General features: G+C 40.6%; 34 protein-coding genes. 13 read left to right on the forward strand and 21 right to left on the reverse strand.

The window, feature by feature from the left end; all coding sequences use genetic code 11:
• Positions 1-24: 24 nt before the first annotated feature.
• From H6G18_RS20070 to H6G18_RS20085, 4 genes are all read right to left on the reverse strand, one after another.
• Positions 25-1,359: an ATP-binding response regulator gene (locus H6G18_RS20070; protein WP_242040417.1), complete on the reverse strand. Its 1,335-nt coding sequence runs from the start codon at positions 1,357-1,359 to the stop codon at positions 25-27.
• Between the two features lie 2 nt (positions 1,360-1,361).
• Positions 1,362-5,546 (reverse strand): PAS domain S-box protein, encoded by a 4,185-nt coding sequence (locus H6G18_RS20075; protein ID WP_190408867.1) that lies wholly within the window; start codon positions 5,544-5,546, stop codon positions 1,362-1,364.
• A 284-nt stretch (positions 5,547-5,830) separates the two neighbouring features.
• Complete coding sequence (locus H6G18_RS20080; protein ID WP_190408868.1) at positions 5,831-7,012, reverse strand: aldo/keto reductase; 1,182 nt, start codon at positions 7,010-7,012, stop codon at positions 5,831-5,833.
• 194 nt (positions 7,013-7,206) lie between these two features.
• Positions 7,207-8,424 carry an HhoA/HhoB/HtrA family serine endopeptidase gene (locus tag H6G18_RS20085; protein ID WP_190408869.1) on the reverse strand — a complete coding sequence of 406 codons (1,218 nt, stop codon included), beginning with the start codon at positions 8,422-8,424 and terminating at the stop codon, positions 7,207-7,209.
• Positions 8,425-8,781: 357 nt separating this feature from the next.
• Here H6G18_RS20085 and H6G18_RS20090 point away from each other — a divergent pair, with 357 nt between their 5' ends.
• Positions 8,782-9,183: a metal-sensing transcriptional repressor gene (locus H6G18_RS20090; protein WP_190408870.1), complete on the forward strand. Its 402-nt coding sequence runs from the start codon at positions 8,782-8,784 to the stop codon at positions 9,181-9,183.
• Between the two features lie 52 nt (positions 9,184-9,235).
• On the opposite strand, the gene H6G18_RS20095 is transcribed toward H6G18_RS20090, so the two are convergent.
• Positions 9,236-9,751, reverse strand: a complete 516-nt coding sequence (locus H6G18_RS20095) for a dihydrofolate reductase family protein (protein WP_190408871.1) — start codon at positions 9,749-9,751, stop codon at positions 9,236-9,238.
• An 80-nt stretch (positions 9,752-9,831) separates the two neighbouring features.
• Between H6G18_RS20095 and menH the strand changes: the two genes are divergently transcribed.
• Complete coding sequence (menH, locus tag H6G18_RS20100) at positions 9,832-10,653, forward strand: 2-succinyl-6-hydroxy-2,4-cyclohexadiene-1-carboxylate synthase (RefSeq protein ID WP_190408872.1); 822 nt, start codon at positions 9,832-9,834, stop codon at positions 10,651-10,653.
• Here menH and H6G18_RS20105 read toward each other — a convergent pair.
• From H6G18_RS20105 to ppsA, 9 genes are all read right to left on the reverse strand, one after another.
• Entirely contained in the window at positions 10,646-11,290 is a 645-nt protein-coding gene (locus H6G18_RS20105; protein WP_313954448.1) for a glycoside hydrolase family 24 protein, read from the reverse strand. The genes menH and H6G18_RS20105 overlap by 8 nt on opposite strands.
• A gap of 205 nt (positions 11,291-11,495) precedes the next feature.
• Positions 11,496-13,286, reverse strand: a complete 1,791-nt coding sequence (locus H6G18_RS20110; protein WP_190408873.1) for an HTTM domain-containing protein — start codon at positions 13,284-13,286, stop codon at positions 11,496-11,498.
• Between the two features lie 75 nt (positions 13,287-13,361).
• The gene (locus H6G18_RS20115; RefSeq protein ID WP_190408874.1) at positions 13,362-14,294 is read right to left on the reverse strand and encodes a hypothetical protein; all 933 of its coding nucleotides are present in this window, start codon (positions 14,292-14,294) and stop codon (positions 13,362-13,364) included.
• 26 nt (positions 14,295-14,320) lie between these two features.
• Positions 14,321-15,784 carry an MBOAT family O-acyltransferase gene (locus H6G18_RS20120; RefSeq protein WP_190408875.1) on the reverse strand — a complete coding sequence of 488 codons (1,464 nt, stop codon included), beginning with the start codon at positions 15,782-15,784 and terminating at the stop codon, positions 14,321-14,323.
• A gap of 105 nt (positions 15,785-15,889) precedes the next feature.
• On the reverse strand, positions 15,890-16,270 hold the full coding sequence (locus H6G18_RS20125) for an acyl carrier protein (RefSeq protein WP_190408876.1): 381 nt from the start codon (positions 16,268-16,270) through the stop codon (positions 15,890-15,892).
• On the reverse strand, positions 16,239-18,047 hold the full coding sequence (locus H6G18_RS20130; RefSeq protein ID WP_190408877.1) for an acyl-CoA dehydrogenase: 1,809 nt from the start codon (positions 18,045-18,047) through the stop codon (positions 16,239-16,241). Before H6G18_RS20130 ends, H6G18_RS20125 begins: the two co-directional genes overlap by 32 nt.
• A gap of 10 nt (positions 18,048-18,057) precedes the next feature.
• Entirely contained in the window at positions 18,058-19,866 is a 1,809-nt protein-coding gene (locus H6G18_RS20135; RefSeq protein WP_190408878.1) for a fatty acyl-AMP ligase, read from the reverse strand.
• A 538-nt stretch (positions 19,867-20,404) separates the two neighbouring features.
• Positions 20,405-20,926, reverse strand: a complete 522-nt coding sequence (locus H6G18_RS20140) for a universal stress protein (protein WP_190408879.1) — start codon at positions 20,924-20,926, stop codon at positions 20,405-20,407.
• Between the two features lie 78 nt (positions 20,927-21,004).
• Positions 21,005-23,473: a phosphoenolpyruvate synthase gene (gene ppsA / locus H6G18_RS20145; protein ID WP_190408880.1), complete on the reverse strand. Its 2,469-nt coding sequence runs from the start codon at positions 23,471-23,473 to the stop codon at positions 21,005-21,007.
• A 330-nt stretch (positions 23,474-23,803) separates the two neighbouring features.
• On the opposite strand from ppsA, the gene H6G18_RS20150 reads away from it, so the two are divergent.
• A complete protein-coding gene (locus tag H6G18_RS20150) occupies positions 23,804-24,058 on the forward strand; it encodes a hypothetical protein (protein WP_190408881.1) in 255 nt (84 codons plus the stop codon).
• Positions 24,059-24,281: 223 nt separating this feature from the next.
• Here H6G18_RS20150 and H6G18_RS20155 read toward each other — a convergent pair whose 3' ends face one another.
• From H6G18_RS20155 to H6G18_RS20165, 3 genes are all read right to left on the reverse strand, one after another.
• Positions 24,282-24,503, reverse strand: coding sequence for a DUF4327 family protein (locus tag H6G18_RS20155; RefSeq protein WP_190408882.1), 222 nt, complete (start codon positions 24,501-24,503; stop codon positions 24,282-24,284).
• A 379-nt stretch (positions 24,504-24,882) separates the two neighbouring features.
• On the reverse strand, positions 24,883-25,752 hold the full coding sequence (locus tag H6G18_RS20160; protein ID WP_190408883.1) for a polyphosphate kinase 2 family protein: 870 nt from the start codon (positions 25,750-25,752) through the stop codon (positions 24,883-24,885).
• A gap of 72 nt (positions 25,753-25,824) precedes the next feature.
• A complete protein-coding gene (locus tag H6G18_RS20165; RefSeq protein ID WP_190408884.1) occupies positions 25,825-26,310 on the reverse strand; it encodes a hypothetical protein in 486 nt (161 codons plus the stop codon).
• Between the two features lie 216 nt (positions 26,311-26,526).
• Here H6G18_RS20165 and H6G18_RS20170 point away from each other — a divergent pair, with 216 nt between their 5' ends.
• Complete coding sequence (locus tag H6G18_RS20170; RefSeq protein WP_190408885.1) at positions 26,527-28,227, forward strand: DUF1565 domain-containing protein; 1,701 nt, start codon at positions 26,527-26,529, stop codon at positions 28,225-28,227.
• Positions 28,228-28,346: 119 nt separating this feature from the next.
• Here the strand turns inward: H6G18_RS20170 and bioU are convergent, their stop codons facing one another.
• Positions 28,347-29,351, reverse strand: a complete 1,005-nt coding sequence (gene bioU / locus H6G18_RS20175) for a (S)-8-amino-7-oxononanoate synthase BioU (RefSeq protein ID WP_190408886.1) — start codon at positions 29,349-29,351, stop codon at positions 28,347-28,349.
• 273 nt (positions 29,352-29,624) lie between these two features.
• Here bioU and H6G18_RS20180 point away from each other — a divergent pair, with 273 nt between their 5' ends.
• The 6 genes from H6G18_RS20180 (at position 29,625) to H6G18_RS20205 (ending at position 35,157) form a co-directional block, all read left to right on the forward strand.
• A complete protein-coding gene (locus H6G18_RS20180) occupies positions 29,625-30,851 on the forward strand; it encodes an ABC transporter substrate-binding protein (protein ID WP_190408887.1) in 1,227 nt (408 codons plus the stop codon).
• 144 nt (positions 30,852-30,995) lie between these two features.
• Positions 30,996-31,946, forward strand: a complete 951-nt coding sequence (locus tag H6G18_RS20185; RefSeq protein WP_190408888.1) for a branched-chain amino acid ABC transporter permease — start codon at positions 30,996-30,998, stop codon at positions 31,944-31,946.
• 35 nt (positions 31,947-31,981) lie between these two features.
• Entirely contained in the window at positions 31,982-32,908 is a 927-nt protein-coding gene (locus tag H6G18_RS20190; RefSeq protein ID WP_190408889.1) for a branched-chain amino acid ABC transporter permease, read from the forward strand.
• Positions 32,905-33,684, forward strand: coding sequence for an ABC transporter ATP-binding protein (locus H6G18_RS20195; protein ID WP_190408890.1), 780 nt, complete (start codon positions 32,905-32,907; stop codon positions 33,682-33,684). Before H6G18_RS20190 ends, H6G18_RS20195 begins: the two co-directional genes overlap by 4 nt.
• Before the next feature lie 15 nt (positions 33,685-33,699).
• Complete coding sequence (locus tag H6G18_RS20200; protein WP_190408891.1) at positions 33,700-34,446, forward strand: ABC transporter ATP-binding protein; 747 nt, start codon at positions 33,700-33,702, stop codon at positions 34,444-34,446.
• Positions 34,447-34,530: 84 nt separating this feature from the next.
• Positions 34,531-35,157 carry a Uma2 family endonuclease gene (locus H6G18_RS20205; protein WP_190408892.1) on the forward strand — a complete coding sequence of 209 codons (627 nt, stop codon included), beginning with the start codon at positions 34,531-34,533 and terminating at the stop codon, positions 35,155-35,157.
• 4 nt (positions 35,158-35,161) lie between these two features.
• Here H6G18_RS20205 and H6G18_RS20210 read toward each other — a convergent pair whose 3' ends face one another.
• Positions 35,162-36,805: a fibronectin type III domain-containing protein gene (locus H6G18_RS20210; RefSeq protein ID WP_242040418.1), complete on the reverse strand. Its 1,644-nt coding sequence runs from the start codon at positions 36,803-36,805 to the stop codon at positions 35,162-35,164.
• A gap of 499 nt (positions 36,806-37,304) precedes the next feature.
• Between H6G18_RS20210 and H6G18_RS20215 the strand changes: the two genes are divergently transcribed.
• Entirely contained in the window at positions 37,305-37,871 is a 567-nt protein-coding gene (locus tag H6G18_RS20215; protein WP_190408894.1) for a retropepsin-like aspartic protease family protein, read from the forward strand.
• Positions 37,872-37,897: 26 nt separating this feature from the next.
• On the opposite strand, the gene H6G18_RS20220 is transcribed toward H6G18_RS20215, so the two are convergent.
• Entirely contained in the window at positions 37,898-39,379 is a 1,482-nt protein-coding gene (locus H6G18_RS20220) for a sensor histidine kinase (protein WP_190408895.1), read from the reverse strand.
• A 760-nt stretch (positions 39,380-40,139) separates the two neighbouring features.
• Between H6G18_RS20220 and H6G18_RS20225 the strand changes: the two genes are divergently transcribed.
• Positions 40,140-40,589: a BON domain-containing protein gene (locus H6G18_RS20225; RefSeq protein ID WP_190408896.1), complete on the forward strand. Its 450-nt coding sequence runs from the start codon at positions 40,140-40,142 to the stop codon at positions 40,587-40,589.
• A 619-nt stretch (positions 40,590-41,208) separates the two neighbouring features.
• Positions 41,209-42,282, forward strand: coding sequence for a WD40 repeat domain-containing protein (locus H6G18_RS20230; protein WP_190408897.1), 1,074 nt, complete (start codon positions 41,209-41,211; stop codon positions 42,280-42,282).
• Between the two features lie 184 nt (positions 42,283-42,466).
• Here the strand turns inward: H6G18_RS20230 and H6G18_RS25100 are convergent, their stop codons facing one another.
• Positions 42,467-44,587 (reverse strand): serine/threonine protein kinase, encoded by a 2,121-nt coding sequence (locus tag H6G18_RS25100; protein WP_277875618.1) that lies wholly within the window; start codon positions 44,585-44,587, stop codon positions 42,467-42,469.
• Positions 44,588-44,987: the final 400 nt, after the last annotated feature.

A 44,987-nucleotide genomic window follows, 5' to 3' on the forward strand; every position in this document is an offset into this window, starting at 1 on the left:
AATGAATTTATAATCACTGTTAAACTAAAATATTTTAATCCTTCGCCCAAAATCTAACATATTTTGGGCTATTTTTATTGGCTTTTTCTTAACATTCAACACTTCTGCGTCAGATACTAAAGCTGGTAAATCATCAGAAATACTAACTTCTAAAACCTGTTTTTGGGCTTCGGCAATTTCCTGAAAAGTGCTAATAATTTCAGGTAGCCAAGATTGAAGAGGAATATAAGTTATATCTAAAGGATAACCGTCTGTGTCAATGATTCGCATATTGAGCAGATCATCGACCAAATTTAACTCACGTTCGCACTCATAACGCAGAATTTTCAGATAGCGAGATAAAGAAGCAGAGGTTGAAGATGTTGCTGATTTTAAAATTTCTTGCTGATTTATAACATTTTCTAGCATGGAGATTGCCATTTTAATATTTGATAATGGCGTTCTCATTTCATGAGAGGTAGCTGCCAAAAAATCCTCTTTTAACTGATTGAAGCGTTGCATTTCTGCCATTTGAATTTCTAGCTGTCGATTACGTTCAGCTGAGAGATTACGTTCTTCGGTGAGTCTTCGTTGGGTATCATCCCGAAAAACCATGACTGCTCCGGTCATGTCACCATAATTATTACGTAAGGGAGTAGCACTATCAGCCACTGGAATCATTGTGCCATCTTTGGTAATTAGTAGAATGCGATGACCGACCGTCAGTCCGAGACCATCGCCTAAGTAAACGGTTGTTTCTTTTTGAATGGCAGATATAATCGGGTTTTGGATGGAATGCAGAGTTTCTTCGTCAATAAGTTGGAAAACGTCTGTTACAATCTGTTCTTTTGCATCATCTAATTGCCAACCTGTAAGTCTTTCCGCTACTTGATTCATGTACTTGACGCGCAATTGAGAATCAACTACCAGTACTCCGTCTCCCATACCCCGCAGTACGGAACTCAAAAATTGCTCACGTTCATAGCGATTGATAGCTGTTTTAATAGCGACGTAAAGTTCTTGTTCTCTGACAGGTTTGAGAATATAGCCAAAGGGGAATGTGAGGGTGGCTCGTTCTACGGTACTTTTATCAGAATGTCCTGTGACGTAGATAACAGGAATTTGTAGATCATTCCAAATTTGCTCTGCTGCTTGGATACCATCTTGTTCGCCTCGTAGCCTAATATCCATCAAAATTAAGTTGGGGCGTAGTTCAGTTGCTTTCTCTATTGCTAACTCGGCAGAATCTGCAATATCTACAACTGTATATCCCAGTGATTCTAAACTTTCTTGTAAGTTCATCGCCAAGATATATTCATCTTCCACAATCAGCACTCTGACTGTCTGGATTTTATGTGTTTCTGAACAAATGCTAATCATATTTATACCCTGGTTTTTGTAAAAGTAATTTTGAACTCTGTTCCTGATTGACTCTGAATTTCTAATTGACCCCTTAACTGCTTGACTAATCCCTGAACAAGAGTTATGCCCAGTGTTTTTGCCTTTTTGCTATCGAATTCCGTAGGTAAACCAATACCATTATCTCGGACAATAAGTGTCAATGTCTGATCGTTTTGTTGGAATAACCTGACTTGGACTTCGCCTTGACAATTATCGGGAAAGGCGTATTTCAAAGCATTGGAAACAAGTTCATTGATAATCAAACCACAAGGAATCGCAGTTTCAATATCCAAACTAGCATCATCTACTTGAATATTCAGGCGAATGCAGTTGGAGCTAACATTATAAGAGTCAAATAAATGAGTTGTTAAATCTGGAATATATTCAGCGAAATCGATATTAGCTAAATCATTAGAACGGTAAAGTTTCTCATGTACCAGAGCAATTGAAGCAATGCGGTTTTGACTATCACGCAAAATGGCTGTTGCTTGAGAATCTTGGGTACGTCTGCATTGCATTTGTAACAAACTACTGACAATACCTAAATTATTTTTAACCCGATGATGAATTTCTTTGAGTAGTACTTCTTTTTCTTTGAGAGATGCCTTAATTTTTTCCTCTGCTTGCTTTTGCTCTGTAATATCTTGTTGGACAGCAACAAAGACTGTTCCATATTCAGGATGTTCAAAAACAGATGTCGTGGCTCGACACCAGAAGGGAGTGCCATCTTTTTTGATATTTTGGACTTCATAGGTAGCTTCGTCATGTTGCATCACAGCAGCAGCGATCGCCCCATGAACTCCTTCAGCCGTGGTATTGTCATCTTCGTAGTTAATAATCGAGATATGCTGACCAATTAGTTCACCAGAGTCATAACCAAATATTTGTTGAAATTTTGGGTTGGCATAGACAATAACACCGTCATTAGCTCGCACTAAGCATAAACCCTCTGCCATGTTGCGAGTAATTACGGCCTGTAACTCCAACATTTGTTGGGTGCGTTTTCGCTCAGTGATATTAATACTACTGCCAATAATGCGGTAAATACGTAAATTCTCGTCTCTTAAGGGAGTCAAACTAGTAATCCACCAAGTTTCCTGTCCTTGGAAAGGTAAGCATTCTTCATAGGTAATTGTTTCTCCCACCTCTACACAATTCTGATAATGTTGACGTACAGATGCAGCGAAAGCAGGTGGAAGAACTTGCTCTGGAGTCTTGCCTTGTAATTCGCTAGACACCAAGCCTGTAAGTCGCTCATGAGCAGGATTTAAACTCATAAAGCGAAAATCACCATCTATAACATCCACAACAAAAATCGAATTGGCAACACCATCATAAATACTGCGTAAAAAGTGTTCTTTCTGCTGAAGTTCTTGCTCGGCTCGTTGGCGATCGCGCAGAGCTGCTTGCTGTTCGCTAATATCTCGACCTTCGGGAATCAACAAGACGACTTTTTCTGTCTCATCCCTCAGTGGACGCAAGGAAAAATCGATGGTTGCGACTTGGTTATTTGCACCTAAAACATCTACTTCATAACGAATAAACTCTCCTTTCCCGGCTAGGGCAATTGCCTGTCTTAATTGTTCTTGAGTTTCGGGTGAAATTGTCCACCAGTGTGTTTTCCAAAATGGGCGATTAATGGCTTCTTCAGCTGTTATTCCCGCGAAATTCAACGCAGTCTGGTTTGCTTCTAGCAAAATTCCATCAACACTTAAGAGTCCTGTGAAATGAAATGTATTATTGAAAATACCTCTAAATCGTCTTTCACTCTCTCGTAAAGCTGCTTCTGCTTGGTGACGTTCAAAGAGCGCAACTTGCTGTTCGGTGATGTCTTGAGCAGTTCCGTAAAGTCGAATTATTTGTCCTTGTGAGTTAAATTGTACTTGTCCAATCCCTTCAACGTAGATGCTAGATCCATCGGCTTTAAATGCACGCAGAACCAATTTGTAAGATTCCCCGGTAGCAACTGCACGTTCCACAGCTTGGTGGAGTTTTTGTCGATCCTCAGGGTGGTAAAGTTGCAAATTCTCCTCGTAGCTTGGTGCGCCTAAGTCGGGATCTCGTTGGAAGAGATAAAATAGTCCTCTCGACCAACTAATTTTGCCAGTAGCTAAGTCATAATCCCAATTACCAAGACGAGCTACTTGCTGGGATTCTGCTAATAGTGCTTCACTCTGGCGTAAAATTTCTTCAGTGCGCTTGATAGCTGTTATATCAACAACTAGTCCATCCCAAGCTACACGACCATCTAGTAATTGACGGGGTGTAGAACGTAGTTGGAGCCATTTCCACAGACCACTGGGAGTGCAGACTCGTAGTTGAATGTCAAATACGGTTAGATGAAGATAGGACTCCTCAACGGCTTGGACAAAGTTGGGAATATCTTCTGCACATAACTGACGATAAAGCAGAGTTGCATCTGTGAGTACATCTTCTGCCTTAACTTCCATTAATCTTTCAATCCCAGCACTAAAGTAAGTGAAGCGATCGCTCCCATTCAACTCGCGCACAATCTGATAAACTGCCCCATTAGGCAGGTTATCACCAATGCTACATAACATGGTTTCATGCTCATGCAAAGTGAGTTCTGCCAATTTGCGTTGACTAATATCTGTGACACGTACTAAATTGATTGCCTGACCAGCAACGCAGATTCGTTTAATAGCTAGGCTTCCCCAAAACAAATCTCCCCGCTTGTTTTTGTATTCAATTTCTTGACTCCAAAATCCTTTGTGATTAATTTCTGAGACAATGTTAACTAACTCATCAGTGGTAAAAGATTGTTTTTGTAGCGTTTGACCGTCAATACCAATGAGTTCTGATTTGCTAGAGGCTGCAAATAATTCCACTGCTCGTTGATTGCAGTCAGTGGTTAGCAGTGTTGTGGTGTCTACAAGAAATAGAGCATCGGCAGATTCGTTATAAATACCTGCTAGTAAATCTCGACTGTGGATGATTTCTAATTCAGCCAGTTTGCTATCAGTAATATCTCCTAAAGAACCAACCAATCGCACTGGATTTCCTTGTTCATCCCAAACAGCTTTGGCTCGTGAGCAAAACCATCCATAGCTACCATCTTTGCGCCGGAGACGATACTCTGTGTAATAAGATGGAACTTCCCGACGTAGATAAGCCAATTGAGCAGCTATCACTCGGTCATAATCATCAGGATGGATGCGAATACTCCATTCATCATCAAAACTACTAAGTTCGTGGCGTTCATAACCCAACATTTCAAACCAACGGTCTGAGCGATAGGTGTGATTAGTTGGTATATCCCAATCCCAAATGGCTTCATCAGTGCCGGCGATCGCTAATTGCCACCGTTCTTCATTGTGTCGTAAGGCTGCTTCTGCTTGTTTGTGTTCACTAACATCAATACTAGTGCCTGTAACAATCCAGCAATTTGCTTCAGAGTCATAACGGGAAGCGTAGGTAGTACGAATCCAACGCAGAGAACCATTTTTATGATAAAACCTATACTCTACAGTTAATGTGCGTGCAGCAAAAATCTCTGCATACAGAGGCGTGAAAACCGTTTCTACATCTTGAGGATGTACTCGTGATATCCACAGTGTTTTATCTTGGAAAATTTCCTCTGATGTATAACCAAAGATGGTTTCATCACCGAGAGATTGGTAATCATATTCCCAATCGTAATTGGGGAATACTCGAAAACCGACAATAGAAGTAGCGATCGCACTGTTGAGGATATCATTTAATCTAGTTTTTGAGGCGTGATATTGAGCATCCTTTTCTGACAACAACTGAGACATTTGTTCTAGTCGTGCTGTTTTGGCTTCTTCTGGTGTAATCACACCTAGCACTCTTCCTTGACCATCAATTATGGGTAAATGTCCTATTTGATATTGGTGAAACCGTTGCAAAATAGTGGGTAAATCTTCAAGTTCTGCCTGACTCACAGTGATGACAGGTTGGCTCATGAGTTCCCCAGTTGTCATGTCTGCAAACGTTATGTGATTAGCAATTGATCGCATTACGTCTGTTTGTGTAAAAATACCGATTAATTGTTGTTTGTTAATAACCAGCACACAACTAGTTTGGGATTGATACATCTGAGCGATCGCTTCAACCACTGGTGTATTTTGCGCCACCATTACTAATGGTTTTTGATAGTTTTCGTTAACCTGCCAAGGAATCTTCATCTAAGTGTTATTGGAATTAGTTCCTGTAATTACTGATTTTCATACGCAGTTGCTATAAAAAAATGAGAATTCTTATTTATTTACAGATATTTAGGACAAAATTCATACCATCATTTTGCAACATAAAAAAAATCCCTCTGTTGCTGAACAGCCAGAGGGAGGTAATATGGTGTGAGGAGTAAACCAAATGTTTACTTAATACTTAGCGTATCAACGGATTGTGACATCGTTATCACAATTTGATGAACATCATGCGACACTTAAAAATAAAACTATAGCAAACTTCAACTCTGAGATAGACGCTGTAAAGCCTCACCTGCTAACATTTGATGAGCTTTTGCCAAGAGATGGGGAATTTTCTTTGCATGGGGACTGTGCTTGAGGCACTGTTGTAAATCTATTTCGCTGAGTTTGTCAGCTTTGTTACCAGCAAACCAGTGACTACCATTGCCCAGTAAGTTGTATCGCATTTTGGCATAGTCTACTAAATCGTAGGCAGTAGCTAGATTTAGCAGCCATAGAATTACCCGGATATTGACTTGACCAGGAGTTTCTTCTAGTTTAGGTAAATTGGTTTGCCAAGTTTCTACCCAATCTTCGCCTAGAGTAGCGATCGCTGTTTCTTCCAACCTAGCTAAAATTGGTGGTAAAATTTCCGATGCCCGATCAATTAATTCTAATGTCTTCAAGTGTTCGTCAAAATCTTGGGGTTTAGCTGCGCCTAAACTCAATGTATGTACTTGAGAACGACTCAAACAAAACAAATCATTGAACACTATCGGGCTTAAAGGAGCGCACAAATCTACTAATTTTTGTGGTGGATTATAAAGATTACCTCCTTTATTTGTAGGGCTAATAATAAACACTCCCATATCATGACGAGTAGCCGCTTCAATGGCTGGCCAATTCCATTGATTGATGTAGTACCAATGCAGATTCACATAATCAAATTGATTGGTATTAATTGTCTGTACAATGACATCCGTAGAACCGTGAGTAGAAAAGCCCACAAATCGGACTTTACCCTCTGCTTGCAACTGCCGCACTACATCTAAACAGCCTCCAGGACGTATACTGTAGTCTAATAATTCAGCATTATTAATACCGTGAAGCCCCAATAAATCTACATATTCTAATTGAAGATATTTGAGCGATCGCTCAAATGTTTTGCGGAATTCTTTTGCATTGGCAACAGGCGAAACTTTTGTCTGTACAATTAACTGTTCACGGGGGAATTTAGGCAGTATTTTCCCCAATTGCATTTCTGAACTACCATAACCACGAGCAGTTTCAATGTGATTAATACCAACTTCAATTGCTCGACGAATAGTTGCCTCTACATTTGCTTGGTTGTCAGCAGGAATATCTGAGTAACTAACATCTTGCCACTTGTACTGGTATCTCATGCCACCGCAGGAAAATACCGACATCTGTAACTCTGTGCGTCCAAATCGTCTATATAGCATTATTCTTAATTCGTAATTAATAAAGCTAGATTTGATCTGACTTCCCCTGTGTCAATCTGTTGTTATCGTTTGGAACAATGGGGATAAATCAGGCGATGACTTACGGTCGGTCGGAGACCATCGCACAAGTTTCATAAACAACAAATTCGTAATTCGTAATTGATTACGAATTACGAATTATCAACTACAAATTATCACGCAGCATTCTGTAACTCAGCAGTGCGTACTGATAACTTTTGTGTCTGATTACCCCGTTGTACTCTTACCTGCAACGCTTGACCAAGACGGCTATTTTCCACCACATTTTGCAACTGTTCCGCAGTGGTAATTGGTTGACTATCAACTTGCAAAATTACATCTCCGCGACGGATACCAGCATTAGCAGCCGGGGAGTTTGGTACTACCCGAATTACCAAAACACCGTTAACTTCTGGGATTGTAAAAGCAGAATTGGGATCGGTGTTATTTTGTTGAGCTAAATCAGGTGTTAAAGTTGCCATTTGTACACCCAAATAGGGATGAGCCACCTTACCATCTCTTTCTAATTGTGTGGCGATCGCTTTAGCTTTATCAATAGGAATAGCAAAGCCAATCCCCATAGCATCAGCACGGATGGCGGTATTAATTCCAATCACTTCACCCCGGTCATTCAACAGGGGGCCGCCAGAGTTACCAGGGTTAATTGCAGCATCGGTTTGAATAAATTCTAAACGCTTGTCTGTAATCCCCACTTGAGCGCTAGAACGCTTGAGAGTGCTGACAATACCCAAAGTGACGGTATTATCAAAACCCAAAGGATTACCAACGGCGATCGCCCAGTCTCCCACTTGCACATTATCAGAAGAACCAAGGGCTGCAACTGGTAGACTGCTCCCAGCGTTGATTTTCACCACAGCTAAGTCTGTGACTTCATCAATACCTTGAACCTTGCCATCAAAACTACGACCATCTTTGAGACGAACAGTCACGCGATCGGCTTTATCCACCACATGAGCGTTAGTTAAGATTAAACCATTTTTATCAATGATAAACCCAGAGCCTAGACCACGCATCTGTTCTGGCGGTAACTGTCCTTGAAAACCTTCACCAAAAAACCGCCGGAAAAAGGGGTCTTCCATAAATGGATCAACCCGCCGTGTAATTGTGCGTTCTGTATCAATTCTCACTACTGCTGAACCAACACGATTAACAGCTGCTGTCACAAAACTATTATTACCTATAGCAGCCGTAGCCGGTGACTGTTTTTGAGCCACCATTTCCGGTGTAGATCCAGTTGTACTAGGAATAGACACAGGTTCTGCTTGTGATGGTAATACCCAAACACTGCTAACCGTTAGCACAACTCCTATAAATATTGCCAATACATGAGTACCAAGTTGGCGCATGGAACCGAATAAATTTAAAAATCTCATAATCACAGACCAATTTAGAAGCCTAATTTTTGCCTAATGTTGACAAATCTATTTAAATTTATCTTGACAAATTTGCATAATAATTACTACACACTAACCTCGGCTTTTGGCTGAAGCATAAAGCAGCTACCTGTAATTAAAGTTAATTGACTATTTAACCTAATAGCTATTGTAGAGATTCCCACTTCCGAGGTTCGGATTTTACCAAAGGATTGATGATCAGGACGTTGAATTTTGAATTCCCCCCTGAATTTCCCCCTACTATTGCGAAAAAGCAAGCTACGCGTAGCCTCCAGTAGAGAAGGGGCTGACCATCTCTAGGATACAATCTGAGTATTCCCAGCGCTGTAATCACTCATGAATGGATCAAACCGATTAGATCAAGAATCATTGTCTGTGTCCCGAAAAGCCGAAGAATCTCACAGTCATGATACAAAACACAACCCCACAGACCATAGTCACGGACAGGTCAATTCGGTTCATGCTCACGTCCATAGCGAAGAATCTTTACGGCGAATCGTTAATCGGTTGTCACGCATAGAAGGACACATTCGTGGTATCAAAACGATGGTACAACAAAGTAGCCCTTGTCCAGACGTTTTATTACAAATTGCTGCTGTGCGAGGTGCATTAGATAAAGTAGCAAGAATTGTACTGGACGAACATCTCACAGAGTGTATTGCCAGAGCTTCAAAAGAAGGAAATATAGAAGTAGAAATTGAACAACTCAAAGCGGCTTTAGATAGATTTTTACCTTAATTATATAGATTCCCAACTTCTTCTGATAAATAGAAAATTTGAGTATTTTTTCTTAATTCAAATTGTAAAATATTTGAACTAATCCAGTATCAAAAGTTTTCACATCTTTCAGTTGAAGTTCTGTTTCTAAACTGGGATCATTCAGAATTAATGGAATACCACTGCCTAAAATAATTGGATGTATCGAAAGAATTATTTCATCTATAAAATGATGTTTTAGAAAAACATGAATTAATTGTGCGCCCCCAACTAACCAGATATCACGACCATTTGATATTTTTAGTATTCTAATCAAATCTTCCCAATTATTATTGACAAATTTTGTATTATTATCCGTTTCTCCTTGTTGCGTTTGAGAAAATACCAAAACTTCCTTATCTTTGTATGGGTATTCTCCAAAACTTAAGACTTGCTGATATGTCTTGTTACCCATAATTAACGTATCAACCTGGTTGTAAAACTCGGTGTAACCATAGTCTTGATCAGTAAATAGCCAATCTATCTCTCCTGATGCTCTAGCAATGTATCCATCAAGACTAGAAGCAATGAACAAAATAATTTTTCGCATACTCTATTTGTGATTTTTCAAAACTTGCTTAGTAATAATACAAATTTCTATTATGACTTTACGGAAAAATTATCTAAAATATGACGAAAGAAAACTACCAATTCGATTATTCATTAATTAGTAATCATGATAAAGCCGTGATTCTTTTTCTGCACGGATTTATGGGTGATATAGATGAATTTGATGCAACTATCAAATTGCTAGGAGATGATTTTTCTTATCTAATACTTGATTTACCTGGACATGGAAATACTCAGGTATCTGGTGGAAATGAATTTTACTTAATGGCAAATACTGCTCAAGCCCTAATTAATTTACTAGATGAATTAGAGATTCATAAATGCTTCTTAGTTGGTTATTCAATGGGTGGTAGATTAGCTTTATATCTAACTCTGCATTTTCCCGCCCGTTTTTATCGAGTAGTGCTAGAGTCTGCGTCTCCAGGTTTGGCCACAGAAGTAGAAAGATTAGAAAGAGTTAAACATGATGCTCAAATAGCCAAAAAGTTAGCAAGAAACTCAAATAAATCAGATTTTGCAGCTTTTTTACTCAATTGGTATAGTCAGCCTATTTTTGGGAATATCAAACATCATCCAGAATTTGAGTTCATGTTAGAAAGTAGGCTACACAATCAGCCTGTTGAATTAGTCAAATCATTACAATTCATGGGGGCTGGTAGCCAACCCTGTTTATGGGAAATACTCAAAAATAATCGCATCCCTTTACTTTTACTTGTTGGTGAAAATGACCATAAATTTATAGAAATAAATAGAAAAATAGCTAAGATAGCTCCTCTATCTCAGCTAAAAGTCATTAGTAATGCTGCACATAATATTCATTTTGAAAATACCGAGAAATTTGTGCAGGAACTTAAAGAATTTTTTACGGCTACTTTTATCTAGATTGGATCTTAGGCGTGGGACTGGGAGTAATATTTACTGATGCTGGTTGATTAGCTGTTGTTAATTCTTCTTCTAACATTCTTTGATAAATTCTTGGCAGAGAGCGACTAATAGAATTTGTCTCAATGCCGTAACCTAAACTTGTCCAAGTGGGAGAGAGTCGCCGTAAAACATCATTGATTTGGCCTTGGCGGAGTAGTTGGGAAATATCCACACCCCACACCCGCGAATCATTTAACCAACGATAAACAACCAAATCTTGATACTTTGGTTCAAAACTATAAGCTGACCAAAACATCATTTGCGCTGGTTTGGGATGATAGCGGGGGGCAATTTCAAACCAAGTTGTGTTGATAATTTGATATCGACCAGCCGCAGTGGAACAATTCCCTGTGTTTGGTCCTGTGACAATAGTGACACATATTTCAGGATGTTTGCTCAGATCGGTTACCTGCCTTCCACCATATAACAGGGAGTAAGGACGATTACCATTAGCTTCACTGGCTGAGATAGTTCGCATTAACGCGCGGATGTGAGGATCGCCACCTGTCATCACCAAAGGTGGTAAATTATTGCCAAAGATGGGATCAGAGGGCGATCGCAATTCTCCATATATATACCATTGTAACAAGTACACAAAGCCGAGAAGTGCGGCTAACGGACCAATCAGTTTTTCTACACCTTTGAGTTCAAAACCTTTCAGATTCTCACTCCTTGCAAATTCGCTCTCTTAGCTAACAACAACAATAGACGCACCTATTCCGGTAAAGTTCACCAGTCAATAGTAGTCTAGCAAAGCAAAAATAACTGGTGGAGGTGAGGAGTGCTGACAAGTGTAGGTTTTATGGAGAGCAAGACTGCTGCCAAGTCTGCTTTTTTTCGACGGCTTGCGGTTGACCTGATGGGACAGTACGCTCATCCATAAAGTAAATATCAAAGTTTTTCAGAATTTGCCCATCAGTATGTTGATTGTTCCAAGTACGGCACAGATATTGACCATAGAATGGATAAAGCTTTTTACCGATCGCCCGATTCAGATTGATAAAATAAGTACGCCACTGCATATTTCGATAAATAGCACTCCGTAAAGCCAAGTCTGGTTTATCCCAATTTACTGGAGTTCCCCCACGGAAAATATCAACTTCGGTTCCATCTTGCAAACGACCAGAAATTACGTGCCAGCCATCATCTCTTGGTGGCGCAGGTGCAAAGATACTCCAAGATTGGTCTAGACGTGTAGCCCGTCCGATAAATTCTGTACTTTGCCAGGTCTTGCGTCTGAAGGCTTCAGGGGAGTAACTACTAATATTCCAAACAAAAGTATACAGTAACAATAAGAGCGCCAGAATATTCAGCAAGCGCGATGAGCGTATTTGAATTGGATTGAATTTAAAGGGTTTGGTGAAATTACCAGCAACTTTACGGTTAGAAGCCACTATTTCATAAAATTTTGTCCCGACTGTCATGACTGGCTTCCATTTGAGTAGAGGAACCAGAAAGAAAAATACAGGAGAAAGACTGACTATGTAAGCAATTCCCTCAAATTTGAAATGTCGGTTTCCCTGCCAATCTTCCACTACCCAGGAATTGTAGGTTTGCATATCGGTATGGATGTCTGGGTATTCTTGCGCCATGAGTAATGGCGTTCCTGGCAAAATCAACAACGTCCTTAACAGATGCACCACTTTTTTACAAAAACCACAATCGGCATCGAAGTAAATCGTCAAACCTTGTCTTTCTGGTGTTTGTAGGCGCTTGTGCAGTCCATTCCAAAAGGAACTAGGGAGGAAGGCTAACCAACTGAAGATGCTCAAAAATGGGAAAATGCCCAAGTTCAAAGTTAAGCCAAATCCCGCGTGCAGCAAAATGAAGGTAATCACTGCACACATCCGAAAGAAACTGTTACGGAAGGGAATGAACAGCACCAAAGGCCCCACCCATTCCAGCACTAAAGTAACGTAGGTAAAAAGGGTGAGAAGCGGCGGAAAATTTAATAGGAAATGACCAAGAGGTGTAGTGTACTGATCAAAACTGAGAGAATAGTAAACAGCACTGCCATCAACCCAGACTGGGCTTTTGGTTTTGAAGGCGGCAGAGAAGATATAGATAAAGCACTGCTGACATATCAAGGCAAAAGTAGCGCCAGAAGCCACCCTTTCCGGTAACTTGCGAGTAGCAGTATTAAGGGAGCTTTCGATGGAATAGCTGGCACCCAGAGGCAGAAACATTGCCCAAAACATCAGCGCCCGTAACACGTCATCGGCAGCAAAGATTAGTGCTGGATTCCGGTTATGCAGTGAGATGAGCAAGACCCAAGAGGCAATAGTAGCTATACGGGTGCGATATCCTACTAGCATGAGGAGCGCCATAATTGCCGCGATTCCAAACAACAGCACTTGGAAAATGGGTTCGCCACTGATGGCATGGAGTGACCAATGCCAAGGTTTGCTGATGTCTGCCAATAAGGCGCGGGGCATCACCCCAGCATCGGTGTAGTGAGCAATGTAATCACCAAAACGAATCCCCAAATCTGTCAACAGCACCAACGATATGCCGATGCGGAAAGCAGCCAGCGATCGCAAATCTAACCCAAATACATCATCTAGCTGTTTTGTCAATATTTTGTTAACCATAAAAGTTTAAAAGTAGGTATTGGGTACTGGTTATTGGGGACTGAGATATAAATTTTACCTGCCCCTACTTCCGGCTTAATTACGAATAATATTGAGGGTTTTAAGTTGCTCTACTAACTCGGTGGTGCGGGTGCGACGACCTGGGGGATTGAGGTGATAATGTGTGTCGGCAAACAAACTAGAGTCGGTTTTGACATTCAAGGTTTGTTTGTCGTACAGTACAGGAGCAATTTCACCTAATTTCTCAGCAGTTTTACTTATATTGTCGAGGGTTTCGGTATCAGTACTACCATAAATCCACGAAAGACCAAGAACTAAGGTTGCGCCCTTAGCCTCGACTTCCTTTTTAAACTGTCGAATACGTCGTAAAGAGTGGGGAGAAACTGGGTCTTTAATTTTGAGTTCCCACCAAGCCGTCTTGAGGCGTTGTTTCATGACTGTGGGGTCTCCATTCGCCGTGATGGGATCGGAGTAGTACCCAGTGAAGCGGCCTTTTTCTACTAAATCTACTGAGGACTTAGTGACTGCTTTTAAGGTGGGAATACCTAGCAACATGATGTCTTGGGCTAATTGTTTGGTGGGGACACCTCCTAGTCCTGGTTTACCAATAGCCATACCAAACTGACCGGAGCGATCGCCGAATCCATCTTTGCTGAGTAAAATTAAATACTCTGGAATTAGTAGGACAATATCGCCTTGTTTGATGGTGTCGGTAACACTGGGGAGGATGACATTTAAGCCGACTGGGCCATCTGTGGCCATGTTGATAGTGGGGATGCCTAATTGCTGCTGCATCAATCCGGCATCTACGGTGTAGTGCGCCCCAGAACCACCGACAATGAGAATACGTTGGGGGGCTTGAACTTCACTGGCGATCGCTCTTTTCTGCTCATACATCATCCTTAGCCAACTGAGTTCACCTCCGTAGCGGGCATTATATAAGTAACCAACACCCCAGGCTAAAGCGGCGATCGCCAACCAACTGTTAAGCTGTAAAAATTTTTTCATAGCCGAATTGAGATAAATATGGTTCCTTAGAACTCAAAGTAGATAAAGGGAGATGGTGTATTTGCAGCTAGTAAGACGGTTAACGCTAACAACACCCGCGACACCCAAGGAGAGAGCAACAAGTCATATTCACATTCCCGTTGTTGCCAGACTCCAATGTGTTCCATTAGTAATAAGGTGATGGCTAATGCTAGGGTAAAACCTAGTGCGATCGCTTCGTTACCACTGAAGAAGCTCATAGCTGCGCCTAAGTTGGATAGGGAATATGCCCAGGGATTTACGATTGTTTGCAACTTCTCTAATAGACGTGGCGTATTGGTTTCCATAAAAAACAGACATCCCAAGATGACTGAACCAAAGGTCAACGCCCAGGAAATAAACTGAGGCATGAGGAACCGTTGCTGCCCAACAAGTTTGTAAAAAGGTCGCCCAGCGTAACGGATAATTAATAACAGTAGTCCGTGATAAGCTCCCCAGAAGATGAAATTCCAGGCTGCTCCGTGCCAGAATCCCGAAAGAGTGAAAGTCAAAAATAAATAGAATGGAGCCCACTTTTTGTTCTTACCCATAAGAGGTAAAAAAACATAATCCCGAAACCAAGTGCTGAGGGTGACGTGCCACCTGCGCCAAAATTCGTTAATACTTTGGGATGTGTAAGGAGCCAAAAAGTTAATAGTTAAGTTGATGCCTAAAAATTTTGCTAAACCCAGAGCAATAAAGCTATATCCGCCAAAGTCAAAGTAAATTTGTAATGTAAATAAGAAGGCAAAGAACCAAACCAGCCAAGGGTTTTGGGCTTGGTCTAATTTGATATACGGTGAAATATTATCCGCTAGGACAAACTTCATAAATAGTCCTAAAGATAACCAACGAAAACCCGATTCAAAGTTTTCATAAGTAAATTTAAAACGGAATGACTCAATTTGGGGAAACAAATCACCCCGGCGTTCGATGGGGCCTGCCACCACCTGAGGGAAAAAGGAAACGAAATTGACGTAATCTAACGCACCAATGGCTTGTTTTTTGCGGCTGTTATAGGAGTCAACCACAAAAGCCACCATCTGGAAGGTGTAAAAAGATAATCCGGGAGGGATGGAACCCATACCGGGAATAGTTTTTCCCTGCCAACTTGCGGCTAATCCTGGGACTAACAACCCTAAGACATCTTCAACAAAGAAGTTTAGGTATTTGAAGTAGGCAAGAATAGCAATATCTATAATGATGACAGTAGTAGCGATCGCTTTCGCTTTCCATCCTTGTTGACGCAACATCAACCACACCATGACGTAGTTGAAGATGATTTCACAGACGAAGATGGCAAAACTAGAACGAGAAGCGTTGACAAATAATAGAGAAGAAATTGCTGCCAAGCCGACTGCATCAAAGATCCCTCTCCACAAGTTCAGTAATTTGGCAACATAACGGACTGTAAAGTAAGGGATGCTAAAAAGTAGCAGCACCCACCAGAAAGAAAATTCTGAGAAATTCAATTAACACCCCCCATGAATAATTGATAATTAATAATTCGTAATTCGTCGTTGAGATGGGAATTACGAATTACGTAGGTGTTAGCCTTCTAGGGTATTACGAATTAATTAACTGCCACTAATTTTGTTCCACAGACCACCCCAGGCTTTTTCTTTGGGGGCTTCTTGAGGTTTGGTAGTGGGTTCAGCCTTTGCTGTCTCCGCAGGTGTTACACCTGCTTCGTTCACCAAATATTGAGATGCTTTTTCAATGGTGGGGTAGTCCCAGAGTAAGGTAGGGGGTAGTTCTGCATCGAGCCAGTCTTCCAATTCACCCACAATAGTGACTGAATCGATAGAATCTAGACCGTAGCGAGTCAAGGGTTCAGTAACTTTGATGGTTTGAGCATTGATGTTCAATTGTGTGGCAATCTGGTTAACTAACCACCCTTGGATAGTATCAACAGCGTTATTAGTACTAGGCTTGGAGTTGGAGTCTTTGAGTTGCATCAGTTTTAGTCTCTTGTAGTTGAGGGTTTGCTAATTGGAAAGGAACGATGGAAAACATCCGATTGTCGGTGTACAACCGGACTAACTCTTGGGCAACTGCTGTGTCGTCAATCCGCGCTGGCAAGGCTTTAGCAGGACGGAAAGTCAGCATCAACTTACGGAGGCTAAGTGCTAACCACTCGCCCTTACTAAAGAAGTCTCCCAAGTGATGGCGGTTATAAAGCCACATCTGCACACAACTAGCTGCTGTATGCAAGACGCAATATTGTTTGGCGATGTCGAAGACTTCTGGCGCTTGCTCATGCCCAAACTGGAAGGTAGACTCTGTAATCTGATGATCAAGAGTATTTAACTCCTCCTGCACCATCTCGGTCAGTTGGATAATTTGCTGCAATATCTCGGAATTGAGGCTGGAGTCTTTCTTTAAATCAATTAAAGATGTCAGCGCTAAACCTAGTCCTTGCAGAACATCGTCACCGCCTCGGTTGACTAGTTCCAACTTCTTCCCATCAAACGCGGGTAAGGATTGGGTTAAGTCAAAGGTGGTTGCTAGACGTGCTTGTAAGGTTTCTGGGTTGCGTCCAGCATTTCTGGCGCGGGACTTGGCGAGTTGACGTAATTGCAGCAACAAAGCATGGAGGTTAACTACAGTACTGCCATCAAACATACTGATGATGGCGTTATCCCGCAGTACTTTTTGGAAAATGCCATAGTCGTGTTCTTCACGCATATAAAAGCGTGAACCCAAAACGACGGAGACATTCTGCACGACTGTTTCTAGGGTGGTGGTGACGAAGTATTTCACCACAGCTGACCAGACGCTGATTTGCTCTGGCATGGTGTTAAACCCACGAGTAACGCCGATGGTGGCACAGTCGCAAATCAGGATATCCAGATACGCATCTGTTAAAGTGCGTTTGGGTTGGGGCATATCATAAACTGTTTTGCCGTATAACTGCCTTCCCAAGGCAAACTTGAGAGTAGTTCGTAGGGCAGTATCAGCAGCCCCTTGGGAAAAAGCGGCACACAAGGCGCGGGTGATTTGGAAGCCTTTGAGTGCTAGTTCTAGTCCTGCCCCTTCTGCCCCCAATCGCATAGATTCGGGGATGAAGCAGTCCTCAAATTTGATCCCACTCATATCCGAACCGCGCACGCCGTGAGTGAAAATTTTCGGTAGGTGGCTATAGTTGGCGGGGTCGATTTTACTCTTTTCTACCATGAATAGGGACAGGCTACGCGCTCCGCCAGCTTCGTCGGTTTTGGCTAGGACGAAGGTGACACCGGAAATGGTGGCACGGTTAATCGGCCATTTTTCGCCGTTGAGGATGTAGCCACCAGGAACTTTTGTTGCCCTGACATCACCGGCGAGTAAATCACTACCGTGGGCTTTCTCTGAATAAGCCAGACACATAGCCCCGTTAGCATCTTTCATGAAGCTGGCTAGGGTGCGCTTCTGCTCGTCTGTGCCTGCCATCCATGTGAGGTATGACCAGAACATAGTAGTGAAGGCGATCGCTGCGGTTTGGTCACGGCGAGAAAGCACGCGCACAAAGGCGATAAACTCTTCAAAGGAGGTAAATTCCCCACCGCATTCTGTAGGAATGTAGTAATGCTGGAGTTTCCAGTTGTAGAGCCAATTAATAATCTCATGGGGAAACTCTTCTTGTTCGTCCAGGTCGATGACCTGTTTGAACGACATCATATTATCTGGGTTACTAGGGTCGCCCAAATCTTTCTCTAATGCTTCTGCGATCCAATATTGCTTGAGTGGCTGCATAATTTTCTCCTTAGTGAGTAACTTGCACCTTTTCCAGCAAAGAATTTACTTCCCCTTGTAGTCGCCGATAGTTGGCTGTATATTTGGGGTTTTCGCTCCAATCGGCTAAAACTTCCAACTCACCAGCCAGGAAACTGGCTTTGCAAGCACGTCGTTGAATTTTGCCACTGGAAGTTTTGAGAACATTTCCTGGCTTGACAAGAACGACAGCATAAGCTTGTAGTTCATGAATTTCGGCGATCGCTTGCCGAATATTGGTCAATACCTCATCTGCGTTAAACTCTTCTTCTGGTTTGCGTTTCACTTCCTGAACAACTACCAGTTGTTCTACACCATCCACATCTATAGAGAAGGCTGCACCGTAGTCTGGGCGCAGTGCTGGGTGAATTTCCTGTACAGTCCATTCCAAGTCTTGGGGATAGTGGTTAGTCCCCCGGATAATAATCAAGTCTTTGATGCGTCCGGTGATGAACAACTCACCACCCTTGATGAAGCCCAAGTCACCTGTGCGGAGGAAAGAGACTTCGTTATTACCCACAATCTTGGCGCGGAAGGTGCTTTCACTTTCTTGGGGGCGTTGCCAATAACCACCAGCCACACTGGGGTCTGCTACCCATACTTCACCGACTTCATCCGCAGCACAACGAGTCAAAGTATCTGGATTGACGATCGCTACTTGTGTGTCACAAACTAGACGACCACATCCAGGGATAGCCCGGACTCCTTCACCCCAGCTAGAGGCTTCGACAATTTTGTTCTGCTCAATTTGTGCTTTTTCTACCAAGCAGAGGACTGGTGGTGTATTTCTGGGGCTGGTAGAAACCAACAGGGTATTTTCCGCTAATCCATAGGCTGGTGCGAAAGTTTCCCACTTGAAACCACAGGGGGAAAATTTCTCGAAAAACTCTTCCAATACTTTGGGGTTAATTGGTTCGGCGGCGTTCCCGGCTGCTACCCAACTGCTGAGATCCAGGGTAGCTCTTTGCTGTTCGGTGACGCGGCGAATGCACTGTTCATAGGCAAAGTTAGGAGCTTGACTATGAGTACCGCGATAACGAGAAATGGCTTGTAACCAACGTACTGGTTGTTTGATGAATGACATTGGAGACATGACATAGCAAGGATGACCGTTGTAAATTGGTACGGTCAACCCTTCTACTAGTCCGTAATCGTGGAAATATGGCATCCAGGTAATCGAAACACTCTCAGCATCATAACCACAGGCTTTTTGTAGGTAGGCGCAGTGGTGCATGATGTTGTGGTGGCTAATCATCACACCTTTTGGTGTGGAGGTCGAGCCGGAAGTATATTGCAAATATGCCAGGGTATCTGGATTAATTTCCGGGTCTTGCCATTGGTCTGCTAGTTCTAGATCAATATCTTCACTGGCAAACCAAGTCATCTCCTCAAATTCAGGAAAGTCTAACTGGGCTGCTTGTAGAACACCCAAAAGGTGCTGGTTAGTGAAGACAAATTTAGCATTCGCATCCTTGACTATTGCCCGCAAACGTGGTAGAGCGCGTTTCAATCTACCAGCATCGGGGGGTGGTGCAGGAATGGCGATGACTCCACCGTAAAGACTACCTAGAAATGCTGCCATCACATCTAATCCCTGGGGGTATAGCAGCAAAACACGCTCGCCTTTAGCATTATGTTTCTGCAACAATGCACCAATAGCACGGGCTAGACGATCCAATTCTGCGTATGATAACTTGGGGCCTTCTGTTTTCCCGTCAATGAGGAACATATAGGCGAGCTTGTCCGGCTCATGATTAGCACGAGCGCGTAGCAGTTCAACCAGGGTAGAGAAATGTGTCATTGGCAACTTCTTGGGTAGTTAGGCAGTGAGTCATTTGGCGATTCCGGAGTGTTTTCGGAAACTATGGCATCACATATCTTACTTTTTGCAGATGCGCTGATTTCAGATATAAGCTTGCCAGGGATTTTTGTTACCTATTGATTCAGTAATATTGACACAATCAATCTACTTACTGGAAGATGTTATCGGTGTTTTCACTAAAAAAATAAATTTACACTATAACTGCATCTACTAAGTTAAGTAACTTGAGACTCAGGAAAGTATTGATTTCATCAGGATTTACCGTCTCTCTCATGATGTAGCGAAGAGGAGAGATTATAAATTTTTCATAAAAAACTTTAATTTTGGAAAATTGGTATTACTTCCCATATTTGTAGGGCAGGTGATACCATTTCACTAAAATTCTGATACAGATCCAAACCCAGAAATCTTTGCAAAATCTAGATTTCTTAATTTTGAATTTTGAATTGGTATGAGATGCCTACCCCACAAGAATCGTCTCTTGATTCAGCAATGCCCAAAATTCCCCACTAAACCTTTATACTACTGATGATGTTACTGGGGTATCGGTAGTAGCAGGAATGATTCCTTGTACCGTCAGCACTGAACAGGGAGCGTGATGTAAGACATAATTGCTCACACTACCTAGTAACAATTCACTCAAGCCATGTAAACCCCGACGACCCAAAATAATTAAGTCAGCGTTCCAACTACGGGCGATTTCACAAATCAGCCGACTAGGATCGCCAAGTTCTTGGGTAAAGTCAGATGTCACACCTTTGGCGATCGCTTGATTATTCAGCAAAGTCAAGAAGTTAATGCCCTCTTGTTTTAAAGTCTCCCACCGGCCCATATAGTAGTCTGCATTACGAGTTTGGGAAGTTCCATAAAAACTCTGCGTTTCCATAGCAGCAGCATTGAGATAATCGTCATCAAATGGTGAGATAACGTGTAACAGCAACAATTCAGCGTTGGTTGCTGTGGCTAAAGATAAAGCTTTCTCAAATACTTGCTGACCCATTTCATTGTGATTAAGTGCAACCAAAATTTTGTTAAACATAGTTATTAGTCCTTAGTGATTAGTCAAAAGCCCATAGTCAAAAATTAACGTGAGTCTCCAACGGAGGCGCACGTAAAGTTATTGCCTTCTGTCCTCTTCTGCGGCGGCGATTTCTAATAGTGTTTTGAGGACTGAGTCTGGGTTGAGACTGATGGAATCAATTCCTTGTTCAACTAGGAAGCGGGCAAATTCTGGGTAATCGCTTGGTGCTTGACCGCAGATACCAATTTTTCGTCCGTGTTTTTTGACACTAGCGATCGCTTTGGCAATCATCCGCTTTACTGCTGGGTCACGTTCATCAAATAAATGGGCGACTAATTCTGAATCCCTGTCTAAACCCAATGTTAACTGTGTCAGGTCGTTGGAACCAATGGAGAAACCATCAAAGACTTGACTAAATTCGTCTGCTAGTTCCACATTGCTGGGTAACTCACACATGACGTAAACTTGTAAACCATTTTCTCCTTGCACCAACCCATTATTTGCCATCTCTGCCAATACCCGCCTTCCTTCATTGGGAGTACGGCAGAACGGAACCATTAATATGACGTTGGTTAAACCCATTTCATCCCGTACTCGCTTCATCGCCTGACACTCTAAGGCAAAACCTTCGCGGTAGCGGGGGTCATAATAGCGAGAAGCGCCGCGCCAGCCAATCATCGGGTTTTCTTCCTGGGGTTCAAATTGTTTACCACCTAAGAGATTGGCGTATTCGTTACTCTTGAAGTCAGAGAGGCGGACAATTACTGGTTTGGGATAAAAAGCAGATGCGATCGTGGCAATCCCTTGGGCTAGTTTATCGACAAAGAATTGGGCTTTGTCTGCATATTGGGCTGTTAACTCAGCAATTTTATATTTCGCTAGTTCGTCTTCTAACTCATCAAAGTGAATCAATGCTAAGGGGTGTGCTTTGATGTGGTTGTTAATAATAAATTCCAGGCGTGCCAATCCCACCCCATCATTAGGAATACTAGCTAAACCAAAAGCTTCTTCAGGATTGCCCAAATTCATCATAATTTGGGTATGTGTGCGGGGTAGTTTTTCTAAAGGAATTTCTTGGACTTCGTAAGGTAATAAACCAGAGTAGACTTTACCAGTTTCACCACCGGCACAACTGACAGTAATCTCTTGTCCAGTTTTTAAAATAGTAGTCGCATTACCACAACCCACAATTGCAGGGATTCCTAACTCTCTAGCAATAATCGCTGCATGACAAGTCCTACCGCCAGAGTTAGTCACAATGGCACTAGCACGTTTCATAATTGGTTCCCAATCGGGGTCAGTGCGGTTAGTGACTAACACTTCTCCTGCTTGAAACTGGTTAATCTGATGCACATCCAAAATTACTCTGGCTTTACCTTGTCCAATCATTTCACCAACACTGCGACCAATCACCACAGGAACAAGGGATGGGGAATTTTTTTCCCCAGTGTCTGACAACCGATAATTACGCAATACATTTTTTGTCTTTTGTGATTGCACTGTTTCTGGTCGCGCTTGGACAATGAACAATTCATTAGTTAAACCGTCTTTAGCCCATTCAATATCCATTGGTGTGTAGACACCACGTATTTGAGAATAGTGTTCTTCGATGATGCAAGCCCAATGTGCTAGTTGTAAAATTTCTTCATCGTTGAGGGCAAAAACGTTGCGTTCTGATGGTGCAACAGAGATATTTTTCGTCAATTTTGAGCCACCCAGGTCGTAAACCATCTTCAGTTCTTTAGTACCGAGGCGCTTTTCAATGATAGAACGGTATCCCTGTTTGAGTGTTGGTTTAAAGACTAAATATTCATCCGGGTTAACTGCACCTTGGACGACGTTCTCACCCAAGCCATAGGCGGCGGTAATTAAGGCAGCATCTTTAAAACCTGTTTCTGTATCAATAGAGAACATGACACCAGAAGTAGCTAAATCAGCCCGCACCATTTTTTGTACACCCACCGATAGGGCAATACTTAGGTGGTCAAAGCCCTTGATTTGCCGATAAGAGATGGCACGGTCAGTAAAAATTGAAGCAAAACATTTGTGGCAAGATTCCAGAACAGCTTGCAAACCGTGGACATTCAGATAAGTTTCTTGTTGACCGGCAAAGCTGGCATCGGGTAAATCTTCAGCCGTGGCGCTAGAACGAACGGCAACATCGGTATCATCACCATACTCTAGGCAGAGGTTTTCGTAAGCTTGGGCGATCGCTGTTTGTAATTCTGTCGGAAAGGGCGTTTGCAGCATTAATAACCTGGCTTGTTTACCACGCTGCCGCAGGTTCTGCATATCCTCTACGTCTAAATCTGCAAAAATGTCTCTTAATTTTGCCTCTAGTCCTGCGGAAGCAAGGAAATATCTATAAGCATGAGCAGTTGTTGCAAAACCCATCGGAACTTTTATACTTTTGCGTCGCAACTGCTGAATCATTTCACCTAAAGAAGCATTTTTTCCTCCTACTAAGGATATATCTGCAATTCCTACTTGGTTCAATGGTAAAACCAGGGCTTGTTCTTGGGAGACTGAATAAGATGTTTGTGAATTTATAAAAATTTCTACCATGATTGATTTTCCTATAATTCAAAGAGGTACTGCCTGTATTCCAGTCATCTGCTTTTAGGTCTCACACTTATGTTTATAGGAAGTTATGTTGAGGAACTTGTGAGGATTTATTTCTCAACTAGAGGATAGAATGTCTGTCCTCGTTAACTTTCATTACTTCAAGTTTGATGTACAAATTTTACAGAATATTTTTAATTGTATTTTTCCTCACAAATTCCTCATATTAAATAACTATTCTCAAGATAGATACAAAATTTTTTCATATCAACACGGTTGTCAATTAACCGTAATGATGAATAGCGATCATATTTTTAAAAAAGGATTTGATATATGACTAGCTGTCCTTGCTGTTCTAGGGTACTTTTGCCACATATACGTGGTGATTCGCAGATTCACTGGTTCTGTCGCCACTGTTGGCAAGATATGCCAGTGTTTTCATTGACCAATTCGGTTTCTTTCACTGAAATCATTACCGAGAGATTGTCTCGTAGCTTTCAGAACAAAGAACAGGTGAATACTGCTGACTACATAAGTCAACGTCAAACTATCAATGAATGGGTAGAGCTACAAGACATTACAGCTTAAGGCGATGTCTACGGACAAGCTACACCTATGCGGTTAATTGTGATTCAGTGTATACGTTCCCACTAAAGAGTAGCTCATCGCATCAGATAGTAAATTTTTCTACTTGCTTGTATCTATTATTTCAAACCCTCGACTAATTCGAGGGCTTTTCATTTTATTTTAAATTCTGAATTGAGTATTGATCAGAGAGGCTGTTAATAGGAATCAACTTTTAGGGAAGACTTTAATCTTCGTCCCACTCTTCTTGGCTTAACAAGTCAATAATTCTATCTCTGAGCAAAAATTCGTTTTTTTCCAACTCTAGTTCAAAAAATGGCCAGTCGCGATCTGGAATATATTTACACAGAGCGTAAATTGGTTGTTGACGATTAACCAGTCCCCTAGAGATGAGGAGACGTGTTTCATCCTTGATAACCTCAATGTCATATTTGACAGCAGTATCCATAGCGCTTTCCTTTGCTTTTGATCAAGGAATTGAGAGTTAAAGTAATAAATACCTTGACTCCAATTTAAATTTATCAAAAAAATGTGAGGAAATCTTAAATATTACCGACAGAAAAATATATTTAGTCTATTTATTTTTCTTCCTTAAGGTAGAACCAATATAAAAAAAAGTATGCTATCTTCCCTAAGGAATGTTATTTTAGATTATTTTGATTAATTATAAGATAAGTATTAGTTAATAATGGTAATTGATTTTTTATTTAAACAACTTACTAAACTCTGCTTTTGTGAGAATCTCTAAAATATCTATCTTCTCACCACAGGCATAATTACAACTGTAAATGAGAAGAGTCGTGACTATAAACTTATTTAATCATCAACTAACTTTCTTGCTCCAAAATATACTTAGCCTGTAAAAGTTGCTGCTGATGTTCTTCGCTCACTGTGGGATATTTTAGATTTAATTCTTGTAACTTTGTGCAGATAATATCAGCCACTACCAGACGGGTAAACCATTTGCGATCGGCAGGGACAATATACCAAGGGGCTATAGCAGTACTCGTATGCTGAAACACTTCTTCATAAGCTGCCATATAATCATCCCAGAAAGCTCTTTCTCTCACATCATTCACAGAAAATTTCCAATTCTTTTCTGGATATTTAATACGTTCCAAAAAACGCTTTTTCTGCTCAGACTTAGAAACGTTTAGAAAGAATTTAAGAATAATAACCCCATTATTCACTAAATATTTTTCAAAATTATTGATTTCCTCAAAACGCTGCTTCCAGATATGATTCCCCTGATGATTATGAGGAAGCTGTTGCTTTTTGAGAATTTCTGGATGTACCCTGACTATTAGCACTTCTTCATAATATGAACGGTTGAATATGCCAATACGCCCTCGTTCTGGTAGAGCTTTTGTGGAGCGCCAAAGATAATCATGGTCTAATTCTTCATCACTAGGTGCTTTAAAACTAAATACCTGAAATCCTTGGGGATTCACACCAGACATTACGTGTTTTATCGTGCTATCTTTGCCAGCAGCATCCATTGCTTGAAAGATAATCAACAAGGTGTAAGTGTTTTGAGCATAGAGGATATCTTGATACTTGGCTAATTGTTGAATATTGGTTTGTAATTTTTGAGCTGCATCGGCTTTTTCGTGATAACCGTCATGATAAGCGGGGTCATAATTTTTTCGCAGAGAAATTTTTGACCCTGGGGTAAAAATAAAAGCATCCTGATTCATCTAAATCAAGTTACCAATCTATATTATCTTTGTTATGTAATAACAAATACAGCAGTTATCCTAAGACTATTCTTATTTCTTAACTTTTTGTGCTTGATGTTGAGGACGCATTGCTTCTCGACCCAAGAGAAACATTCCGGCTACACCTAAGCTGACACACCAGATGTATTGATACCAGTATTGCTGAATCTGCTCAACCGTATTTAGTTCTGGATGTAAGGTGTTCAAGTAAAGTACTAGCACCAGTACCATCAGCGCACCGAAGCCTACAAAACTTAAACCCATAAAAATCCTTGCAGGTTGCAATTCGACATCACTAATTTGCTCTAGGTCAACTTGGGCGAGACTCGTTAAGGATTCATCCGCAATTGTCGATGCTATTTGTAAGCTATTACCTAGTTTTGGAGGTAATAGTGGAGTTAGTTTGGCGACAGTAGGACGACGTAATAAAGCCTCAGTATTTCGCAAAATTTCCAATGGCTTACGACTTGTAGCCAATCGGGGAAATTCTACATTATTTGTAGCAGTCGGGGCGGTGGTTTTGCTTTCAAAATCCATAGCACGCCAGAGAAGTAACAGGATTATGAATAGCCTAGCGAATTAATTAGGAGTAATGCAAATTTTTATTAGTTTCTTTTGAGCTAGTGCTGAGTCTTATCAGCTTTTCTGGAATATTGCTGATTTATTTGGTAGTCAATGTTGCAAATTTTAGCGATCGCCTCTTATTCTCAAGGTTAGCGCTAAGATGGCTATGTATTTTTCCAGGGTATAAATATGGCGCAGTTTTTTTACGTAAATCCAGCTACAGGTAATGATGCAAATCCTGGTAGCCAAGCATCTCCATTCAAAACAATTACCAAAGCCCTCAAGGTTGCTTCATCCGATACCGTAATTCAACTAGCAGATGGTAGTTATAATGCTACTAGTGGTGAAGTTTTTCCCCTGACTATTCCATTTGCTGTCAAGGTAGTAGGTAATGAAGCCAACAAAGGTAGCAATATTTTTATAGAAGGTAGTGGAAACTACCTTAGCCGTACTTTTGCTGGTCAAAATGTCACATTTGTACTTCTGAATAATTCCGAACTCCGGGGTGTGACTGTCACCAATCCTGCTAGTCGTGGTAGTGGTGCTTGGATAGAATCAACTACTCCGACAGTTGCCAATTCTACCTTCATCAACTGTAAACGTGAGGGAGTATTTGCTACAGGTGATGCAAATCCTGTGATTATTGGTAATGTGTTTACAGAGAATGCCGCAAATGGAATTGCGATCGCTAAAAATTCCCAAGGAAAAATTCAAGGTAATACCTGCTTCAAAACTGGCTTCGGTATCGCCATCAGTGATACTGCATCACCCACACTTATAGATAACAAGATTTACGAAAACCGTTCTGGTATCGTTGTCTCTGGTACTTCTCGTCCTATATTACGTAATAATCTCATTGAAAATAATACTGATGATGGTTTGACGGTAATTGGTAATGCTTCACCAGATATAGGTAATACCAATAACCCTGGCGGTAATATTTTCCGCAACAACGCCAAGTTTGATTTACAGAATGCTAGTTCTAATAAGTTGATTTCTACAGGTAATCAGATAGATGCAACTAAGGTTGCAGGAAACGTAGAGTTGATAATTAGTCAGCTACCAACACCAACACCAACGCCAACACCAACCCCGACACCGACACCAACCCCGACACCGACACCAACACCAATCCCAACACCAACCCCAACACCAGTACCAACACCAGTACCAACACCAACACCAGTACCAACACCAACACCAGTACCAACACCAACACCAGTACCAACACCAACACCAGTACCAACCCCAACACCAATACCAATCCCAATCCCAACACCAACCCCAACGCCAACACCCAATCCTATAGACTTAAAAGATATTGGTAATCATTGGGCAGCACCATTTATTCGGGAGTTAGTAAAACAAGGTATAGTTAGCGGTTTTCCTGATGGGACATTTAAACCAGATGCGACAATGACAAGGGCGCAGTACGCAGCTTTATTAGTAAAAGCTTTCAACCCATCACCAAATCGATCTGTAATCAGATTTAAAGATGTAGCAGACAACTTTTGGGCATTCAAAGTCATTCAACAGGCTTATCAAGGTCTATTTCTTGCAGGTTTTCCCGATAATACCTTCCGTCCCAACGACAATATTCAAAGAGTACAAGTGATAGTTTCATTGGTTAATGGACTAGGACTAGGGTCATCTGCTGATGTGACAAAAGCCCTTAAAGCCTTTGAAGACCAAGCAAAAATTCCCGATTATGGTAAGAATCAGGTAGCCAAAGCTATAGAAAAAGGAATCATTGTTAATTATCCCAACATAAAACAACTCAACCCTACCTGCGATGCTACACGCGCTGAGGTAGTAGCGATAGTTTATCAAGCATTGGTAGATGCCGGACGTGTAGCGGCGATAAACTCGCCTTATATCGTAACTGCCTAATTTGTCAGAGTATTCACCGAATGAAAACAATAGCTAGGGATTAAGGTCTGGTAGATAAATCAATTTATCTTGAATTTTGAATTGATTTATCTCACCTCGAACCCCTAGCCTTTTACTTCTTATCTAACAAACTGGGGCATAATTTCAGCCGCAGTGAATATGCCGTAAATACCTCGTTGATATAACTGTTTACCAGCTTTGAGATAGCCAAAAGCAGGGCCGCAGACATTGGCTGCCATGCTGGTTTCATCGCCTAATGTAAAGGTATGGGTAGATGTCTTACCTTCAAAGGTACGTCCTGTGACCTTAACATTGGTACTGAGGGGTTTTTTAGGATTACGGGTATCAACTACACCACCAACAGTCACGCGATCGCGTCCGACTATCCCCGCTAACTCTAGCATGACATCATCGGCGTGTTCCATATTGGTCAAAGTAAGCACACCGTTAGTTTTATCTAATAATGCTTCTACTTCTGCATCAGTCATGGCGCGTGCCGCTTCCACGGTATAACCTGGCATATGTCCAATATCTTCCCGCACTGTAGCACGATAAGCTTCCCAGTTGGCAATACCTACACCAAAGGTAATTTCTACTTGATGAATTTCGGCGTAGCTTTGAGCTGCTAAGGCTGCGGCGGCTGTTAACAGTCCGGGGGTTGCACCACAGCCTGTCATGTAAGTGATACCAGCTGCTTGCAGTTCGTCTTTCATGGCAATTAGCTGTTCTACTGCGCTGGTACGTTTAATTGCATCTACCAGCACACCACGCCAACCAGATTTAATAAACTGTCTAGCTACGGAAGGGATAAAATCGTTAGGTAAGTTGGGTAAAGCTAGAAAATACCCATCTACAGATGGAGCGCTATCAATTAAGTCTTGAATACTATTGTTGGTTAAATTGCCGATTGGCTCTAAATAACCCACCGAACCTTGAGACTGGTAGGTAGCAATGCAGTCTTTAAAATCCAACCCTTCAGCCGCATAAGCGTAGCCTTTTTGATCGGCGATCGCTACCAGACTCATTTCTCCTTTACCCGCCAGTACCTTGGCTGCTGCTTGTCCGAGTCCACCGAAACCCAATACTCCCACACGTATAGCTGGCGCAATATTTGCTGTACTCATAGTCAATTACTTAAGTTAAATCACAAGCCTTGAGTCTGAACCATCTTGGTGTAGCTCATCGCTCAAAGCTATAAAGGTTAATTATGCTTCATTATCCTAGTTTGTTCCTCAAGCAGATCAGTTTTTTCACCAGAAATTCTTGCTGAGTGATTTAGGCTTGAGCAAATTTTCACGCGAAATGGATATAAACCACTTTGAAACCCTATTCAGATTCTGAGCCAGAGCGAGTTAATCTAGATTATGCACTGTGCTTACCGGAAAAGAGGTTAGCGTATGAAAAAAACTTTTGCATATACGACGGCGTTATTATCTACCTGCTCTTTACTACTGGCAGCTTGTGGTGGTAATAACACAACAACAAATTCAACCAATACAACAACAGAGGTTGGCACAACAACAGATGTAAGTACTATTCCCATCGGGATTGCAGTAGCTCAAACTAGTAATGTAGCTTTACTGGGTCAAGAACAAGTTGCTGGAGTTAGAATAGCCGAAAAATATTTCAACGATAAAGGTGGAATCAACGGTACTCCAATTAAGTTGGTTTTTCAAGATACCGCCGGTGATGAAGCTGGGACGATTAATGCTTTTCAAACTTTAATAAATAAAGATAAAGTTGTGGGTATTGTGGGGCCTACTTTGTCTCAGCAAGCCTTTAGTGCAAACCCAATTGCCGAACGGTCAAAAGTACCAGTAGTGGGGCCATCAAATACCGCCAAAGGTATACCAGAAATCGGTGATTATGTGGCGCGTGTGTCTGCACCTGTAGCGGTGGTTGCGCCTAATGCAGTTAAAGCTGCCCTGAAGCAAAATCCCAATATTAAAAAAGTTGCGGTTTTCTTTGCTCAAAATGATGCTTTTAGTAAATCAGAAACCGAAACTTTTCAGCAAACTGTTAAGGATCAAGGACTGGAGTTAGTAACAGTGCAAAAGTTTCAAACTACTGATACTGACTTTCAATCTCAAGCAACTAATACGATTAATTTGAATCCTGATTTAGTTATCATCTCTGGGTTAGCCGCAGATGGTGGAAACTTAGTAAGACAATTACGAGAACTGGGTTATAAAGGTTTAATAATTGGTGGAAATGGGCTAAATACATCAAATGTTTTTGCAGTTTGTAAAGCACTTTGTGATGGTGTATTAATAGCGCAAGCTTATAGCCCAGAACATCCTGCTGAAATTAATCAAGCATTTCGCCAAGCTTATGTTGACCAATATAAGAAAGAACCACCCCAATTTAGCGCCCAAGCTTTTGCAGCAGTACAAGTGTATGTAGAAGCACTCAAAGCTTTAGATAGTAAGAACAAAGTTAATAAATTACAATTGCCAGCGTTACGGACTGAATTGAATAAACAGTTACTAGCTGGGAAGTACAATACACCGCTAGGAGAAATTAGTTTTACTCCTGTGGGTGAAGTTGTGCAAAAAGATTTTTATGTTGCTCAAATTAAGATGGAAAAGGATGGTAGTCAAGGTAATTTTACTTTTTTGAAGTAGGGAATTATGAGTGAGGGACAGAAATATTTTTTTAAACGCGGAGGGGCGCGAAGGGAAAAGCGGAGGAGCGCGGAGGTTGTTTAATTTTATTGGTGGAGTACTCGGTAAATTAGCAGATTAGGAAACGCTATATTGATTAATTAAATGGATATTAGTGTATTTTTACAACAATTGCTGAATGGGTTGTCTATTGGTAGTGTTTATGCAATTTTTGCGTTGGGTTATACTTTGGTTTATTCGATTTTGGGGATTATTAACTTAGCGCATGGGGCAATTTTTACTGTGGGTGCATATTTTACTTATGCACTTATGGGTGGTACTTTTGGATTTAATGGTTTGTTAGCTAATGTTACATTGCCGATAAAATTACCGTTTGCTATTGCTCTGATTATTGGCAGTAGTTTAGCAGGATTGATGGGGGTAGCAATGGAAAGAATTGCTTTTCAACCTCTACGAAAAAAAGGATCTGACACTTTACTAACTGTTGTTTCTAGCTTAGGGGTGGCGGTGGTAATTGTGAATTTAATTCAATATTTAGTCGGTGCAGAAAGTTATACATTCCCAGCTAATACTTTTGGTAATTTACCGCCTGCAATTAATTTTGGCACTTTGGAAAAACCAATTCCGATTCGCAGTGTACAGGTGGTGATTTTTACTGTATCTGTAGTGATTGTGGCTATTCTTACCTACTTTATTAATCGTACTAAATATGGTAAAGCAATTCAGGCGATCGCAGAAGATCCAACTACTGCTAGTTTATTAGGTATCAACAGCGATCGCTTTATTGTTTTAACATTTTTCATCAGCAGTTTTCTCGCAGGTTTGGCGGGAACTTTAGTCGCCTCTAGTGTAAGTATTTCTGGCCCCTATTTTGGCATTGGTTTTGGGTTACGGGGTTTGGCGGTGATTGTTTTGGGTGGCTTGGGTAGTATTCCTGGTGCTGTGTTAGGTGGTTTACTCATTGGTGTAATTGAGGCGCTAGTCCCTTCTGATTATTCTGGTTATAAAGACGCTGTAGCTTTTGGTATTTTGTTTATCATGCTATTAGTTAGACCCCAAGGTTTGTTAGGTCGTCGGTTTATCCAAAAAGTATAAAACCATAACAGCAATTACGAAAAGCAATATAAAGAATGGCTGAATTTTTTTCCACCTATGGTTCCCTCATCGTCTCTATGGTATTGGGGGCGTTACTGGGATTATCTCTATACTTACCTCTGATGGCTGGGCAATTATCTTTAGCAAGCCCCGGCTTTTATGCTTTAGGTGGTTATATTGCGGCGATTTTATCAACTAAAGTTTTTACATTTAGTAGTAGTTATTTTCCAATTCCTTTACTTTTATTGGAAATGTTAATTGCTGGTTTAGTCTCCGGTTTATTGGGGATAGCTGTAGGTATTCCAGCTTTACGTTTGCGGGGGATTTATCTAGCGATCGCTACTATTGCGTTTGTAGAAGTTTTACGAGTTTTATCCCTAAATTTGGACATTACAGGCGGTGCTGTAGGAATTTTTGGTATCCCTCAACCTTTTCAAACTCCTATCGAATATTTATGGATTGCTTTACCATTACTATTAATTAGTATGGTGTTATTTTATCGTTTAGAAAGGGTACGCGTTGGTAGAGCGTTTACTGCTATCCGCGAAGACGAATTAGCAGCCGGAGCGATGGGAATTAACCCTACTTATTATAAAGTTTTAGCATTTACTTTAGGGGCAATTCTCGCTGGTATTGTAGGTGTAATTAGCGCCCATTTTTTAAATACTTGGAATGCCAGACAAGGGACATTTGATGCTAGTATTATCTATCTCACTTTTGTATTAATTGGTGGTTCTAGAACTTTTTTAGGCTCGGTTATTGGTGGTATGCTATTTACAGCCTTGCCAGAAGTTTTACGTGGACTAGCTGATACTGGTGGTTTACCTGCTTGGCTGGCGCAATTTCTCCGAGATGGTAGATTAATTATTTTTGGATTGTTGATTGTGATAGGTACTATTTTCTTCCCTCAAGGTTTGGTGACTCCAGATATTTTTAAATTAGGTAAGATTAAAAATAAATGAACCTGGATAAAAGTAAAGTTATATTAGAAGCAAAATCACTCACTCGTCGCTTTGGTGGTTTAGTTGCAGTAAATAATGTATCTTTTATAGTTAACCAACATGAAATTTTTGGTCTGATAGGCCCTAATGGTGCGGGGAAAACCACACTGTTTAATTTAATTACAGCTTTTATTCCACCTTCTAGCGGAGAATTAATCTATCAAGGTAAAGCGATCGCTCAACTACGTCCTCATCAAATTGCTAGTTTGGGTATTGCGCGGACATTCCAAAATATCCGTTTATTTGGTGAATTATCAGCACTAGAAAATGTGATAATTGCTCGTCATTTACATACTAAAAGTACTCTATTTACAGGTGTCTTAGGATTACCACCAGCACCGAAAGAAGAAGCAAAAAGCAGACAGAAAGCTTTAGAATTGTTGGAGATGGTGGGTTTGAGCGATCGCGCTCAAGAAAAATCCCGAAATTTTGCCTATGGTGATCAGCGTCGCTTAGAAATTGCTCGCGCTTTAGCTTTAGAACCGCAAATATTACTACTAGATGAACCTGCGGCTGGGATGAATCCTAGCGAAAAGCAGCAACTAAGTGAGTTTATTCGGGATGTGCGCGATCGCTTTAATTTAACGATCATTTTGATTGAGCATCACGTACCATTAGTTATGGGTTTATGTGACCGAATTGCTGTTTTAGATTTTGGTCAATTGATCGCCTTGGGTGAACCATCTGTAGTTAGAGATAACCCGGCTGTAATTGAAGCTTATTTAGGAAATGAATGAGGATTTAAATTACCGATGAACGCCGATGAAAGCCGATATCAAAATGCACAGGATTTTACAATTTTAGAAATTCAGGAGCTTGATGTTAACTACGGCGGTATTCAAGCTTTGAAGAAGCTTAACTTAATTATTAGAAAAGGTGAAGTTGTTACTTTAATTGGTGCTAATGGTGCGGGGAAAAGTACGACTCTTAGGGCTATATCAAAGATAGTTAATCCTAAAAATGGGCAAATTATTTATAATGGCAAAAATATTACTCGTCGTTTAGCTCATGAAGTCGTGCAGTTTGGTATTGCACATTGTCCAGAAGGAAGAAGGGTATTAGCAAAGCAAACAGTTTTAGATAATTTACTTTTAGGTGCTTATATTCGCTCTAATCAAAAGGAAATTAAAACAGATATTCAACAACAATTTGAGTTATTTCCTCGGTTAGCACAACGACAAAATCAACTAGCAGGAACTCTCAGTGGTGGAGAACAGCAAATGTTGGCGATCGCTCGTGCTTTGATGAGTAGACCACAACTGCTACTATTAGATGAGCCTAGCTTGGGTTTAGCCCCGGCGATCGTGAAGGAAATATTTTCGATTATTGAGAATCTGCGTGCTACTGGTGTGACTATTTTACTTGTGGAACAAAACGCGAATTTAGCTTTACAAATTGCTGATAGAGGCTATGTCTTAGAAGCTGGTTCTATTACTTTAACAGGCGCAGCATCAAACTTAATTAATGATGAGCGTGTGAAAAAAGCTTATTTAGGTTAATTATATTATTAGGACTTTTTGATGTACCAATGCTTTTTCAAACTCTGAAAATAGACGCAAAAAACTACAAACATAGGTAGATAAATGCTTCAGGAACTACCAATTCATATAACTGTTAACCAGTTTCTAGACTGGTATCCCACCAACTTAATACAGTTCCGTTACGAACTCCATAATGGATTTATCAAGCAAATGCCACCACCAACAGGTGATCATGAATTAGTTATCGCATTTTTGGTTAAGCAAATTTTGCTAGAGTGCGCCCGTCTTTCAAAACCATTAGATATCCCTAAAATGGGATTTGTGCAATCAACCGAAAGTGAATCCGCCTTTTTACCTGACGTGCTGCTGCTAAATCGCTCTAATCTAGCTAATGAACCATTATGGAGAGACAAATCAACACTAACTCTGAAGGAATCAATCCCACTAGTAATAGAAGTAGTCAGCACAAACTGGCGTGATGATTACTTCACTAAACTTGGTCAGTATGAAGCCATCGGCATCCCAGAATACTGGATTGTAGACTATGCAGCCTTGGGCGGTCGAAAATTTATTGGTAATCCCAAACAACCAACCATCTCAATTTACTCATTACTTGAAGGGGAATACCAAATTAAGCAATTCCGAAACGCAGAACCAATTGAATCACAAACATTTCCAGAATTAAAATTAACTGCTGAACAAATTTCTCAATCTGCGGTAGTAAATTAGTATATCAAAACAATTTAAATTCATCGAATTTAATTACTTCTGAATCTGGTTTGCGGGTATCAAATCGATAGCTGCTAACCGTACCTGTGCCAGTATCAAAGATACTAAAAACAGTAATGTCATTACTAGCAATATAAGGTATTGGTTTACCGTCGTCGCCTAGTAAAGGACTAATTGTTGGTAAAATCGGTTCTAATCCATTAGGGTCGCCAATAGCCGTATAATCCTTGGGAAAACCAATTGGTACTTCTCGCTTTCTTTCACCCCAAGCAGCACCATAAGAATTTCCTACATTAGATGTTTCTAAAAAGTGCATTCCACTAGAACTAACAAAGCGATTCCATAAATGGGAGTGTCCAAAAAATACAAATTGTGTTTTAGCTGCTTCTAATAAAGGAATCACATCACGAATAATATAGTCTGCATTTTTCGGGTATTCGTAACGTACAGATTTGATATTTCCGGCGTTATCACGTTCAATCATTTGTAATGGTTCAGTGTAAGCAGGTACAATATTATCCCCCAGTGTGTGGGGTGGATGATGGAACATGACAACTTTGTATTTTGCCTGTTGAAATTCTGGGCTATTAAGTTCTTTTTCTAGCCAATTATATTGTTTACTACCTTTAGCAATTGGTTCATAAATTATTTGTCCATAACCCCAATTTTCTGGATTATTTAAATCTTTTGCCGCTTCTTGGTATCTACCTTGAACTTGTCTATCTAATCTAGGCGATCGCCACATATTTGTAATGTACAATACTACCAATCGCACATCACCAAAACTCACTGCATAATATTTTTTTCCACCTTCTAGGCTTTGGGGTAGGCTAAAAATTTCTTCGTAGGTAATGGTATTGAATGAATTATCTATTAAGGATTTACCACTATATAATTTTTGGGCAGCAATCCGAGGAAAAGTATCATTAAATTCATCGTCTAAACTTCTTCTCCTCGCCAATCTTCCCATCACTTCATGATTACCAATGCAAGTAAACATGGGCGCGTGTTGAATAATTTTACCCCCGTTATAAGTTACTTTCACACCGTTATGTTCCATTTCATAGCGAGCGTTACCTTGTAACCCAGGAAAAAACGCACCGCCTCGATTATCATCAAACCATTCGGAGGCGCGGTCAGGGATATTTACCAAATCACCAGCAAACCAAACTGCATCGACTCGTCCCACAGTTTCCACTACCTTTTGCAGATTTGCGGCGGTCATGGGTTTAAGTTGATGGTCTGAAGTCAAGAGGATTTTTAGTGGTGTACCTGGTTTGGGAGAGGATGCAAGGGTAAAAACATCACTGCTAATACTTGCGCCATCTTCCTGCACACTCATAACGCGATAATCAACTCGCACACCAGGATTTAACCCTGTCACCTCTGCTTCATGTCGCCAGATATCACGTTTCACTGGTTTTTGATAAACTTGTCCATTTTGGCTTTGCTTCCCTACCCTGGAATTTTGGTCTTCCCTTGTGCGACTAAGTTTAGTAGTACTTGCATAGACAGTTTGCTGTAAATCTTCACCATACATAACTGTATTTTTACTACCAGCAAACTCAGTAAACCAAACTACTCGCACGGAGTTTTTTGTTGGTAGCTGCAAAAATGGGTCAGTCAGCAGTTGCGGTGCTGGGGTCATACTTGTTTGCCCAAATGAACGCACACTTACCAGCGTAAAGCATAGGGAAAACAGAATTACATATATAAGCAGTTTTTTTGTTGCGATCGCTCCCAGCATGACACACCTTATTTATACTGCACTGATTTCTGAATTTGCTTCATATTTTATATCCTAGTAATTTTATTGATTCTTCACTTAATCTTTAATTAATTTCTCAGTAGATATATGTACCATACTCATAGAGAAAACTATGAAATTATTATTTTTGATCATTAAGCAATCATCAAGAAATTATGTAACTAATTTTTTCTCCCCGAAGTTATCAGATTTTATAGAAGAGATTAAGAAAAGAACAAATTAGATTTTTTAAGATGGTTATATATAAAAGTCTCCAAATAAATTAGGATATCAACTAAACATTTAAGAAAGATACTAAGAAAATTTCAATGCTGTCATCTTTCCTATGCTATAACTTTAATTTGAAAATTTTATAAACATAATTAATAACAAAATAATCATGAAAAATGCTGATAAAAATAGGTATAAAAATCTTAAATTAGCTGTAATAGCAATTATACCAACACTGATTTTTCTAGCATTTCCTCACAGAACAAATGCGGAAGATCCAGGTGAATGTTTTATGATTAACTCCTCTGGTAGAACCATTCCCTTGAGAAAACTATGTGGTAGTAAAAAAACAATTCAAAACAAAGAAGGGAGAATTTTTCGAGTTCCCATCAAACGCCGATTAGGTAGAACGCCTGTGATTGATGTCACTTTCAATGACAAAAATATCTTTGAAATGATTGTCGATACTGGTGCTAACAATACCCTGATACCGCTAAAATTAGCGATCGCTCTCCAACTCCAGCCGACTGGTGTCATGCAAGCTCAAATTGCCGATGGTACACAAGTAGAATTTTCCACTAGTAAAGTAAAATCGATGGCAGCAGGTGGAGCCATAGCCAAAAATATCGAAGTAGCGATCGCACCAAAAGCAGAGTTTGGGTTACTAGGTCATGATTTCTTCAGCAACTACGACATCAAAATTTTAGAAACAGAAGTAGAGTTTCATCCGCGATAACTACTCAGCACTCAGCACTCCCTCACTCATCTTTTCATACCTACGTTCTGCTTATGACTCACTTCCAACGGTAAAAAGATAGTTAATACTTCGCCGTAGTGTGGGCGTTGACGAACAATTAACTTACCACCGATCGCTTGAAATAGGTGCTTGGTAGCAGCGATATTCAAACTAATCGTTCCTGTTTCTGGTTGGAACATGAGTAGTTGACCAAGGGCTTTCCGAATTGGTGGTGTAACTGGTGCAGTCGTCTTATTAGTATCTTTGCAATGAGTTTGAGGAGATAATTGTAACTTTAGTTGATCTCCAGCCGGAATCACCTGTACTTGAATATGACTCCCTGCTGGTAAACTGCGGGTAAAATTCTCCATCAACCCAGTCAGTACCCGATCCAACATAGTAGGATTGCTCACCACAGTTGGTAATTGTTGGGGTAAAACCACATCTAAAGTCAAGTTACGACGTTCGGCTGCTTGCTGCCAACGGGGTATGCTTTGATGCAACACTTGATCCAAAGACATTGCTGTTAAATGAGTATTAGCAGATTTCCCTGAGTTAGAAGTTTCTAGTTCTGCTGCCTTAAATAACAACTCCATGCGATCAATTTGCTCAGTACACTCATGATCGATAATTTCTAAGCGATTAATCACATTCGCAGGTAAATCACGCCGCTTCAGTAACAGGCGAGTCATAGTGCGAATAGTTGTTAAAGGTGTGCGGACTTCGTGAGCAAAAGCTTGTAGTAACTCTACATCAGGTTTTACGGATGGGGTAATGGGGATTGAACATTGAGTATAGGGCATTTCCTCGGCTCTGTTCTCCTGCTCCTCTACTCCTCTGCTTCTTCCTAGTCCCCAATCCCTAGTCTCTTCTTCTGGTAATTCTTGGAGTAAAAATTGGCTAAATTGAAGTACTGTACGGTAATCAGGTGCAACAGCAGGATACTGTTGTACTAAAGTATCCAACTCTGCGAATAAATCAGGATTAGTTAGCATCACCCGCGCACCTAGCGATCGCCAAGCCTGCTGGACTATCTCTGGCTCAAAAGAAAAAGAAAAAGCTTTTGTACCGTCTTTGTGTGTTGCGAGAACTAAAACTAATCTAAATTTATCTGTAAATACTAAACAAAATTGCTCAGATGCCAAAGGATCAGCAGGTAGTAAAGGCAATACCGACTCACAGGGAGTAGTTTCTGCTTCCGTGAAGGCGATCGCATCTGACATCTTAAAAGGCATCAAAGCCAAAGGATTAAATGGCTTGGCTGTAAAAGTAATCGTCTGTAAACTTTGAGTTAATATTGGTTGACTGAATAGGGGTGCAGGTGCAGCTAACACCAATCCTTGAAGCGCCTCAGGAGCTACAGCAACTAAAGTGTTAATGAGCAGATGTTCTGTTGCTGCTAGACTCATGCGCCACTGTTGCTCTGCTTTGGTTGGTGAGCATTCAGCCACAGTTGCTTGACTTTTGGCTAAGACTTCACTCAAACTTGGCAATATCCATTCGTACACAAAACTCCACCCCTTCATTCAAGAGCGACTAGCAGCTTGGGAAATGCAAAATTTCTCTACTACTTATGAGGGTATAGCCATTTATGCCCTAACAACAGTCGTATAACCGAACAAGATAGGCGCAATTCCCCCTGTAATGGTTTTCAAGTCAACAGTCTAAAGTTTAAAGTTTTTGTGAACTGCTGGGATGGAATCAATACAGAATCTGCCATCCAACCTTATGGAAATCGTTTTCGCTTATGTATAATTTTTTGACCGCTATATATTTTACTGTGTTCTGTTAGTTCTAATTTGTATTCATCTCTAATTTAATCCCCCTTTCTCTTGAAGGTTTTTGATGTAATATTTTTATTTCAATTCAGAGAATACTATCTAAGCTATCTTATAAAGTATTTTGATATAAGTATCAATACAGTTAAAAAAACAACTAAACTTACTACTTTATATTTAATAGTCTCTCCCAAAAAGCTAAATGAATTTTTGATGAAATAAGGTGGATTTTATTAAAATCTGATAATATCTAATGACTGCTGTATGTTTAGTATTGTTTGTTGGTAGTTCTGGCTAAAAATAACTTGAGACTTTTGAGGAAATTTTTGCGGATTTGAGTCTTCACAAGTAGTTTAAGTTGTTAGTCTCACCTATCTTTTGCTTGCATCAACCATCTGCCAATTGCAACTTTAAGGTTGATTTAACATTTGCTCCTCAGTGTGACATACAGGTAAATTAATCGCTTCAATTATTCCATTCGGAGATAAACGTGAAAAAACTGTTTTCCCTATTAGTGTCCGGCTTTCTCATAGCTGGTAGTTTTGGTTGCCAAGAAGCTCCTAGCACCACCAATAGTGCTACTCAATCACCTACAAAGCAGACTTCTGAAAGTATTAAAACAACAGGTAAAACTATCAAATCTACTGTCAGAGAAACCACGATTCCATTAACTGGTACAAATACTAAAGATAAACTGGAAATTAAAAAGACCGTAGCGACCAAAACGCCAGGAGATTTAAAAACCTCAGTAAGTAAGAAATTACAGGCAGGTATCCCAGGTAACAAGTTTTTAGTCGAAAATCAACAAGGTGAAATTACTCTCAAAGGTATAGCGACTTCTCAGGAAGAATTGAAAAAAGCTGAAAATTTAATCAAAGAAATCGAAGGTGTTAAAAGTGTAAAAATAGAAGCTAAAGTTGAACCTGCTAGAAGGTCTTAGATAGTCAATCTAAATCTAGAGTACATTTTTTAACTACATTGATTTAGTAGCAAAAAAGGACTTATGTATAACATAAGTCCTTTTTGTGATTTATATAGAAGATTGTGTACTTAATGAGAGCAATTGACTGAGCGATCGCCATGCTCACAGATAACTTTATAATGCAGATGTACGAAGGCAAACAAGACTTTGCTATGACACAGCCGACATTAACTAAAAATTTACTGTATGTTAAGTAAAATATATAAGACTCATACTTGATTTCTGAAATAAACGTAGGAGAACCACTGCTTATGACGGGTTTCCCGGCTTATTCGCTCTTAGCATTCCCGCAGGGTAGTAAGTGGCGTTAGGCATTACCCACCCTACAAATACTTAGATTTTTTCAATAATCAAATAGGATTCATATATACCTAGCAGTAATGAGGATTTTATTATAAATTATAAATATTATCTCTTTTTAAAATAAGTGAGCATAGAGGCGATCGCTCATTTTTTCATCTTACCAATCAGATTAAGATTTTCCTTCAAATAAAGAAAATACCGTAGGCGAGAACACGCAGTGTCAATAGTCTGATCAGCAAAATTAATCAGTCTTATTAATTTACTCGGTAAAGTTATGACTTTTAACAAATATGTTTCTGTAATAATGTCTTGGCGAGCCATATTTCCTGTTTCAGCTTCCTTGTTAATTAGCCAAGCCTTAGTTCTAACTCCCATGCTTCAATCAGTTAAGGCTACTCAATTAATATCTCAAAATTCAAGAGAGATTGCAGTAAATCCTTCTTGGCAACCAGGCACTATAAAATTACAAACAATAGATAGAAAAGTAGGCGGGCATTCACTGCCAGTCCGTGCCGTTAGCTTTAGTCCCAATGGTGAATTTCTTGCTAGTGGCAGTGGAGACAAAACTATTAAAATCTGGAACTTGAAAGCAGAAACCCTAGAACATACTCTGGCTCAAAATTCTAGTGGAATTATTTCCTTAGCTTTTAGCCCTAATGGGCAATTCTTAGCTAGTGGTAGTCAAGATGGAACTGTGCAATTGTGGGATTGGCAACGGGGAAAACTGATTAAAAGTTTTCCTAAGCATGGCGATATTGTCACGAGTGTAGCTTTCAGCTCTGATAGTCAGACTCTTGCCAGCAGCAGTGGAGATAAAACTATTAAATTGTGGGACACCAAGACAGGAGACTTGCGTCGCCAAATAGTTAATGAACAATGGGTTACTTCTGTTGCTTTCAGTCCCAATAGTCAAACTCTTGCTAGTGGCAGTTTAGGTGGGGCTGTTGATTTGTGGAATCCAGAAACTGGTAAACCTCTCGGCAGAATCGGAAAACATCCAATTTCTGTCTATGCAGTTACTTTTAGCCCTGATGGGCAACTTCTCGCAAGTGCTAGTGGAGACAAGACAATTAAATTGTGGAACTGGAAAAGGAGAGATTTACAGCGTACTCTGGCAGCACACTCTGATGAGGTAACATCCATTGCTTTCAGTCCTAATGGTCAAAATCTCATAAGCGGTAGTTGGGATAAAACTGTTAAGTTATGGAATGTAAATACTGGAGAAATTATTCGTAACTTTTCCGAAAATTCTCAACGTGTTTTGTCTGTCGCCTTCAGTCCAGATAATCAAGGTTTTGCAACTGTTAGTGGGGATGAGACTATTAAGATTTGGCGGTCAACTCAATAAATTCAGGACTTACAGCGTTTCTTAGTTGGGTGCAAGCTTTACAGGAGGGAGAGGCTAAGGTAATGTACTTCATCCAGATGAACAGTGCTGTACTCAACAAGATTCTTCGCCTTGGTGAGGAGGAGAAGAAATTTGATGAGCCTATTAGATACAGAGGTGAGTAATTTAATTTTTGGATGTCCCATTATCTAATTTCTGTATTCCAACCTCTTCGCGCTGGTTGAGAACGGCGTGCTGGCTGAGAACGGCGTGCTGGCGCTGGTTGATTTCGAGGTGCTGACGCTGGTTGAGAGCGGCGTGCTGGCTGAGGTCGGCGTGCTGGCGCTGGTTGAGTTTGAGGTGCTGGCGCTGGTTGAGAGCGACGTATATAGGAATTACGAACTGGTTGAGGTTTTGGTTCGACAGTATTCTTAGTTTTGTTTGTGTAAGTTTTACTGACTGCTATTTGCTTCTCTGCTTCTTCAACAATTGGTTTAATCTTAGTTTGCCAATATGGAGCATCTTGCTTGACTTGTTGGCCTAGTAGTCGTACCTCATTAGCCTTGCTGATAGCCTCTGACCAATTACCTTCATTTAAGGCGTTTTGAGCTAGCTGCAAATAACTTTCATTTTCCTGCCATTCAGTCCGCCATTTGTCACTTGATTTTTGAATTTCTTTGGCAAGAGAGCTAGTTTGAGGTATGGCTTGAGTAATTTGAATTACTTTTTCCAAATTTTGAGAAGTGTAGGCTTGTTGGTAGAGTTCCTCAGCCTGTTTAAGTAGTGTTTGCGACCATTGACTAATTAACTGCTGCGCTTCTTGGCGAAGGCTACTGTCTGACCCAATAATATTAGCTTGAGCGATCGCCTCTGGAAAGTTGTTCTTTTGAGCCAATTCTTTCGCCTGTTGCAGATGACAATCACTCAATAGATTTTGAGCCTCTGTATAAAAAGGTGATTGCTGATTAACTGCTTTGGCTTGATTGACGCACTCTTGAAAGTTTTTTCTGGCTTTTTGAGCTTTAGCGCTCTCAAATGTTGCTCTTGCAGATTGACCTGCTTGCCATTGAGTATAGCCATAAACACTACCGATCAGACTAACAACAACAGTAGCTGTCATCAGGAGTAGTTTTTGAAGTTTTTTCCGATTTTTGGCTTTTTTTTCCTGATTAACAGGCGCATCTGGCAGCAATTTATGTGTCTTTGCTGTCTCAATCAACTCCAAGTCCGCCTCACTTTGATTGGCATTATTCTGATTTTGCCAATATTCCTGGGCATTACTGGTACTCGGATCAGGAAATTCATCAACATCTGGGAAATTGATGACAGATGATCCTCTCTTTGAGGTTTCTATATCTTGACTTCTCACCTCTCTAGACGATCCTCTAGTTGGCAAATGAGCTTTTAGTGCTAGCTTCAACTCGTCTACCGAAGCAAAGCGGTCATCTGGTAACTTCTGTAAACACCGCATTACTACTGCTTCTAATTCTGGATCGATATGCTCACATCCTGGTTGAGACCTCAGTGGTACGGGTGGCTTAGAGATGTGAACCATCACCCAAGACATCAAACTGACTTTTTTCTGACTGAGATCAAACCCAAATGGATTAGTTCCACTAAGCATTTCGTAGATTAGCATCCCCAAGCTATAAATGTCGGCACGCCTATCTATCGTTTTTGTATCATCGGCAAATTGCTCAGGAGCAGCATAATGGGGTGTACCGATGAACATATTCGTAAAATTGGTGTTTTCCGAACAATCACTACGGATTTTGGCAATTCCAAAATCCAAGATTTTGACTATTTCACCTAATGTTGTGGGTACTAAAAAAATATTGTCAGGTTTCAAGTCACGATGGATCACTTCAACGTGTTCAGTTGTCTTGACTCTATCCCGCCATAGTGTCACTCCTTCATGAGCGACTTTGAGTCCATCACATACCTGAGCGATAATATTAATAGTTCGCTCTACAGATAGCCGACGCTGTTGCTGTAAAAATTGTCCTAATGTTTGCCCTATCAAATACTCCATCACGTAAAAGGGATACTCTTCACTAGTTACTCCACAATCACTTATCTCTACAATATGTAGACTTTTGAGCGCTGCACAGACAGCGATCTCACGCTCAAAGCGCTCCCTTAAGTCTTCTGAAGTGACCAGTGTGTCCTTGAGCAACTTCAAAGCCACCTGTTTACCTAACAATGTATCCGTTGCCAAGAATACATCTGCCATACCACCTATTCCTAGACGCTTCTCTAGAAAATAACGCTGGCTATCACCAATAGTGCGACCTATCCAAGGACTTGACAAATGAGTTGATTTCATCAAGCAGACTCCATTCTAACTTCTGGTGATTATGCGTAGCTCCACTTTGAATCGGGGATGACAGACAGAACAGGCAGTTGAACACTGACAAATTAGATTTACAGGTGCAGCATTCACGAAAAGTAAAATTAGAGCTTTTGATACTACCTGTCTACGCTTTTCCAGGCAAATGCAAGCTTTATAGAGAATTTTAGCACTATCGATTTTTCTACAGCCGGAATTAATGAGTACGAAACATATTGAACGAAGGGAGGCGTTTTCCCTCTTCATGTGATTCCTGTAAATCAAAATTCACGCCTAATGTGAATTAAGAAAAAAGGCGGGAGAAGTAAGAAGATGAAAGTTACCAGCTTCTCAAATCAAACTTCCCCCATGACTAGCATAAACTTTGGAACGCTAT

Origin of the sequence: Anabaena subtropica FACHB-260 (genome assembly GCF_014697105.1) — a bacterium.
Classification (GTDB): Bacteria; Cyanobacteriota; Cyanobacteriia; order Cyanobacteriales; family Nostocaceae; genus Trichormus; species Trichormus subtropicus.

What these genes read in the sequence shown, in the direction of transcription:
- H6G18_RS20070 (WP_242040417.1), bottom strand. Translation starts at nt 1,359, where the DNA reads ATGATTAGCATTTGTTCAGAAACACATAAAATCCAGACAGTCAGAGTG.
- H6G18_RS20075 (WP_190408867.1), bottom strand. Translation starts at nt 5,546, where the DNA reads ATGAAGATTCCTTGGCAGGTTAACGAAAACTATCAAAAACCATTAGTA.
- H6G18_RS20080 (WP_190408868.1), bottom strand. Translation starts at nt 7,012, where the DNA reads ATGCTATATAGACGATTTGGACGCACAGAGTTACAGATGTCGGTATTT.
- H6G18_RS20085 (WP_190408869.1), bottom strand. Translation starts at nt 8,424, where the DNA reads ATGAGATTTTTAAATTTATTCGGTTCCATGCGCCAACTTGGTACTCAT.
- H6G18_RS20090 (WP_190408870.1), top strand. Translation starts at nt 8,782, where the DNA reads ATGAATGGATCAAACCGATTAGATCAAGAATCATTGTCTGTGTCCCGA.
- H6G18_RS20095 (WP_190408871.1), bottom strand. Translation starts at nt 9,751, where the DNA reads ATGCGAAAAATTATTTTGTTCATTGCTTCTAGTCTTGATGGATACATT.
- menH (WP_190408872.1), top strand. Translation starts at nt 9,832, where the DNA reads ATGACGAAAGAAAACTACCAATTCGATTATTCATTAATTAGTAATCAT.
- H6G18_RS20110 (WP_190408873.1), bottom strand. Translation starts at nt 13,286, where the DNA reads ATGGTTAACAAAATATTGACAAAACAGCTAGATGATGTATTTGGGTTA.
- H6G18_RS20115 (WP_190408874.1), bottom strand. Translation starts at nt 14,294, where the DNA reads ATGAAAAAATTTTTACAGCTTAACAGTTGGTTGGCGATCGCCGCTTTA.
- H6G18_RS20125 (WP_190408876.1), bottom strand. Translation starts at nt 16,270, where the DNA reads ATGCAACTCAAAGACTCCAACTCCAAGCCTAGTACTAATAACGCTGTT.
- H6G18_RS20130 (WP_190408877.1), bottom strand. Translation starts at nt 18,047, where the DNA reads ATGCAGCCACTCAAGCAATATTGGATCGCAGAAGCATTAGAGAAAGAT.
- H6G18_RS20135 (WP_190408878.1), bottom strand. Translation starts at nt 19,866, where the DNA reads ATGACACATTTCTCTACCCTGGTTGAACTGCTACGCGCTCGTGCTAAT.
- H6G18_RS20140 (WP_190408879.1), bottom strand. Translation starts at nt 20,926, where the DNA reads ATGTTTAACAAAATTTTGGTTGCACTTAATCACAATGAAATGGGTCAG.
- ppsA (WP_190408880.1), bottom strand. Translation starts at nt 23,473, where the DNA reads ATGGTAGAAATTTTTATAAATTCACAAACATCTTATTCAGTCTCCCAA.
- H6G18_RS20150 (WP_190408881.1), top strand. Translation starts at nt 23,804, where the DNA reads ATGACTAGCTGTCCTTGCTGTTCTAGGGTACTTTTGCCACATATACGT.
- H6G18_RS20155 (WP_190408882.1), bottom strand. Translation starts at nt 24,503, where the DNA reads ATGGATACTGCTGTCAAATATGACATTGAGGTTATCAAGGATGAAACA.
- H6G18_RS20160 (WP_190408883.1), bottom strand. Translation starts at nt 25,752, where the DNA reads ATGAATCAGGATGCTTTTATTTTTACCCCAGGGTCAAAAATTTCTCTG.
- H6G18_RS20165 (WP_190408884.1), bottom strand. Translation starts at nt 26,310, where the DNA reads ATGGATTTTGAAAGCAAAACCACCGCCCCGACTGCTACAAATAATGTA.
- H6G18_RS20170 (WP_190408885.1), top strand. Translation starts at nt 26,527, where the DNA reads ATGGCGCAGTTTTTTTACGTAAATCCAGCTACAGGTAATGATGCAAAT.
- bioU (WP_190408886.1), bottom strand. Translation starts at nt 29,351, where the DNA reads ATGAGTACAGCAAATATTGCGCCAGCTATACGTGTGGGAGTATTGGGT.
- H6G18_RS20180 (WP_190408887.1), top strand. Translation starts at nt 29,625, where the DNA reads ATGAAAAAAACTTTTGCATATACGACGGCGTTATTATCTACCTGCTCT.
- H6G18_RS20185 (WP_190408888.1), top strand. Translation starts at nt 30,996, where the DNA reads ATGGATATTAGTGTATTTTTACAACAATTGCTGAATGGGTTGTCTATT.
- H6G18_RS20190 (WP_190408889.1), top strand. Translation starts at nt 31,982, where the DNA reads ATGGCTGAATTTTTTTCCACCTATGGTTCCCTCATCGTCTCTATGGTA.
- H6G18_RS20195 (WP_190408890.1), top strand. Translation starts at nt 32,905, where the DNA reads ATGAACCTGGATAAAAGTAAAGTTATATTAGAAGCAAAATCACTCACT.
- H6G18_RS20200 (WP_190408891.1), top strand. Translation starts at nt 33,700, where the DNA reads ATGAACGCCGATGAAAGCCGATATCAAAATGCACAGGATTTTACAATT.
- H6G18_RS20205 (WP_190408892.1), top strand. Translation starts at nt 34,531, where the DNA reads ATGCTTCAGGAACTACCAATTCATATAACTGTTAACCAGTTTCTAGAC.
- H6G18_RS20210 (WP_242040418.1), bottom strand. Translation starts at nt 36,805, where the DNA reads ATGACCCCAGCACCGCAACTGCTGACTGACCCATTTTTGCAGCTACCA.
- H6G18_RS20215 (WP_190408894.1), top strand. Translation starts at nt 37,305, where the DNA reads ATGAAAAATGCTGATAAAAATAGGTATAAAAATCTTAAATTAGCTGTA.
- H6G18_RS20230 (WP_190408897.1), top strand. Translation starts at nt 41,209, where the DNA reads ATGACTTTTAACAAATATGTTTCTGTAATAATGTCTTGGCGAGCCATA.
- H6G18_RS25100 (WP_277875618.1), bottom strand. Translation starts at nt 44,587, where the DNA reads ATGAAATCAACTCATTTGTCAAGTCCTTGGATAGGTCGCACTATTGGT.